General features: G+C 71.8%; 45 protein-coding genes and 7 pseudogenes. 27 read left to right on the top strand and 25 right to left on the bottom strand.

From position 1 onward, the window contains the following. Nucleotides 1–54 precede the first annotated feature (54 nt). Nucleotides 55–708: pseudogene (locus ACGFYV_RS32180) on the bottom strand (CoA-binding protein); the annotation flags it as partial. Between the two features lie 330 nt (nt 709–1,038). Next, nucleotides 1,039–2,223: a flavin-containing monooxygenase gene (locus ACGFYV_RS32175; protein ID WP_393882043.1), complete on the bottom strand. Its 1,185-nt coding sequence runs from the start codon at nt 2,221–2,223 to the stop codon at nt 1,039–1,041. Between the two features lie 286 nt (nt 2,224–2,509). Between ACGFYV_RS32175 and ACGFYV_RS32170 the strand changes: the two genes are divergently transcribed. Both ACGFYV_RS32170 and ACGFYV_RS32165 read left to right on the top strand, forming a co-directional pair. Continuing rightward, complete coding sequence (locus ACGFYV_RS32170) at nt 2,510–2,959, top strand: DoxX family membrane protein (RefSeq protein ID WP_393882042.1); 450 nt, start codon at nt 2,510–2,512, stop codon at nt 2,957–2,959. Next, the gene (locus ACGFYV_RS32165; RefSeq protein ID WP_393882041.1) at nt 2,959–3,366 is read left to right on the top strand and encodes a Zn-ribbon domain-containing OB-fold protein; all 408 of its coding nucleotides are present in this window, start codon (nt 2,959–2,961) and stop codon (nt 3,364–3,366) included. The genes ACGFYV_RS32170 and ACGFYV_RS32165 overlap by 1 nt, the downstream gene beginning before the upstream one ends. A 25-nt stretch (nt 3,367–3,391) precedes the next feature. Here ACGFYV_RS32165 and ACGFYV_RS32160 read toward each other — a convergent pair whose 3' ends face one another. Beyond that, a complete protein-coding gene (locus ACGFYV_RS32160) occupies nt 3,392–4,060 on the bottom strand; it encodes a pyridoxal 5'-phosphate synthase (protein WP_393882040.1) in 669 nt (222 codons plus the stop codon). A 147-nt stretch (nt 4,061–4,207) separates the two neighbouring features. On the opposite strand from ACGFYV_RS32160, the gene ACGFYV_RS32155 reads away from it, so the two are divergent. Then, nucleotides 4,208–5,182: a CorA family divalent cation transporter gene (locus tag ACGFYV_RS32155; protein WP_393882039.1), complete on the top strand. Its 975-nt coding sequence runs from the start codon at nt 4,208–4,210 to the stop codon at nt 5,180–5,182. 99 nt (nt 5,183–5,281) lie between these two features. On the opposite strand, the pseudogene ACGFYV_RS32150 reads toward ACGFYV_RS32155, so the two are convergent. Continuing rightward, nucleotides 5,282–6,449: pseudogene (locus tag ACGFYV_RS32150) on the bottom strand (acetyl-CoA acetyltransferase). 128 nt (nt 6,450–6,577) lie between these two features. Between ACGFYV_RS32150 and ACGFYV_RS32145 the strand changes: the two are divergent. The 3 genes from ACGFYV_RS32145 (at nt 6,578) to ACGFYV_RS32135 (ending at nt 9,422) form a co-directional block, all read left to right on the top strand. Further along, entirely contained in the window at nt 6,578–7,996 is a 1,419-nt protein-coding gene (locus ACGFYV_RS32145; RefSeq protein WP_393882038.1) for an acyl-CoA dehydrogenase family protein, read from the top strand. Continuing rightward, nucleotides 7,993–8,481, top strand: coding sequence for a nitroreductase family deazaflavin-dependent oxidoreductase (locus tag ACGFYV_RS32140; RefSeq protein WP_393882037.1), 489 nt, complete (start codon nt 7,993–7,995; stop codon nt 8,479–8,481). Before ACGFYV_RS32145 ends, ACGFYV_RS32140 begins: the two co-directional genes overlap by 4 nt. Before the next feature lie 380 nt (nt 8,482–8,861). Next, nucleotides 8,862–9,422 carry a GNAT family N-acetyltransferase gene (locus ACGFYV_RS32135; protein WP_393882036.1) on the top strand — a complete coding sequence of 187 codons (561 nt, stop codon included), beginning with the start codon at nt 8,862–8,864 and terminating at the stop codon, nt 9,420–9,422. Between the two features lie 91 nt (nt 9,423–9,513). Here ACGFYV_RS32135 and ACGFYV_RS32130 read toward each other — a convergent pair. The 3 genes and pseudogenes from ACGFYV_RS32130 to ACGFYV_RS32120 form a co-directional block, all read right to left on the bottom strand. Then, nucleotides 9,514–9,702, bottom strand: a pseudogene (locus ACGFYV_RS32130) (helix-turn-helix domain-containing protein); the annotation flags it as partial. A 98-nt stretch (nt 9,703–9,800) separates the two neighbouring features. Then, the gene (locus tag ACGFYV_RS32125) at nt 9,801–10,439 is read right to left on the bottom strand and encodes an HAD family hydrolase (RefSeq protein ID WP_393882035.1); all 639 of its coding nucleotides are present in this window, start codon (nt 10,437–10,439) and stop codon (nt 9,801–9,803) included. Between the two features lie 90 nt (nt 10,440–10,529). Next, a complete protein-coding gene (locus tag ACGFYV_RS32120) occupies nt 10,530–11,330 on the bottom strand; it encodes a LysE family translocator (RefSeq protein WP_393882034.1) in 801 nt (266 codons plus the stop codon). A gap of 82 nt (nt 11,331–11,412) precedes the next feature. Between ACGFYV_RS32120 and ACGFYV_RS32115 the strand changes: the two genes are divergently transcribed. Further along, a complete protein-coding gene (locus ACGFYV_RS32115; protein WP_393882033.1) occupies nt 11,413–11,865 on the top strand; it encodes an Lrp/AsnC family transcriptional regulator in 453 nt (150 codons plus the stop codon). A 240-nt stretch (nt 11,866–12,105) separates the two neighbouring features. On the opposite strand, the gene ACGFYV_RS32110 is transcribed toward ACGFYV_RS32115, so the two are convergent. Beyond that, a complete protein-coding gene (locus ACGFYV_RS32110; protein ID WP_393882057.1) occupies nt 12,106–12,741 on the bottom strand; it encodes a TetR family transcriptional regulator in 636 nt (211 codons plus the stop codon). A gap of 134 nt (nt 12,742–12,875) precedes the next feature. Here ACGFYV_RS32110 and ACGFYV_RS32105 point away from each other — a divergent pair, with 134 nt between their 5' ends. The 3 genes from ACGFYV_RS32105 (at nt 12,876) to ACGFYV_RS32095 (ending at nt 16,940) form a co-directional block, all read left to right on the top strand. After that, the gene (locus ACGFYV_RS32105) at nt 12,876–13,598 is read left to right on the top strand and encodes a VOC family protein (protein WP_393882032.1); all 723 of its coding nucleotides are present in this window, start codon (nt 12,876–12,878) and stop codon (nt 13,596–13,598) included. Nucleotides 13,599–13,873: 275 nt separating this feature from the next. Further along, nucleotides 13,874–16,225 (top strand): PQQ-binding-like beta-propeller repeat protein, encoded by a 2,352-nt coding sequence (locus tag ACGFYV_RS32100; RefSeq protein WP_393882031.1) that lies wholly within the window; start codon nt 13,874–13,876, stop codon nt 16,223–16,225. A 58-nt stretch (nt 16,226–16,283) separates the two neighbouring features. Then, nucleotides 16,284–16,940, top strand: a complete 657-nt coding sequence (locus tag ACGFYV_RS32095) for a hypothetical protein (RefSeq protein ID WP_393882030.1) — start codon at nt 16,284–16,286, stop codon at nt 16,938–16,940. Nucleotides 16,941–17,003: 63 nt separating this feature from the next. Here the strand turns inward: ACGFYV_RS32095 and ACGFYV_RS32090 are convergent, their stop codons facing one another. From ACGFYV_RS32090 to ACGFYV_RS32080, 3 genes are read right to left on the bottom strand one after another with little or no spacing between them, the layout of a single operon-like run. Then, on the bottom strand, nt 17,004–17,777 hold the full coding sequence (locus ACGFYV_RS32090) for an enoyl-CoA hydratase/isomerase family protein (protein WP_393882029.1): 774 nt from the start codon (nt 17,775–17,777) through the stop codon (nt 17,004–17,006). Further along, complete coding sequence (locus ACGFYV_RS32085) at nt 17,774–18,181, bottom strand: Zn-ribbon domain-containing OB-fold protein (RefSeq protein WP_393882028.1); 408 nt, start codon at nt 18,179–18,181, stop codon at nt 17,774–17,776. Before ACGFYV_RS32085 ends, ACGFYV_RS32090 begins: the two co-directional genes overlap by 4 nt. 7 nt (nt 18,182–18,188) lie before the next feature. After that, nucleotides 18,189–19,343: a lipid-transfer protein gene (locus ACGFYV_RS32080; RefSeq protein ID WP_393882027.1), complete on the bottom strand. Its 1,155-nt coding sequence runs from the start codon at nt 19,341–19,343 to the stop codon at nt 18,189–18,191. A 93-nt stretch (nt 19,344–19,436) separates the two neighbouring features. Here ACGFYV_RS32080 and ACGFYV_RS32075 point away from each other — a divergent pair, with 93 nt between their 5' ends. After that, nucleotides 19,437–21,050, top strand: a complete 1,614-nt coding sequence (locus ACGFYV_RS32075; protein ID WP_393882026.1) for a FadD3 family acyl-CoA ligase — start codon at nt 19,437–19,439, stop codon at nt 21,048–21,050. 299 nt (nt 21,051–21,349) lie between these two features. On the opposite strand, the gene ACGFYV_RS32070 is transcribed toward ACGFYV_RS32075, so the two are convergent. Both ACGFYV_RS32070 and ACGFYV_RS32065 read right to left on the bottom strand, forming a co-directional pair. Continuing rightward, nucleotides 21,350–21,565: a hypothetical protein gene (locus ACGFYV_RS32070; protein WP_393882025.1), complete on the bottom strand. Its 216-nt coding sequence runs from the start codon at nt 21,563–21,565 to the stop codon at nt 21,350–21,352. A gap of 204 nt (nt 21,566–21,769) precedes the next feature. Next, entirely contained in the window at nt 21,770–24,736 is a 2,967-nt protein-coding gene (locus ACGFYV_RS32065; RefSeq protein ID WP_393882024.1) for a BTAD domain-containing putative transcriptional regulator, read from the bottom strand. A gap of 188 nt (nt 24,737–24,924) precedes the next feature. Here ACGFYV_RS32065 and ACGFYV_RS32060 point away from each other — a divergent pair. The 3 genes and pseudogenes from ACGFYV_RS32060 to ACGFYV_RS32050 form a co-directional block, all read left to right on the top strand. Next, nucleotides 24,925–26,162, top strand: a pseudogene (locus ACGFYV_RS32060) (amidohydrolase family protein). Next, nucleotides 26,159–26,947 carry an LLM class F420-dependent oxidoreductase gene (locus ACGFYV_RS32055; RefSeq protein WP_393882023.1) on the top strand — a complete coding sequence of 263 codons (789 nt, stop codon included), beginning with the start codon at nt 26,159–26,161 and terminating at the stop codon, nt 26,945–26,947. Before ACGFYV_RS32060 ends, ACGFYV_RS32055 begins: the two are co-directional and overlap by 4 nt. A gap of 278 nt (nt 26,948–27,225) precedes the next feature. Continuing rightward, a pseudogene (locus ACGFYV_RS32050) lies at nt 27,226–27,474 on the top strand (aldehyde dehydrogenase family protein); the annotation flags it as partial. 20 nt (nt 27,475–27,494) lie between these two features. Here ACGFYV_RS32050 and ACGFYV_RS32045 read toward each other — a convergent pair. Continuing rightward, nucleotides 27,495–28,154 (bottom strand): hypothetical protein, encoded by a 660-nt coding sequence (locus ACGFYV_RS32045; RefSeq protein WP_393882022.1) that lies wholly within the window; start codon nt 28,152–28,154, stop codon nt 27,495–27,497. 187 nt (nt 28,155–28,341) lie between these two features. Continuing rightward, complete coding sequence (locus ACGFYV_RS32040; RefSeq protein ID WP_393882021.1) at nt 28,342–28,740, bottom strand: nitroreductase/quinone reductase family protein; 399 nt, start codon at nt 28,738–28,740, stop codon at nt 28,342–28,344. Between the two features lie 69 nt (nt 28,741–28,809). Here ACGFYV_RS32040 and ACGFYV_RS32035 point away from each other — a divergent pair, with 69 nt between their 5' ends. Beyond that, entirely contained in the window at nt 28,810–29,340 is a 531-nt protein-coding gene (locus ACGFYV_RS32035) for a GNAT family N-acetyltransferase (RefSeq protein WP_393882020.1), read from the top strand. Here ACGFYV_RS32035 and ACGFYV_RS32030 read toward each other — a convergent pair. Next, nucleotides 29,300–30,661: a CehA/McbA family metallohydrolase gene (locus tag ACGFYV_RS32030; protein ID WP_393882019.1), complete on the bottom strand. Its 1,362-nt coding sequence runs from the start codon at nt 30,659–30,661 to the stop codon at nt 29,300–29,302. The two genes, ACGFYV_RS32035 and ACGFYV_RS32030, sit on opposite strands and share 41 nt — an antisense overlap. Nucleotides 30,662–30,815: 154 nt before the next feature. On the opposite strand from ACGFYV_RS32030, the gene ACGFYV_RS32025 reads away from it, so the two are divergent. From ACGFYV_RS32025 to ACGFYV_RS32015, 3 genes are all read left to right on the top strand, one after another. Then, nucleotides 30,816–31,661, top strand: coding sequence for an LLM class F420-dependent oxidoreductase (locus ACGFYV_RS32025; protein ID WP_393882018.1), 846 nt, complete (start codon nt 30,816–30,818; stop codon nt 31,659–31,661). Between the two features lie 146 nt (nt 31,662–31,807). Further along, nucleotides 31,808–34,393: a bifunctional FO biosynthesis protein CofGH gene (locus ACGFYV_RS32020; protein ID WP_393882017.1), complete on the top strand. Its 2,586-nt coding sequence runs from the start codon at nt 31,808–31,810 to the stop codon at nt 34,391–34,393. Nucleotides 34,394–34,782: 389 nt separating this feature from the next. After that, a complete protein-coding gene (locus tag ACGFYV_RS32015) occupies nt 34,783–35,346 on the top strand; it encodes a hypothetical protein (protein WP_393882016.1) in 564 nt (187 codons plus the stop codon). Between the two features lie 18 nt (nt 35,347–35,364). On the opposite strand, the gene ACGFYV_RS32010 is transcribed toward ACGFYV_RS32015, so the two are convergent. Continuing rightward, entirely contained in the window at nt 35,365–35,874 is a 510-nt protein-coding gene (locus ACGFYV_RS32010) for a DUF2165 domain-containing protein (RefSeq protein WP_393882015.1), read from the bottom strand. A gap of 98 nt (nt 35,875–35,972) precedes the next feature. Here ACGFYV_RS32010 and ACGFYV_RS32005 point away from each other — a divergent pair, with 98 nt between their 5' ends. Then, the gene (locus ACGFYV_RS32005) at nt 35,973–38,654 is read left to right on the top strand and encodes a tetratricopeptide repeat protein (protein WP_393882014.1); all 2,682 of its coding nucleotides are present in this window, start codon (nt 35,973–35,975) and stop codon (nt 38,652–38,654) included. Here the strand turns inward: ACGFYV_RS32005 and ACGFYV_RS32000 are convergent. From ACGFYV_RS32000 to ACGFYV_RS31990, 3 genes and pseudogenes are all read right to left on the bottom strand, one after another. Next, the gene (locus tag ACGFYV_RS32000; RefSeq protein ID WP_393882056.1) at nt 38,608–38,772 is read right to left on the bottom strand and encodes a DUF397 domain-containing protein; all 165 of its coding nucleotides are present in this window, start codon (nt 38,770–38,772) and stop codon (nt 38,608–38,610) included. The genes ACGFYV_RS32005 and ACGFYV_RS32000 overlap by 47 nt on opposite strands. A 14-nt stretch (nt 38,773–38,786) precedes the next feature. Continuing rightward, nucleotides 38,787–39,600, bottom strand: a pseudogene (locus tag ACGFYV_RS31995) (Scr1 family TA system antitoxin-like transcriptional regulator). A 120-nt stretch (nt 39,601–39,720) separates the two neighbouring features. Then, the gene (locus tag ACGFYV_RS31990) at nt 39,721–39,918 is read right to left on the bottom strand and encodes a DUF397 domain-containing protein (protein ID WP_393882013.1); all 198 of its coding nucleotides are present in this window, start codon (nt 39,916–39,918) and stop codon (nt 39,721–39,723) included. A gap of 412 nt (nt 39,919–40,330) precedes the next feature. Between ACGFYV_RS31990 and ACGFYV_RS31985 the strand changes: the two genes are divergently transcribed. From ACGFYV_RS31985 to ACGFYV_RS31970, 4 genes are all read left to right on the top strand, one after another. Then, nucleotides 40,331–41,101: a helix-turn-helix domain-containing protein gene (locus tag ACGFYV_RS31985; RefSeq protein WP_393882012.1), complete on the top strand. Its 771-nt coding sequence runs from the start codon at nt 40,331–40,333 to the stop codon at nt 41,099–41,101. A 31-nt stretch (nt 41,102–41,132) separates the two neighbouring features. Then, nucleotides 41,133–41,438, top strand: coding sequence for a hypothetical protein (locus ACGFYV_RS31980; RefSeq protein ID WP_393882011.1), 306 nt, complete (start codon nt 41,133–41,135; stop codon nt 41,436–41,438). 289 nt (nt 41,439–41,727) lie between these two features. Continuing rightward, nucleotides 41,728–42,843 (top strand): ADP-ribosylglycohydrolase family protein, encoded by a 1,116-nt coding sequence (locus ACGFYV_RS31975; protein WP_393882010.1) that lies wholly within the window; start codon nt 41,728–41,730, stop codon nt 42,841–42,843. 262 nt (nt 42,844–43,105) lie between these two features. Further along, the gene (locus tag ACGFYV_RS31970) at nt 43,106–45,289 is read left to right on the top strand and encodes a peptidoglycan recognition protein (protein ID WP_393882009.1); all 2,184 of its coding nucleotides are present in this window, start codon (nt 43,106–43,108) and stop codon (nt 45,287–45,289) included. A gap of 79 nt (nt 45,290–45,368) precedes the next feature. Here the strand turns inward: ACGFYV_RS31970 and ACGFYV_RS31965 are convergent, their stop codons facing one another. Both ACGFYV_RS31965 and ACGFYV_RS31960 read right to left on the bottom strand, forming a co-directional pair. Beyond that, nucleotides 45,369–46,937 carry a sodium:solute symporter family protein gene (locus tag ACGFYV_RS31965; RefSeq protein WP_393882008.1) on the bottom strand — a complete coding sequence of 523 codons (1,569 nt, stop codon included), beginning with the start codon at nt 46,935–46,937 and terminating at the stop codon, nt 45,369–45,371. A gap of 127 nt (nt 46,938–47,064) precedes the next feature. Then, a complete protein-coding gene (locus ACGFYV_RS31960) occupies nt 47,065–47,853 on the bottom strand; it encodes an SDR family oxidoreductase (RefSeq protein WP_393882007.1) in 789 nt (262 codons plus the stop codon). Nucleotides 47,854–47,945: 92 nt separating this feature from the next. Between ACGFYV_RS31960 and ACGFYV_RS31955 the strand changes: the two genes are divergently transcribed. Further along, nucleotides 47,946–48,788 (top strand): hypothetical protein, encoded by an 843-nt coding sequence (locus tag ACGFYV_RS31955; protein WP_393882055.1) that lies wholly within the window; start codon nt 47,946–47,948, stop codon nt 48,786–48,788. Nucleotides 48,789–48,858: 70 nt separating this feature from the next. On the opposite strand, the gene ACGFYV_RS31950 is transcribed toward ACGFYV_RS31955, so the two are convergent. Together ACGFYV_RS31950 and ACGFYV_RS31945 are read right to left on the bottom strand one after the other, a co-directional pair. Further along, entirely contained in the window at nt 48,859–50,853 is a 1,995-nt protein-coding gene (locus tag ACGFYV_RS31950) for an MFS transporter (protein ID WP_393882006.1), read from the bottom strand. A gap of 207 nt (nt 50,854–51,060) precedes the next feature. Continuing rightward, the gene (locus ACGFYV_RS31945; protein ID WP_393882005.1) at nt 51,061–53,517 is read right to left on the bottom strand and encodes a D-alanyl-D-alanine carboxypeptidase; all 2,457 of its coding nucleotides are present in this window, start codon (nt 53,515–53,517) and stop codon (nt 51,061–51,063) included. A 196-nt stretch (nt 53,518–53,713) separates the two neighbouring features. On the opposite strand from ACGFYV_RS31945, the gene ACGFYV_RS31940 reads away from it, so the two are divergent. The 3 genes from ACGFYV_RS31940 to ACGFYV_RS31930 all read left to right on the top strand — a co-directional run bounded on the left by ACGFYV_RS31940 (nt 53,714) and on the right by ACGFYV_RS31930 (nt 56,085). Further along, nucleotides 53,714–54,469: a GPP34 family phosphoprotein gene (locus ACGFYV_RS31940; RefSeq protein WP_393882004.1), complete on the top strand. Its 756-nt coding sequence runs from the start codon at nt 53,714–53,716 to the stop codon at nt 54,467–54,469. A 376-nt stretch (nt 54,470–54,845) separates the two neighbouring features. After that, nucleotides 54,846–55,703: a helix-turn-helix domain-containing protein gene (locus tag ACGFYV_RS31935; RefSeq protein WP_393882003.1), complete on the top strand. Its 858-nt coding sequence runs from the start codon at nt 54,846–54,848 to the stop codon at nt 55,701–55,703. A gap of 190 nt (nt 55,704–55,893) precedes the next feature. After that, entirely contained in the window at nt 55,894–56,085 is a 192-nt protein-coding gene (locus ACGFYV_RS31930) for a DUF397 domain-containing protein (RefSeq protein WP_393882002.1), read from the top strand. A 157-nt stretch (nt 56,086–56,242) separates the two neighbouring features. On the opposite strand, the pseudogene ACGFYV_RS31925 reads toward ACGFYV_RS31930, so the two are convergent. Continuing rightward, a pseudogene (locus ACGFYV_RS31925) lies at nt 56,243–56,977 on the bottom strand (MerR family transcriptional regulator); the annotation flags it as partial. Nucleotides 56,978–57,072 lie beyond the last annotated feature (95 nt).

Below are 57,072 nucleotides of genomic sequence, written 5' to 3'. Positions count from 1 at the left end.
ACGTAGCTGTCCTCGGCGAGTGAGTGGAAGTCGCGCAGTACCGTCCTGCGCTTCGGGGCGCCCTCGGCTTCCCCTGCCAGCCCCTTGGGATGCGATGGCCGGCCCGTCGAGGTCGTCCCGGAACCGCTCGAAGGCGTTCAGGTTGGTGTTCGGCCCGAGCAGGCGCAGCCCCGAGCGCCGTACCGCCTCGGCCAGCCGCTCCTGCGCCGCCGCGCCCTCCTCGCCGGTCTCGGCGAACCCGGAGGCGAACGCGACGGCGAACTTCACCTTCGCCTCGGCCAGTTCCTCGATCACCGGCAGCGGGTCGGCCACCAGCAGCACGGCCAGGTCGACCTGTTCGGGCAGGTCGGCGACCGAGGGCCGGCAGGGCAGGCCGAACACCTGCGGGCGGGACGGGTGCACCGGATGCACCCGCGCCCCCACCCGCTCGGCCCAGGCCAGCAGTTGCCGGGTGATCCCGGTGTTGGGGCGGCCCTCGGCGTCCGAGGCGCCGAGGACGGCGACCGACTCGGGCCGGAAGAACCGCGCCAGATCGGGTACGTCCGCGTACAGCGGTCGCCCGCTGACGTCGAGGTCGGCCCCGCCGTCCCCGCCTTCCATGGAGTCGGCCCGGCCGTGCACGGCGGGGCCGGGCCGCTGCTCGCCGCAGGCGATGACCCGGGCCCGGCGGGAGTCGGTGGTGAGGGTGCCGTGGGTTGATCCAAGCATCGTTCCGCCCGCTCCTGTGTGACGGGCGCCGGTGGGCGCCGTGGGGCAGCACATTCAACTGACGCTGTGTCAGATTACTGGAACTGACACAGCGTCAGGAATGGGCGGACGGCAAAGTTACGACGCCTCGCGCACCGCGCGTGACGCCCGTTACGTGCGACACCCGTTACGTGCGACACCCGTTACGTGCGACACCCGTTACGTGCGACGCCCGTTACGTGCAGGTGCCGCGCGCGACGCCCACTACGAGCGGTGCCCTCGCGCGACGCCCACTACGAGCGGTGCCCTCGCGCGACGCCCACTACGAGCGGTGCCCTCGCGCGACGCCCGCTACGCGGTCCTCGTTCTCCTGGCGACCGCCTTCGCGATCTTCTCGGCGTCGATGGCCAGTTCGCGGAGCATGCCGCTGATGGGGTTGGTGTAGCCCTGGAAGTAGAGGCCCGGCGCGTCGGCCGGGGTGGCGGCGCCCCGCACCACGGGTCTGCCCTGCCCGTCCAGCACCCCGAGATGCCCGACCAGCCCCTCCAGCCCCCGCGCGTAACCGGTCGCCGCGATCACCGCGTCCGGCGCGATCCGGCTGCCGTCGGCGAGGGCCACCTTCCCGTCCTCGAACCCCTCGACGGCGGCCACGACCTCCACCTTCCCCTTCCGCACGGCGTCGATCAGACCGACGTCCTGCACGGGGATCGCCCCTTCCCTGACCCTGCTGTACAGCCCGGTGTCCGGACGCGGCAGCCCCTGTGCCGACAGGTCCGGCGTACTGGCCTTCGCCAGTGGTCGCGCGAGCCGGTCGACCAGCCGCACCGGCAGCCGTCGTACCAGCACGCCCGTGTACTGGGCGGCCCACCCGGCGGTCGAGCGGCGCACGAGGTGCGGGACGGTCCGCACGGCCAGCCGGACCCGGGCGGCGCCGCCCTCGGCCAGGTCCGCGGCGATCTCGGCGCCGGTGTTGCCGGCCCCGACGACCAGCACGTCCCGGCCGGCGTACGGCGCGGCGTCGCGGTAGTCGCCCGCGTGCAGGAGCGTGCCGTCGTACTCCTCGCGGCCCGGCCAGTCGGGCATGTGCGGGGTGTGGTTGAAGCCGGTCGCGACGACCACCGCGCCGCCCGTCAGCTCGCGCCCGCCCGAGGCGTGCAGCAGCCAGCCCTCCCCGTCCGCCGCCCGGTCGATCCGGAACACCTCGACGCCGGTGACGATCTCCAGCTCGTGGTGCTCGGCGTACTTCTCCAGGTAGCGCACCACGTCGTCCCGGGACACCCAGCGCCCGAACCTGCGGGGCATCGCGAGGCCCGGCAGCGCGGACAGCCGCCGGGTGGTGTGCAGACGCAGCCGGTCGTAGTGGCGCCGCCAGGACGCGCCGACCCGGTCGGACTTCTCCAGCACCACCGCCCGCACACCGCGCGCCCGCAGCGCGTACGCGGCGGCGAGGCCGCCGGGACCGGCGCCGATGACGTAGACGGGACGGTCGTCGGTGGTCCGCGTCAGGGGTGCGGAGGAGGGGCGGGAGGGTGCCATGAGCGCGAGCGTAATCACGCACCTGGTTGTTGGGTCTCGGTCAAGACCGGAATTGGTTGCGGATTGATCACGCCGGTGAGGGGAGTGGGGGTGACAGGTGCCCCGGTGATCACGGATGTGGCGGACTCGGAGGCGGTGCGCGCGAGCGGTGTCCACGGGACTGAACGGCCCAAGCGGCCCGAACGGTCCGAACGGCCTGAACGGCCCAAGTGGCCTGAACGGTCCGAACGGCCTGAACGGTCCGAACCCCTCGGCAATCCAAGCGATCTGACGTACCGTCAGTTCCATGCGGACGATCTGGCTCGACGGTGCGGAGTGGCTCGCGGTGCTGCGTACAGGCCTCGGCCTGTGGTGGCTGGAGAGCTGGCGGCACAAGGACAAGAAGGCCTGGTTCGGGCGCGGGGAGGGCATCGCCTGGGCGGCGGGCGTGGCCGAGAAGCACCGGTGGGCGCCGGTACGGGCGGGCTTCGAGGTGGTGGTGAAGCCCCGGCCGAAGCTGATGGCGTACGTCGTCGCCTACGCCGAACTGGCCCTCGGACTCGGCCTGATCCTGGGCTTCCTGACCCCGGTCGCTCTGGTGGCCGGCCTGCTCCTGAACGCGGTCTACTTCGTCCTCATGATCCACGACTGGGCGGAACGGGGCCAGAACTCGATGATGGCGCTGATCTCGGTGGTCGGGTTCTTCGGGATGGCCTGGCAGACGTGGTCGGTGGACGCGGCGCTGGGGTGGTTCTGATGGGCGCGGCACGTTTCGACGTACCGGAGATCGACGCGTTCACCCGGCCCTACTGGGACGCGGCTGCCGCCGGCCGTCTGCTGATCCGCCGCTGCGGGAGCTGCGGCCGGGCCCACCACTACCCCCGCGAGTTCTGCCCCCACTGCTGGAGCGAGGACGTCACCTGGGAGGAGGCGAGCGGCCGGGCCACCCTCTACACCTGGTCCACGGTCCACCGCAACGACCTCCCGCCCTTCGGCGACCGCACCCCCTACGTCGCCGCCGTGGTCGACCTCGCGGAGGGACCGCGCATGATGACCGAACTGGTCGACTGCGCGGGCCCGGACGCGTCCGCCGACATGCCCCTCCTCGTCACCTTCCACGACGGAAAACCGGTGTTCCGGCCGGCCGACGGACCCGGAACATGAGGGATGCGTCCTGGCATGGCCGTCCTCACGGCCACAGCAGGGTCCGGGTCCAGCCGAACTCCGTGCGCCGGTACTCCAGTCGTACGTGCCGGCGCTCGGGGTCGCCCTGGAAGAACTCCACCGTCTCGGGGCGCAGGCGGTAGAGGGTCCAGGTCGGGGAGGGTTCCGTGGGGTTCTGCCGGGCCCGTTCCCAGGCGGTGGCCGAGGCCTCGCGCAGATCGTCCAGCGAGGGCAGGTCCTCGCTCTGCCTGCCGGTCAGGGCCGCCGCGAGGGCGCCGGTCGAGCGGGCGCGCAGGTCGGCCTGGCTCTCCTTCGCCGGCGCGGAGGTCACCGGGCCGCGCACCCGCACCTGGCGGCCCAGCACCGGCCAGTAGAAGGCGAGGGCCGCGTACGGGTGGGCGGCCAGGGCCCGGCCCTTGCGGCTGGTGGCGTGGGTGGCGAAGGACCAGCCGTCGGCGTCGGCGCCGTGCAGCATCACGATCCGTACGTCCGGGTTCCCCTCGGCGTCGGTCGTCGCGAGCGACATCGTGTGCGGTTCCGGCTGGCCCGCCTCCACCGCCTCAGCGAACCAGCTGGTGAACAGGGGCAGCGGTGTCGGAGGAGCCGTCTGCGGGACGAAGGGTGGCAGCCGTGTCACCTCAGGAGCCCAGACACGCAGGGTCCGGAGCAGGTCGTGGAGATCGGTGTGTGCCATGGACCGAGTATCCCGGTCGGCGGGACGCCCGTTCCCGGCTCACCCGTTCGCGTCGCCCGGCGGCGCGCATGAGCGCACCGGAGTGCGGGGGCGTCCGGCCGCGACCACGCTGAGACCGTGGGTGACGGGAACCAACGGTGAGGGCGGATGATCGTAACGGCGGTGTCGATGCCGGAGGGGACCAGCACGCGGGTGGACGTGGCGGAGGCGCGTCGGCGCCTCGCCACCGACCGCTTCCTGCTCGTCGACGTCGAGCTGCCGGCCGAGGGCCCGGAGCAGGACGAGCCGCTGGCCCGGCGGCTCGGGCTGGGGACCGAGGAGCTGACCTGGTTCGGCGGGACGGAGGAGCCCGCACGGGCCGACTTCCTGGGACAGTCCGTCGGCGTCGTCGTACCGTTGATCCATGACGAGCGGGTCGCGCATATCCACGCCGTGGCGACCGAACGCTTCCTGGTCACCGCGCACCACGGCCCGGCGGACCTCGCGCCGGGCGTCATGACGCGGGTGCGGCGACACCGGCCGCACGACGGCGTCGACCTGCTCTTCTTCCTGCTCCAGGAGTCGCTGGCGACCTATCGCCGGGCCGCGGTGGCGGCACTGGTGGAGGTGGAGGAGCTGGAGGACGACATGTTCCAGCAGCGCCGCCCCGAGCAGATCTACCGGCTGGCCCGGCTGCGCCGTTTCTCCGCCGTGCTGCACCACTCGCTGCTGCCCTACCTGCAAGCGGTGGACGAGGTCGTCACCCAGCGGATGATGAGCCACGACTTCCCGGAGGAGCGGCAACGGCTCGCCAGGGAGTTCCAGCACGCGTCGCGGCTGGTCCTCGCGACCGTGGAGTCCCTCCAGGAGGCCGCCCGCCGGGCCTTCGCCAGCTATTCGTCCCTGATCGCGGGCGAGCAGAACAGTGTGATCAACCGGCTGGCCATCGTGTCGGTGATCTTTCTCCCGCTGTCGTTCCTGACCGGGTTCTTCGGCATGAACTTCACGTTCCTGACGGACAAGCTGGAGAGCAGGGACGAATTCTGGCTGCTCGCCGTCGGGTTGCAGGCGGTGGCCGTGGTCGGCTCCCTCTACCTGCTGCACCGCACCCGGATCTGGCGCAGGCTGCGCGAGGACGACTGAGCGATGACGGCTGCGCGATGACGGCTGAGCGAGGACGACTGCGCGATGACGGCTGCGCGATGACGGCTGAGCGCTCCGCCGGGCCGGTGATCGATCCGGTCACCGGCCCAGCACCACTGTCCCCGACGAGCAGAACCACCCGCCGGTCCCGGAGGCGACGCCGAGCCGCGGAAGCGCCCCGTCCGCCGTCCGTACCTGCCGCTGGCCGCCCTCGCCGCGCAGTTGTCGTACCGCCTCCACCAGCAGGAACAGCCCGCGCATCCCGGGATGCTGGGCCGACAGGCCGCCCCCGTCGGTGTTCACCGGCAGTTCCCCGCCGCGCACCAGCAGCCGGCCCTTCTCCACGAACGCCCCGCCCTCGCCCTTGGCGCAGAAGCCCAGGTCCTCCAGGGTCACCAGGGTCATGTAGGTGAAGGCGTCGTAGATCTCGGCGAAGTCGATCTCGGCCGGGCGCACCCCGGCCCGTTCGAAGGCGAGCCGGCCGCTGACCGCCGCCGGGGACCGTGAAGTCCTCCCACTCCGACATCGCCGCGTGCGAGACGTGCTCACCGGTGCCGAGGACCCAGACCGGGGCGGTACGGCAGTCCCGCACGTACTCCTCGGCCGCCAGCAGCACCGCCGCGCCGCCGTCCGAGCGGATGCAGCAGTGCAGTTTGGTGAAGGGGTCGGCGATCATCGGTCCGGACAGGACGTCGTCGACCGTGACCGGGTCGCGGAACATCGCGTCCGGGTTCAGTGCCGCGTTGGCTCTGGCCTGCACGGCGACCTCGGCCAACTGCTCGACGGTCGTGCCGTGTTCGACCATGTGCCGGCGGGCCGCCATCGCGTACTTGGCGATCAGGGTGTGGCCGTAGGGGACCTCGAACTGGAGGGGGCCGCGCGCGCCGAAGGAGAGGTTCCCGGTTCTGCGGCCCGCCTTGATGTCCGCGCGGGCCGTCGAGCCGTAGACCAGCAGGACGGCGTTCGCGTGGCCCGCGGCGATCGCGTCCGCCGCGTGGGCCGCCATCACCTCCCAGGTGGAGCCGCCGACGGAGGTGGAGTCCACCCAGGTGGGGCGCAGACCCAGGTACTCGGCCACCTCCACCGGGGCCAGCGTGCCGAGACCCGCCGAGGCGAAGCCGTCCACGACGGACCGGTCCAGGCCCGCGTCCGCGAGGGCGCGGCGCGCGGCCTGGGCGTGCAGGGTGTACGGCGTCGCGTCGTCCACCCGGCCGCAGTCCGAGAGGGCCACCCCCACCACGGTGACTTTCCGGCTCCCTGAGGTCATGAATCTGACGGTACATCAGATCAGGTGGGGTGCGGCAGGCGTCGCACCCCTGTGCCTCACCGCGCTCTCGTCTTAATATGACGGTCCGTCAGATCCGTTCGGAGGGACGAGCGTCGAAGGGAATGGCCATGGACACGCGCCTGACCGCCGAGCAGGAGGGGATCCGCCGCACCCTGCGCGAGCTGCTGAGCAGACGCTGCGGCGCCGAGGAGGTGCGGGCCGCCGTCGAGAGCCCCGGCGGTCACGACCCCGCCCTGTGGTCCGCCCTCGCCGGGCGCCTCGGACTGCCGGGCCTCGCACTCCCCGAGGAGTACGGCGGGGCCGGCTGCTCGGTCACCGAACTCGCCCTCGCCTGCGAGGAGATGGGGCGAGCGCTCGCCCCCACCCCGCTGACCGCCACCTCCGTCCTCGCCGCCCCGCTGCTCCTCGCCCTCGGCACCGACGCCCAGCGCGCCGACCTGCTGCCCCGCATCGCCGCCGGCACCCTCACCGCCACCCTCGCCGTCCCCGGGCCCGCGCTCACCACCACGCTGGCCCTCACCGGCGACAACGACGGCGAGTGGGCCGGCGGCGGCCGGGCGGGCGGCGTACAGGCCCGGCAGACGGAGGACGGGTGGCGGCTGTACGGGCAGGTCGACCAGGTGCTCGACGGGCACAGCGCCGGACTGCTCGTCGTCGCCGCGCACACGGGAGGGTTCGCGCGGTCCCGGATCCTGCTGTTCCTGGTGGCGGGGGACGCGCCCGGAGTCGTACGGAGGCGGCGCACCGCACTTGACAGTACGCGGGGGCAGGGGTGTGTGCAGTTGCGGGAGGTGGGTGCGGAGGTGTTGGGCGCAGGCGCAGGCGCAGGCGCTGGCTCAGGCAGGACGGACTCGCTGTCCGCGCTCGCCGCGCTCGCCGCGCTCGGCGACACCGTCGCGGCCGTGCTCGCGGCGGAGGCCGTGGGGGCGGCGGAACGGGTGCTGGAGCGGACCGTCGAGTACGTCGGACAGCGGGAGCAGTTCGGGCGGCCCATCGGGTCGTTCCAGGCCGTGAAGCATCGGCTCGCGGACGTGTATGTGGCGGTGCAGGCGGCTCGTTCGGCCGCGTACTACGCCGCGTGGGAGGCGTCTTGCCGCGGTGCCTCGGCCTCGCCGTCACCCTCGGGGGTGCTCCCACCCGCACCACCCACGCGGCGCTCATCGCCAGGTGCGGGTGGCCCCCGCGATGCGACCCCGCCGTCGGCGTCTCCCGGCCCGGCGCCGTCCCCGGCCCCGACGCCGCTCGAACGGAGGCGGGGGGAAGGGGCCGACGGGATCAGGCAGGGGGAGGCGCACGCGGAGCGGAGTGGTGGGCTCGCGCTTGCGCAGGCGTTGGAGACGTTGCGGCTCGCGGCGGGGGAGGCGATCCAGTTGCACGGGGGGATCGGGTTCACCTGGGAGCACGAGGCTCACCTGTATTTCAAGCGGGCGGCCAGGGACGAGCTGCTGTTCGGGCCCGTGCACCGGCTGCGGGACCGGGCGGCCGAGCGGTCCGGGCTGTTCGCGCGCGGGGAGGTGGCGGTGTGAGAAGCGACGCCGGCGTGCGGTTCGTGCAGCGGCTGTCCTCCACGCGCGGCTTCGCCAAGGTCGCCCCGCATGTGATTCCGGCCCTCGACCGGGCCGTCCACCGGCTCACCCGGGGCCGGTACCTGCTCAGCACCCAACTGCTGCCCGGAGTGATCCTCACCGCCACCGGAGCGAAGAGCGGGCTGCCCCGCCGTACCCCCCTCGCCTGCATGCCGGAGACGGACGGTCACGGCTGGCTCCTGGTCGGCTCCAACTTCGGCCGCACCGAACACCCCGCCTGGACCCACAACCTCCTCACCCACCCGAACGCCTCGATCAGCTGGAAGGGCCAGGACATCCCCGTCACCGCGCGACTGCTCGCAGGGGAGGAACGGTCGGCGGCCTGGAAAGCACTGCTGACGTTCTGGCCGCCGTACGCCGGCTACCAGGCACGCGTGGAACGAGAGATCAGGGTCTTCCGGCTGACGGTAACGACAACCCCCTAGGGCATCTGCCACAGGAGAGGCGGACGAGCGGGGCCGGTCCCGGCAATCAGCGGGTGAGGATCCAGCGTGCTCCGCCGGGCAGGTGCCGGACGTGGGCGCGGCCGTCGGGCTCGTCATGTCGACGCTCCCTTGCCGGTTCGAGCGTTGCCCATGCCCGGGGCCGTGCTCGCGGTCGACGTGGAGGCGGACGATGCTCACTCGGCGGTCGGCGACCGTGGGAGTGAGCGAGTGTTTGTACGCACGTCTTTGGGCACCGGCGCACCAGGGTTTCGTGGCTCCACCGCGTGCCAAGTTGATCTGGCTTTACCGGCATGCCACGGCAGTTCGGGCGGGGTTCCGGCTGGTCTGCTCAGCGCGTCCTGCTCGTGATCGAATAGGGGATGACCTCGTTCTGGACTGGTAAGCGGGTACGTCTGCGCGGTATCGAGCCTGAGGACTGGACGGCGTTCATGGGTTTCGCCGTCGACGAGGAGCGGTTGGGAGACCTGTTGCGTCCGCCTCGGTCTGCCGAGGGGTTCCGCGCCTGGGCGAAGGAACAGGCCGTCGCGAAGTCCGACGGCGACTGCTTCAGCTTGGCCATCGAAGCCTTGGACACGGGGCAGATCGTCGGGGCTGTCGGCTCGCACCAGGCAGATCCGCGTGCGGGGCGGTTCGAGTACGGCATCACGATGGGGGCTGAGCACCGACGCAAGGGCTACGCGGCACAAGCCGTGGTGATGCTGCTGCGATTCATGTTCGCCGAGCGGCGGTACCACAAGTGCGAGGCGCGGATCTTCGGGCACAACGAGGCATCGCTTGCATTGCATCGCCGTCTCGGCTTCGCCGAGGAGGGGCGTCTACGCGATCACGTGTTCCTCGCCGGACGGCACCATGACCTGGTCGTGATGGGCATACTCGCTGACGAGTTCGCGCAGTTGTACTCGATGAACGAACTTGCGTGAATGCCGGGGCCTCCGCAGCAGAGTGAGACCGCTTCAACCCGCTCGGCGATGAGCCCACGTCGGAGTGAATGAGTTGGGCCGACGGGTCGACGCCGAGCGCGTCGGCGATGGCCTGAAGAGTGGCGTCGGTGACACCCCGCTCGCCGCGCTCGATCTTGCGGATCGTGCCCAGGGCGACGCAGGCAGCGGTGGCCAGTTCGGCCTGGGTCATCTTGGGCCGGACGACGCTGCGGTAGTAGGCGATACGCCGGCCTGCTCCACCATCGGTGTTCGCGGGCATCGGTCTCCGTTCGGACATCCGCACCGAACGGTACTCGCGTCACAGGCCGCGCGTGCTCGAAGCGGCTCCGCCAACATGCCCGGTTTGCTTCGCTGTTGTCACCGGACAATCCCTACCAGGTCCATGAGTCCGTTGATCCGCCAGTCTGCGGCAGCAACCGTTTCGGGCGCGTCGGCCCAAAGATGCCCCCAGGGACCGCGACGAATGTGCGCGGTGCGCAGCCCCGCCGCCTTGGCCGGGAAGAGGTCGTTCGCAGGGTGGTCTCCGACGTACACCGTCGCGTTCGCGGACGCTTGCGCCACATCCAGCACCCGCTGGAAGAACCCCGGCTGTGGTTTGGCCACGCCCCACTCGCCTGATGTGACGATCAGGTCTGCGGGCAGGTCGAGCGCGCGCAACAGGTCGCCGGCGCGAGCGGTCTGATTGCCCGCGACGACTACCCGCACCCCCGCCTCACGCATTGCGCGCAGGGCCGGACGGACGTCGTCGTACAGGTCACCCTCGTCCAGGTCCTCACCACAGCCGGCCTCTTCCCGGGCGCGGTATTCGGCCGCGACGTCGATACCGGGGCGCACGAGCCTCAGAGCCTCCGCGTTGTCCCGGCCCTGAGCGACGACGGCGCCGACGAGTGCGGGCAGGGTATGGCGGGGAACGCGCAACCAGTCCGCCCACGAAGCCCAGTACCGGTCGTCCCGGGTGATGGTCTCGCCGACGTCGAGTACAACGGTTTCGATCACGCGGTGGAGCGTACGGGGCCTGGTGAGGGCGTCACCGTGTGAGCCGGATGCTGCGCGGCTGCCAGGGGCCAGGGGCCAGGGTTCGCGGAGCTACATCGTCGCCAGGCGCTCCACCAGCAGCACCGCCCCGACCCCCAGCATCGCCGCCCCCGACGTCCGCGTCACCGCCCGCGCCGCGGCCGGCCTCGCGGAGAGCAGCGCACGCGACAACGTGCCGACGGTGAGGTAGACGGCGGCGCAGCAGGCCATGTGGAGCAGGCCGAGTGCCGCCGTCTGGGCGGGGACGGGCAGGTGGGTGCCGTGGAGGGTGAGGAACTGGGGCAGCACGGAGAGGTAGAGCAGCAGGCCCTTGGGGTTCAGGCCGCTGATCGTGGCGCCGCGCAGGAAGAGGCGGGCGTCCGCACCCGAGGCCTCATGGGCCGCCCCCAGGTCCGAGGCCTTATGGGCCGCACCCGGGGTCGCGAGCGCCGCCCCCGAGATCTCGTTCGCCGCACCCGGGGCCGCAAGTGCCGCACCGGGGGCCGCAAGCACCGCACCCGGGGCCGTAAGCGCCCCATCCGGAGTCTCCTCCGGCGCACCCGCGGCATCGGCCCCCGCCCCCACCCCCGGCACCCCCGGCCGCCGCAGCACGCCCCACCCCAGCCACAGCAGATACCCCGCGCCCGCCACCGTCAGTGCCGTCAGGAGTTTCGGTGAGCCCGCCACCAGGATCGCGAGGCCTGCCGTCGCCAGTGCCGTGTGCAGGGCGTAGCCCGAGACCAGGCCCGCGACCGCGCGCGGGATCGAGTGGCCGCGCAGGGTGGTCGTGATGACGTACGCCCAGTCGGCGCCCGGCACGCACACCAGCAGCAGGTCGACGGCGAGGAAGGAGAAGAGCAGTCCCGAGTCCATGAAGGCGACATTAGGCGCGAATGGGCCGAAGGTGTTCCCGAAGTTTGCCCGTGATCGGGGATTCTGGGGAAGGATCTGCTTCATGGACGACGTGGACCGGAAAATTCTTGCCGAGCTGCAGCAGGACGGGCGGCTGACCGTGACCGAGCTGGCCGCCCGGGTGCGGCTCAGTGTCTCGCCGTGTCACCGGCGGCTGCGCGAGCTGGAGCGCTCCGGTGCCATCCAGGGGTACCGGGCGGTGGTGGACGCGACCGCCCTCGGGCTGAACTTCGAGGCGCTGGTCTTCGTCTCCATGCGGCAGGAGGACCGGGAGACGGTCGCCGAGTTCGAGCGGGCGGTCGGCGAGCTGGACCATGTGCTGGACGCACAGCGGCTGTTCGGCGAGCCCGACTATCTGCTGCGCGTGGCCACCGCCGACCTCGCCGCGTTCCAGCGGCTCTACGACGACCGGCTCGCGACCCTGCCGGGGGTGCAGCGGCTCACCTCGACGCTGGTGATGAAGCACGTCGTGAAGGACCGGCCGTTGCCGGCGTGAACCCGCGCCGAGCGCCTGCGTATGCGCGCCCGAGCCGCCCGTCCGCGTATGCCCGTCCGCGTATGCGCGACCGTCCGGGAGGCCGTACGGTTCTCCTTCGCCGCCCGCCCGCGTACACGTAAGCGCACCCCCGTAAGCGCACCTGCGTACCCGCCCCCCACAGCAGCGCAGGCGGCGGTTCACGAAGGGTGAACCGCCGCCTGCCAGACAGGACGTGCGCCCGGGTGCTGCCCCGGGGCGTTATCTCGTCGGCTTCTTGCCGGTCACACCCAGATGCACCAACAGCGCCAGGTTCGGCTTGAGTTCGGCCTGCTTCACGCCCCAGGTCTGGAAACCCTTCTGGTGCGCGGCCACGGCCGCGAGCATGGCGACCAGTGAACCCGCGACGGCCGCCGGGTTCACGTCCTTGTCGACCCGGCCCTTGGCCTGCAACTCGGCGATGGCGTCCGACAGGGAGTTGTTCACCGAGTTAAGGATCTTCATGCGGATCTTGTAGAACCGTTTGTCCCCCTCGGCGGCGCCGAGGTCGACCACGCGCAGGATCGCGTCGTTCTTCCGCCAGAACTCCAGGAATCCGTCCACCAGTTCCTGCGAGGTCTGCCATCCGGCCTTGCCGACCCAGGCACGCCCTTCGAGCAGCTCGGTCAACCCGGCGCCCTCGGCGGCCATTTGCTCGGCGATCTCCAGGACGGCACCTTCGACGTCCGGGAAGTACTGGTAGAAGGTCGCGGGCGAAGTCCCCGCCTTCCGGGCGACATCGATGACCTTGACGTCCCGGTAGGGGGAGGAGCTGAGCATCTCGCTGAGGCAGTCGAGCAGCTTCTGCCGGGTCGCCTGCCCACGCCGGCCGGCCACGCGGCCGTCGACGGTACGCACTTGTCCTGTCATGCCGTCAGCTTACCGAGGGGTGATGGGAGCGCGATTCGGCCGACTGCAAATGGGGTGCACGGGGGAGCGGAGGATGGTGTGGCTGGTCTGCGCGCTGCGCGCGACCCCGCTACTTTGGCGACATGGCCGAAAACAGGGCATCGGTGTACGGAGAGGGCGTCCCGTGCTGGGTGGACGCCCAGCTGTCCGACGTCGAGGCGGGCAAACGGTTCTACGGTGAACTTTTCGGGTGGACCTTCGAGACCGCCTTCGGCACCTCCGTGCTGGCCCGGCTCGACGGCGAGCCCGTCGCGACGCTGGCCCAGAAGGCGGACGGGCGGCTGCCCACCGTCTGGACGGTGTACTTCGCCACCCCGGACGCCGCGGCGCTCACCCGGCGGATCACGGCGGCGGGCGGACAGGTCGTGATGGCGCCCACGGGCGTGGAGGACCTGGGCACCGTCGCCCTCGCCGCCGACCCCGGAAGGGCGGTGTTCGGGCTGTGGCAGCCCGGCACCCACCCGGGCTTCGGGCGCCGGCACGCGCCGGGCACCTTCGCCTGGGTGGAGCTCTACACCCGCGACACCGCCGCCGCGAACACCTTCTACGGCGATCTCTTCCACGAAGCCCTGTTCGGCGAGGGCGCCGAGCCCGACTTCGGCCGCGCCGACGTCGGTGACGTCTTCGCGGCGGAGATGCCCCCGCACTTCCTCACCCACTTCCGGGTCGCGGACCTGGACGACGCCCTCGGGGCCGTCCAGCGGCTCGGTGGCCGGATCCAGGTGCCACCCTTCGAGACGTCGTACGGGCGGGTGGCCGTCGTCACCGACAATCAGGGGGCGTCCTTCGCGCTGCTGCGGCGCTGAGGGGCGCTGAGGGGCGCTGAGGGGCGCCACCACAGCGCCACCACAGCGCCGCAGCAGCGAGAAGGCGGCGTCACGGATGCGCCGCCGCGGCGACCACGGCAGTGAAATGACCGTATTCGCCATGAGACACCCCGATTCGTCGCCGGGTTCGCAACCGGCCGCCCGGCCAGGAAGAATCGGGGTGCGTGCCGCCATGGCGGTGCGGTGGTGAGACGCTGCACTTCGGTCGCGTCCATTCGGTGGTGGCGCGGCTCGTACGGGGAGGTGGCAGGCAAGTGGTGGATCAGCTGACACAGCACGATCCGCGGCGGATCGGGCCGTTCGAGGTGCTCGGCCGGCTGGGGGCCGGCGGCATGGGGCTGGTCTATCTCGCCCGGTCGGCGTCCGGCCGGCGCGTGGCGATCAAGACGGTCCGCACCGAGCTGGCCGAGGACCAGCTCTTCCGGGTCCGCTTCACCCGCGAGGTGGAGGCGGCCCGCGCGGTCTCCGGCTTCTACACGGCCGCCGTGGTCGACGCCGACCCGCGTGCGGCGGTGCCCTGGCTCGCCACCGCGTACGTCCCCGCGCCCTCCCTCGAAGAGATAGTGAACGACTGCGGGCCGCTCCCGGCCCAGGCCGTGCGCTGGCTCGCGGCGGGCGTGGCGGAGGCCCTCCAGTCCATCCACGGCGCGGGCCTGGTCCACCGCGACCTCAAGCCGTCCAACGTGCTCGTGGTCGAGGACGGCCCCCGGGTGATCGACTTCGGGATCGCCTCCGGTGTTTCGAACACCCGTTTGACGATGACGAACGTCGCCGTCGGCACCCCCGCCTACATGTCCCCCGAGCAGGCCAAGGACTCCCGCAGCGTCACCGGCGCCAGCGACGTCTTCTCGCTCGGCTCCATGCTGGTCTTCGCCGCCACCGGCCACCCGCCCTTCCACGGCGCCAACCCGGTCGAGACGGTCTTCATGCTGCTGCGCGAGGGCCCGGACCTCACCGGCCTCCCGGACGAGCTGCGCCCGCTCATCGAGGTCTGCATGCAGATGGAGGCGACCGGCCGGCCCAGCCCCGCCGACCTCCAGGCCCAGCTCGCCCCGCACCTCTTCGGCTCCGGCTCCGACGACAGCGGCACCGCGTCCGCCTGGCTGCCCGAGAAGGCCGTCGCCCTCATCGAGGGCCGCCGCGGCGGACGCCCGCCCGTGAAGCTCGCCCCCACCACCCCCGGCCCGCGCAGCGGCGGCCGTCCGGCGATGCCCCCGCCGCCCTCCTACGACCCCGCACCCGTCGGCGTCGGCGTCGGTGCCGCGCCCGACACCGGCCCGGTCCGCCTGGCCGGCGCCCAGGTGCCCATCGGCCCGGGACCGCGCGTCGCCGACGCCCGTGCCGCCGCCGTGAAGGCGCCCCCGCCCGAGGCCGGCCTGGTCGCCAACTGGTCCCGCCCGCGCCCCGGCGTCAACGGCACGGATCCCGCCGTGGGTCCCGCCGTGCCGCCCGCCCCGGCGGCGCCCCCGGAGCCCGCCGGCTGGCGCCCCTGGCGCTTCCGCATGTCCAACGACGTCTGGGGCACCCCGTCGGTCGACGGCGACCTCGTCTACGTCACCTCCTTCGAGGTGCACGCCCTCGACGTGGCGACCGGCCGGCGCCGCTTCAAGACCCGCGACGTCGCCTGGTCCATGGCCGTCGCCGACGGCCGTATCCACGCCTCCGACGGCCCCACCCTCTTCGCCCTGGACGCCCGCGAGGGCACCGACCTGTGGCGGCTGTCCACGGACGCCTGGGTCTACTCCCTCAAGGCCGACCGCGGCACCGTCGTCACCGGCACCCGCGGCGGCGGCGTCCAGGCCTGGGAGGCGTCCGGCGGCCAGAAGCTGTGGGAGATCTCCGGCTGCCAGACCGACTTCGAGTCCCCCGAGGCAGGACCCGCCGTCCACGACGGCACCGTGTACGTCTGGCAGGACGCCAGGCTGCGCGCCCTGGAGGCCCGTACCGGCGAGGAGCGCTGGTCGTACCCCATCGGCGACGCGGCCTCCTGCGGCGGCGTCCCGGTCCGCGTCACCCCGGCCCCCGACGGCTACGTCTACATCGCCGCCGGGACCCGCGTCCTCGCCGTCGACGTGGCGAGCGGCAGGGTGCGCTGGCACTTCGAGGCCCCCGCGGTCTTCCTGTGCCCGCCCGCCTTCGCCCCGGGCCCCGCGGTCGCCGGCGGCGGCATCTACCTCGCCGACTACCTCGGCACGGTCTACGCCCTCGACGCCACCGACGGCCGCGACCGCTGGCGCATCGCCACCGAGTCCCGCGCCTCCACCGACCCCGTGCTGGTCGCGGGCGGCCACGTCCACGTCGGCAGCGGCAAGGGCCTGTACACGCTGGACGCGGTCACCGGCACCCCCAAGTGGCGCTTCCAGGCCGGCGGCGACGTCGTGGGCGCCCCCTCGGTCGCCGAGGGCCGCATCCACTTCGGCTCCACCGACCACCTGCTGTACACGCTGAAGGCCGACGACGGCCGGCTGCGCTGGAAGCTCGCCACCGGCGGCGAGATCACCGGCTCCCCGGTCGTCAAGGACGGGGTGGTGTACGCGTGCAGCAAGGACCGCTGCGTGTACGCGCTGGACGCGGAGAAGGGGACGGGTACCGCGCGCACGACGTGAGCGCGGGTTTGCTGCCGCACGCCTGCGAACACCCTTGCGTCCCCGATAGTGTGACGACATGAAAAATCGGGGGCGCAGAATCAGGTTCACGGCGGTGCTGGCACTTGTGGTGCTGGCCCTGACCGGCTTCTCACGGCACGGACACAGCAGCCGGCACGGCAGTGGCAGCGACGGAGGGGGCTGCGGCAGCTCGCACTCGGACCACGACACCTCGTCGTCGTCCTCGTCGTCCGGGGGCTCGTACAGCTCGGGCGGCTCGTACGACAGCTCGGGCGGCTCGTACACGTCGGGCGGCTCCTCGTACACCTCCGGCGGCTCCTCGTACGGATCCGACGACGACAGCGACAGCGGCTACGGCAGCAGCACCACAGGCGGCTACACCCGCCGCCCCACGCACCGCACCACCTCCACCCCCTCCGCCGGCGGCACCGGCACGGGGCTCAAGGACGGCAAGGCCCGGCTGATCAGCTGCGCGACCAGCAAGAAGCCGTACGCGACCGTCGAGATCACCAACCCCAACAGCCGCGACGCCTACTTCCAGGTCTGGGTCACCTTCTACGACGCCCAGGGCAGCGCACTCCTCGTGACCTCCGCCGAGGACCTGCCGGTGTCCGCGCACGGCACGAAGACCGCCCAGGTGTCCATCGACGACCGCAGCCTCCTTGCCTCCATCGACCACTGCCAGGCCGACCCGAAGGCCGACGTCACGCCGTAGGGCCTGCTCCCGGCGCAACCGCAACTCCCGGCGCCGCCGGAACTCCTGGCGCAACCACGACTCCTAGCGCAGCCGGAACTCCTGCCGCCGTCCGCCGAACAGCTCCGCCTGGCGGTCGGCCGGCAGGTTCCCGAGTGCGATGAGATGCGGAGCCTGTGCGTACGCCTGCGCGAGGCCCGCCTCCCGGGCCGCCCACAGCGCGCGCACGGTCCCCTGCACGCCCTCCGCCGGATACCCGGCGATGACGGCGGCACAGCGCGTCGCCGCCTCCAACGCCCCGCCAGGACCGGCCAGTTCGGACACGAGCCCGATGGCGTGGGCGCGCCGCGCGGAGAGCCGTTCCGCGCTGCCCATGAGCATCATCCGCGCGACCTTGCCGTACGGCATGCGGCCGGCCATGAGCATCGACTCGTAGGCGCTGACCATGCCGTACGTGGTGTGCGGGTCGAAGAACGTCGCCGTGGCGTCGGCGACGACGAAGTCGCTCTCGCCCAGCAGATAGAAGGCCCCGCCGCAGGCCATGCCGCGCACGGCGGCCACCACAGGCTTCCACAGGCCGCACGCCTTCGGCCCGACGGCGAGCAGCGGATCGTCCTGCATGTACGGCGACGACGGCTGCGGTACGACGTGGTCCCGGTCGATGCCCGTGCAGAAGGCCCGCTCCCCGCTCGCGGTGAGCACGACGGCCCGTACGGAGTCGTCGAACCTCAACCGCCCCCACACCTCGCCGAGTTCCCGGATCATCTCCGCGTCGATCGCGTTGAGCCGCTCGGGCCGGTTCAGGGTGACGACGGCGACGCCGCTGTCCTCGTCGGCGGACACGAGGAGCGCGCTCACGCCGGCACCCACTGCGGCAGCCCGTCGCAGAAGACCACCCGCACCCGGGCGCCGATCCTGACGCGCCCGGGATCGAAGGAGCCGAGCGGTGCCCCGGCCCGGGGCACCAGATTGCCCACCAGCCGGATCCGGGGCGCGTCCTCCAGCTCCACGACGACCACGTTGTACGGCGCCTGCTCCGCGTAGCCGGGCAGCAGCGGCGGATGCGGCACCACGTACGACCACACGCGCCCACGCCCCGACACCGGCCGCCACTCGCACCCGAAGGACTGGCAGTGCGGGCAGCAGGGGCGGGGCGGGAAACGGAACTCACCGCAGTCGGCACAGGCCTGGACGCGCAGTTCGCCGGCGGCGGCGTACTCCCAGAAGGGGGCGCCGTCCGCGTCGGTGACGGGGGTCAGCACGACGGGCTCAACTCCTCAGCACAAGGGCGGAGGTGGGGACACCCTCGCCGGCGGTGACCAGACAGGTGGCGGCGCCCGGGACCTGCGCGGTACTGGTGCCGCGCAGCTGCCGCACCCCCTCGTTGATCAGGTTGAAGCCGTGCACATACGCCTCGGAGAGCCCGCCGCCCCCGGTGTTGACCGGCAGCCGCCCCCCGATCTCCAGGGCGCCCTGCTCGGTGAAGGACCCGCCCTCGCCGCGCCCGCAGAAGCCGTACCCCTCCAGCGACAGGGGGATCAGCGCCGTGAACGCGTCGTAGATCTGCGCCACGTCCACGTCCTCGGGCGTGAGGTCGGCGTGCTTCCACAGATGCCGGGCGGCGCTCCAGGCCGGGCCGGTCAGGGGGTCGTCGTTCCAGTAGTTGACCATGCCGTGGTGCTGGGCGGGCAGCGCCTGGGCGGTGGAGTGGACGTAGACGGGCGCCTGCCGGCAGTCCCGGGCCCGCTCCCGGCCGACGATCACACACGCCAACGCCCCGTCGGTCTCCAGGCAGTTGTCGAAGAGGCAGAGAGGCTCGCTGATCCACCGGGAGGTCATGTACATCTCGCGGGTGAGCGGGCGTTCGTACATCACGGCGGCGGGGTTCTGGTTGGCCCGGTTGCGGCAGGCGAGGGCGACGTTGAACAGGTGGTCGCGGGTGGCGCCGTACTCGTGCATGTACCGGCGCGCCAGCATCGCGATCTCGTCGGCGGGCCGGAGCAGTCCGAAGGGCCGGGTCCACTGGGCCGGAGTGGGCAGATGGACGGCCGTGTTCGTCCACGGCCGGGCCCCGCTGCCCCGCTTCCGCGACCGCCAGGCCACCCCGACGGACGCCTGTCCGGAGGCGATGGCCGCGGCGAGGTGGGCGACGGTCGCGCAGGACCCGCCGCCCCCGAACCCCACCTTGCTGAAGAAGGTCAGGTCCCCGAACCCGACCGCCTTGGCCAGCTCGACCTCGTCCGTCTCCTCCATCGTGTAGGAGGCGACGGCGTCGACCTCACCGGGCGCGATCCCGGCGTCGTCCAGCGCGGCGAGCACGGCACGGCACGCGAGCGTCTTCTCGTCCTCCGGGAGCCGCTTGGCGAAGGGAGTCTGCCCGATCCCGACGATGGCGGTCGCGTCCTTCAAACCGGGTCCGGCCATGCCGCATCCACCCACCCCTCCTGTGCTGACAGATCGTCAGGTTACCGCTAATCTGACGGTCAGTCAGCTACGCGTGCATGGGGGAGGCCTGCTGTGAACGACTGGGGCACCGTTCCTCGCCTGGTCCGATGGGCTGCCGAGCGGTACGCCGACGCCGAGGCGGTGGTGGACGGCCGCACGCGGATCACGTACGCCGGACTCGGCGCCCGCATCGAGCGTGCTGCCGCCGCCTGCCTGGCGAACGGCGTCCGGCCCGGCGACCGGGTGGCCGTCTGGGCCCCCAACTCCCTTGACTGGATGGTCGCGGCACTGGGCGCGGTGACGGCGGGCGCGGTCCTGGTGCCGCTCAACACCCGCTTCAAGGGCGCCGAGGCGGCGGACGTGCTGCGCAGGAGCGGGGCCCGGTTGCTGTTCGTGACGGGCACGTTCCTCGGCACGTCGTACGTCGCCTCGCTCCGGCGAGCGGCCGGGGACGGCGTTCTGTCCGAGGACGGCGTCCTGTCCGGCCCGGCCCCGCTGCCCGGACTGCCGGCCCTGGAGCAGGTCGTGGTCCTCTCGGACGACGCCCCGGCGGACTTCCTCACGTGGAAGGACTTCCTGGCGACGGGGGAGGGGGTGTCCGGGCCGGAAGTCCGTGCCCGAGCGGACGAGTTGGAGGGCACCGACCTATCCGACATCATCTTCACCTCGGGGACGACCGGTTGCCCCAAGGGCGCGATGATCACCCACGCCCAGACCCTGACCGACTACGCGATCTGGGCCGACCTGGCGGGCCTGCGCAGCACGGACCGCTACCTCATCGTCAACCCCTTCTTCCACACCTTCGGCTACAAGGCCGGTGTGATCGCCTGCCTGATGCGCGGGGCGACGATGATCCCGCAGCCGGTGTTCAACGTGGACACGGCGCTGGCGAACATCGCGGCCGAGCGGGTCTCGGTCCTCCCCGGCCCGCCGACCCTCCACCAGTCCCTCCTGGACCACCCCGCCCGCGCCGCACACGACCTCTCCGCCCTGCGCCTGGTGGTGACCGGCGCGGCGGTCGTGCCGTTGCGGCTGGTGGAGCGCCTGCACGGCGAACTCGGCATCGACACCGTCCTCACCGCCTACGGCCTCTCCGAGGCGAGCGGCTTCGTCACGATGTGCCGCCGCGGCGACGACCCGTCCGTCATCGCCACCACCTCCGGCCGGGCGATCCCGGGTACGGAGGTGGAGGTGATCGCCGCCGACGGCACCCCGGCACCGCCCGGCACCCCCGGTGAGGTCCGCGTCCGGGGCTTCAACGTCATGCGCGGCTACTTCGAGGACCCGGCGGCCACCGCGGAGACGATCTCCGAGGACGGCTGGCTCGGCACCGGCGACATCGGCGTGCTGGACGAGGCCGGCAACCTCCGTATCACCGACCGCCTGAAGGACATGTTCATCGTCGGCGGCTTCAACGCGTACCCGGCCGAGATAGAGCAACTCCTCGGCGTGCACCCGGACGTGGCGGACGTGGCCGTGATCGGCGTCCCGGACGCGCGGCTCGGCGAGGTCGGCAGAGCGTTCGTGGTGCGCAGGCCCGGCTCGGTCCTCACCGGAGACGACCTGATCGCCTGGTCCCGCCGCGAGATGGCCAACTACAAGGTGCCGAGGACAGTGGAGTTCATGGGCGAACTGCCACGGAACGCGAGCGGGAAGGTGATGAAGGGGGAGCTGCGGGGGCGGTGAGCGGCGGTGGTTCGATGCCGGCGCCGGGCCGATGCCGGCGGCGGGCCGATGCCGGCGGCGGGCCGGGGCCGATAGCAGGCCGGGGCCGGTCGCGCCGGCCGGGCACGCCGCGGCCGCGGCGGCTCCCCCTCGGCGCCGCCGCGGCCGGTTCCCCCGTCGGCCGGAAAGTTCCAGTCCCCCGTCGGCCGGAAAGTTCCAGTCCCCCGTCGGCCGGAAAGTTCCAGTCCCCCGTCGGCCGGAAAGTTCCGTTCCCCCCGTCGGCCGGGAAGGCCGGTTCCCCCGTCGGGCGGAAAGGCCGGTCAGGCCTTCTCGTCCGTGGCGTGGCTGTTGTCCGGTGTGGCGATGCCGCCGGTCTTGCCGGCGCCCAGGGTGGTGACGGGCTTGATCGGCTCGCTGGTGGCGTGGCTGTTCAGGGTGGTGACGGGCTTGATGGGCTCGCTGGTGGCGTGGCTGTTCAGCGTGGTCACCTCGTCGGCCGAGATCTCCGCGTGGTCGGTCTTCTTGGCGTCGCTCATGACTGCTCCCCTGATGTTTCTGTGCGTTGGGTCGGAAAGGCCCACCCGGCAGCTCCCCCGAGGGCTGCCGGGCGGGCATTTCTGGGCCGGTACACCATAAAGTGCGGCCACTTGACGTCCGTTCTGCCCCCCAGCGCGACGGATCGACACCACTGATGGTGCCGTGTGGCGATAAACGAACGATGAACGCGCGGCGGCCCGCCCTCAGGCGACCGCGTGCGGTTCGAGCAGCGCCCGCACCTCGTCCGCCTCCGGCGTGCCCAGCGCCTCGAAGATGCCCAGGGCCTCTTGAAGACAGACCTGCGCGCGACCGCTCTGCCCGATGCCGCCCAGGGCCCGCCCGAGTGCCGTGAGCACCTGGCCGCGCCGCCATTCGCCGCCGATCCCCCGCAGGAGGGTCAGCGCCGACTCCGCGTACGTCGCCGCCTGGGCGAGGCGCAGGGCGGCGAGGTCGACCTCGGCGAGGCGGAAGAGCGTCATGCCCTCCCACAGGCGCTGCCGGCTGTCCCGGAACACCTCGTGGGCCTCCTGGAGGCGTTCGGCGGCCTGGTCGAGCTGCCCGCTCTGGGTGAGCGCGAGGCCGAGCGCGTAGCGCCCGTTGGCGCCCTTGAACGCGTGGCCCATGTCGTCGTACATGTCCGTGCCCTGCTGGGCCAGGGACACCGCGCTGGCGGTACGGCCCATCGCCAGGTGGATCCGCGAGAGGTTGCACAGGGCGCTGGCCTCGCCGGGCCGGTCCCCGGCGGAGCGGAAGCTCTCGATGGCCCGGGTCAGATGCCGCTCACCGGCCTCGTGCCGGCCCTGGTAGAGCGAGATGATCCCGACCATGTTGGACGCCCAGCACTGGGGCAGGGGGTCCCCCGCCAGCTCGGCCAGCCGTATGGCCTCGACCGCCTCTTCGTCCGCCAGCTCGAAACGGCCGGACAGGTGGTGGCCGTTGGCCAGCGTCACCAGGGCGCGGGCCTGCGCCTGCCGGTCGCCCAGGGCCTCGGCCGCCGCGCGGACGGCGCTTCCGGTCGCCTCGTACTCCCGGGAGTTGGCCCCCGACTCGGCCAGGTCGATCGCGGCCCACAGCAGGTCCACCGCGCGCCTGAGCTGATCGGGCCCGGTCGACTGGCGTACGCACGCGAGCAGGCAGACGGCCTCCGCGTACAGCCAGTCCTGGGCCCGGTGCCGTTCCTCGAAGGACAGCCCGGGGTACTGCGTCGGCTCCAGGTGATCGACCAGCCGGTCGCCCGGACGCTCGATCAGGTAGCCGCCCGCCGCGGTCGCCAGATAGAAGTCCAGCAGCCGCGACAGCGCCGACCCCCGCTCGCTCTGCGGGTGTTCGTCGCGCTCGGCGCACGCACGCGCGTAGAGGCGTACGAGGTCGTGGAAGCGGTAGCGGCCGGGGGCGGCGGATTCCAGCAGGGAGGTGTCGACCAGGGACTCCAGGAGGTCCTCCGTGTCCTCCTGGGGGAGGTCGAGGATCGCCGCGGCGGCGGCCAGGGAGATGTCGGGGCCGTCGGCCAGGCCCAGCAGGCGGAACGCGCGGGCCTGGGCCGGTTCGAGCTGGCCGTAGCCCAGTTCGAAGGTGGCCTTCACGGCGAGGTCGCCGGCCTGCAGCTCGTCCAGCCTGCGCCGTTCGTCGGCCAGTTTGGCGGCCAGGACCGCGACCGTCCAGGTGCGGCGGGACGCCAGGCGGGAGGCGGCGATGCGGATGGCCAGGGGCAGGAAGCCGCAGGCGGCGACGACGTCGAGGGCGGCCTCGCGTTCGGCGGTCACCCGCTCCCGGCCCACGATCTTCGTGAACAGCGCCAGGGCCTCGTCCGGGGACATGACGTCCAGGTCCACGAGGTGGGCCCCGGCCAGGTCGACCATCCGGACGCGGGAGGTGACCAGCGCCGCGCAGCCCTCGGTGCCGGGGAGCAGCGGTCGTACCTGGGCGGCGTCCTTCGCGTTGTCCAGCAGGACCAGGACCCGCCGGCCGTCCAGCACCGAGCGGTACAGGGCCGCCCGTTCCTCCATCGAGTCGGGGATCGCGGAGTCGGCCGTGCCCAGGGCGCGCAGGAACGAGCCGAGGACCGTCTCCGGTTCGGCGGGGCGGGGGCCGGCGCCCTGGAGGTCGACGTAGAGCTGGCCGTCCGGGAAGGCGGTGCGGGCCCGGTGGGCGACGTGGACCGCCAGGGTCGTCTTGCCGACGCCGCCGATGCCGGCCAGCGCGGACACGGCCATGACGCTGCCCTCCGCCTCCGACGCCGAGGCCAGGACGTCGCTCAGCTCGGACACGAAGGAGGCGCGGCCCGTGAAGTCGGGCACCGAGGCGGGGAGCTGGGCGGGGCGCACCTGGACCACGGGCGGTTCCGCCGCCGGCGCGGAGGGCTCCGCGAGGGCAGGGTCCGCCCGAAGGATGCGCTGTTGCAGCTCGCGCAGGCCGGCACGCGGGTCCACGCCGAGTTCCACGTCGAGCAGCCGGCGGGTGTCGGCGTAGACCGCCAGCGCCTCCGCCTGGCGTCCGCTGCGGTACAGGGCCAGCATCAGCAGCTCGCGCAGCCGCTCCCGCAGGGGGTGCGCGGCCGTCAGGGCCGTCAGCTCCGAGACCGACTCCGCGTGGCAGCCCTGTTCGAGGTCCATGTCGAGGCGGGACTCCAGCAGTTGGAGCCGCCACTCCTCCAGGCGGACGCGCTGCGCCTCGGCGTAGGGGCCGGGGACACCGGCGAGGGGCTCGCCGTCCCACAGGTCCAGGGCCTGGCCGAGCACCGAACGGGCCCGGCACAGATCACCCGACCCGCGCGCCTTCTCCGCCTCGCCCGCCAGGTCCTGCGCCACCGCGAGGTCGAGCGCGCCCTCGTCCAGGCCGCGCACCGCGTATCCGCCGGACTCGCTGACCAGGACCCCGGGGTCCAGGATCTTGCGCAGCCGGGACGCGTACGTCCGCAGCGCCGCCAGCGCCTGCGACGGCGGCTCGGGGCCCCACAGGGCGTCGATCAGCTCCGGCGCCGTCGCCGTACGGCCCTCGCGCAGCAGCAGGGCGGCCAGCAGGGCGCGCTGCTGCGGGGAGCCGGTGTTGAGCGGCTCCCCGTCGCGCCAGGCCCGCACCGGGCCGAGCACGCTGAAACCGGACGCGGCCGGTTCCGCGACAGCCTCGGTGCCCGCGCGCCGCTGCCGAGGTACACGCGGCCCACCGTCCATCCGTTCGCCCCCTAGGCATTCCGAACAACTCCGTCAGTTTGCCTTGTTCACGCCGGTTGCGTCAGCCGTCGGAGACGCCGATCACACGGCGGCGTACGGGAGTGCACAAGGCCCACACACCCTCTCCGCACGCGGAACCCCCGAAACAATAGCTGACGGACCGTCAGATCGGCGCTACCGTGAGGCCCATGGAGACCTCGACGACAGCGTCCTTTCCCCTGATCATCTCGGTCGACGACCACACCGTTGAGCCCCCGGTGTGTGGCAGGACCGGCTTCCCCGGCGGTACCTGGACACCGGTCCGCGCATCGTCCGCGCGCCGCTGAAGGAAATGACCTTCCTGGGCGGGCGGTTCAAGCCCGTCATGGGCGAGCCGGGCGACGACGGCCCGCTCGGCGACTGGTGGGTCTACGAGGACCTGCGCCGCCCCCTCACCCGCCTCGACACCGCCGTCGGCTACGGCAGGGACGACATCAAGCTGGAGGTCATCACGTACGAGCAGATGCGACCGGGCTCGTACGACGTCCCGCAGCGCCTCGCCGACATGGACGTCAACCATGTCCAGTCCGCCCTGTGCTTCCCCACCTTCCCCCGCTTCTGCGGCCAGACCTTCACCGAGGCCCGGGACAGGGAGCTGGGCCTGCTGTGCGTGCGCGCCTACAACGACTGGATGGTCGAGGAGTGGTGCGGCCCGGCGGCGCGGGGCCGGCTGATCCCCCTCACCATCGTCCCGCTGTGGGACGCCGAGCTGGCGGCGGCGGAGGTGCGGCGCAACGCCGGACGCGGCGTGCGGGCCGTCGCGTTCTCCGAGATACCCCCGCACCTGGGCCTGCCGTCCGTCCACGGCGACGACTGGGACCCGTTCCTCGCGGCCTGCGACGAGACCGGCACGGTCGTCGCCATGCACATCGGCTCCAGCAGCCGGATGCCCTCCACCTCCGCCGACGCCCCGCCCGCCGTCGGCTCCACCATCACCTTCGCCAACTGCTGCTTCTCGATGGTCGACTGGCTGATGAGCGGCAAGTTCGAGCGCTTTTCGAACCTGCGGATCATGTACGCCGAGGGGCAGATCGGCTGGATCCCGTACATCCTGGAACGCGCGGACGTGGTCTGGGAGGAGAACCGGGGCTGGGGCGGCGTCGCCGACAAGGTCCACCGGCCGCCGTCCGAACTGTTCGCCGGCCACGTCTACGGCTGCTTCTTCGACGACGCCTTCGGCCTGAGGAATCTCGACTCCATCGGCGTCGGCAACGTCCTGTACGAGACCGACTACCCCCACTCCGACTCCACCTGGCCGAAGTCCAGGGAGGTCGGCGAGTCCCAGATGGGGCATCTGGCGCCGGACGTGGTCGAGCGGATCGTGCGCGGGAACGCGATCGAGCTGCTGGGGCTGACCCCGGAGGGACTGTGGCAGGGCTCCCGATGAGCCCCGCCGCCCAGAGCCTCGCGTACGGCATCCAGCTGCCCGTCCAGTCCCAGAGCACCCTCTACACCGAGGACTGGGAGACCTCCGCCGGGCCCGCCGACCTGGTCGAGATCGCGCGGGCCGTGGACCGGGCCGGGTTCGACTACCTCGCCTCCTGCGACCACGTCGGTGTCCCGCACCGGCTGGCCGCGGCGATGAGCACGGTCTGGTACGACCCGGTCGCCACCCTCGCCCACCTCGCCGCCGTGACCGAACGCGTACGGCTGCTCAGCCACGTGGCCGTCGTCGGACTGCGCCACCCCCTGCTCACCGCCAAGCAGTACGCCACCCTCGACCGGCTGTCCGGCGGACGGCTGATCCTGGGCGTGGGGGCCGGGCACGTGCGGGAGGAGTTCGAGGCGCTGGGCGTGGACTTCGAGCGGCGCGGGGCCGTCCTCGACGAGACGATCGACGCGCTGCGGGCCGCCCTCGGACCCGAGGAGTTCCCCGAACACCACGGCAAGCTCTTCGACTTCGAGGGACTCGGCCAGCGCCCCCGCCCCGCACAGGACCACGTCCCCCTCTGGGTGGGCGGCTCCTCCCCCGCCGCCGTGCGCCGCGCCGCGCTCAAGGGCGACGGCTGGCTGCCGCAGGGCGATCCCCGGGACCGGCTGCCCGCCCGGATCGAGAAGCTGCGGCGCGTCCGCGAGGAAGCGGGCATCGCCGAGCCCTGCACGATCGGCGCCATCACCGGGCAGCCGTTCGTGATCGACGGGGGGTGGCTGGCGGGGGTCGGCATCGCCTGAGCCGCCCCCGGCCGCAGCTATCTGACTGCCCATCAGCTATTGACGCTCGATGCGGCCGGTGCGACAGTCGGCGCAGACAGGACCTGACGATGTGTCAGATGACGTGAGGACGGTGAACCGCCGTGGAATTCGGGCTCTTCGTACAGGGATACGTGGGCAAGCGCGCCGAGACCGACCCGCTGGCCGAGCACAAGGCGCTGATGGAGGAGACCGAGTACGTCATCCAGGCGGACAAGTCCGGCTTCAAGTACGCCTCGGCCTCCGAGCACCACTTCCTGGAGGACGAGGGCGTGGCCCTCGCCAACGACTCCGAGTACGGCCTGATCGACTACGTCTGGTCGGGCGACGTGGCCCGCGCCTTCCGCGTCGCCCGCCGCCTGCGCGCCGGCGGTGTCGGCGTCAACACGGTCGGCCGCTACATGGAGGCCCCCTTCGGCGGCTTCAAGCGCAGCGGAGTCGGCCGCGACGTCGGCTCGTACGCGCTCCACGCGTACAGCGAACTCCAGGCGATCGTCTGGCCGGGGTGACCGGCGCCTGCCTCTCCCCTTTACTGCGGCGGCGGACCGCCGTAGGGCGCCTGCTGGCCGTACTGCGGAGGCTGCGGCGGCCCCCCGTACTGCGGAGGCTGCGGCGGCCAGTACTGCTGCTGGGAGCCCGGCGGGAGGTAGACGACCTGGCCGGGGGACGGCTCGTGGCGTACGAAGCCCGCTGCCTGGAGATGGGTGCCGGCCTTCCTGTGGCGAAGGAGGTTGACCCAGATGCCGACGCCGACCAGGACGACCAGGACGTACAGATAGCCGAGGGCGAGAACCGGAGACTCGCCCAGGAAGCTGAGCGAGCGGAGCGACGCCAGGACGAGGACCACCGCCAGGATCGGCAGCCGTCTCAGCAGCGCGGCCTTGCCGGTCAGGTCGAACAGGACGCGCTTCTTGTCGAGTTCCAGCGTCTGCGGCGGGATCCCGGGCACCTGCGGTGCGTACGGCCAGTACTGCGCGGCGCGTGCCTGTGCCTGCGGGCTGAGGTCGGGGATGAAGCGCAGCTTGATGGAGAAGACCTCCTGCCGGGCCCCGGCGTACTGGTAGCCGAACAGCTCCGCGGTGGACACCAGCGTCGCGAGCCGCTTCATCAGCGACATCGTGGTCGTGAACTCGAACGGCATGCCCCGGCGCATGTGGTCGACCAACTGGACTGTCTGGCGATCTGCCATGCGTCCTCCAACCCCCCTCGATAAGCGCGCCCTGCGCTGCCGCACCCCGCGCTGTGGCCATCATCCAGAAGGGGCAGCCTGGCCAGCCGCGGCGCCCAGGCCACCCCTCGTGCGCCCTGTACGCGTACAGCGAGGTGCGGGCGATCGCGGGCCGGCCCGAGGGCCTGCCTCCTCGGCGACGGCGGCCTCAGCCCTCCAGATCCACCCGCACGGTCAGCAGATCGATCCCGAACGCCCGTACCGCCGCGCTGTTGAACCGGGGCAGGGTGCGCAGACGGGCCACGGCGTCGTCCTCCGGGAGCAGGTGCGCGGTGCCGTGGTGCCAGCGGCCGGCGATACGGACGCGCACCTTCGGGTCGGCCTGGATGTTGCGCACGTACTGCGACTTGTAGCCGAACTCGGACACCAGCCAGAAGGAGTCACCGACCCGCCGCCCGCCCACCGGCGTCTGCCGCGGCAGCCCGGACGTGCGGCCGGTCGTCTCCAGCAGCACCTGGAACGGCAGGCGCCGGTTGAGCGGGTTGGCGACGTGCCGCTGGAAGCGGGTGACGACGCGGTGCTTGAACTCGCCGGAGCGGGACGACATGGGGGCGCGGCCTCCTGCATGCTGGGTGGTTCGAGGGATCGAACAGTGCGATGGGGAGACGGTACGCCCGTGCGAGTCACGTCCGCGGAAACGATGGACACCGAGCGGCTGACATTGCTGCCGCTACGGGTCGAGCACGCGGAGGAGATGGCCGGCGTGCTGGCCGACCCCGCCCTGCACACCTTCATCGGCGGCTCCCCGGAGCCGGTGGAGGCCCTGCGCGCCCGCTACGCCCGCGTCACCTCGGGCTCGCCCGACCCGGCCGTCACCTGGCTGAACTGGGTGATCCGGCTGCGGGACGAGGACCGCCTGACGGGCACCGTCCAGGCCACGCTGAAGGGCGGCACGGCCGAGATCGCCTGGGTGACCGGGCTGCCCTGGCAGGGGCGGGGCATCGCCTCCGAGGCGGCACGGGCGCTGGTCGGATGGCTGCGCACCCAGGCGGTGCACACGGTCGTCGCCCATGTCCACCCCGACCATCACGCCTCCGCCGCCATCGCCACCCGCGCGGGACTCACCCCCACCGACGACGAGCGGGACGGCGAGACCCGCTGGCAGCTCACGCTCCCGCGGCCCGTCCCAGGAACACCGGGTTCGTGAACGCGGCCATCGTGCCCGGCACCGGACCCAGCGCCGCTTCGTGGCGCAGTTCCGCCCGTACGTAGGCCGCGCGCGCCGGTGTCGTACGCCACTCGACCACGCCCGCGCCCGACACCGGCAGCGGACCGCTCGTGAGCAGGACGCCCTGGTCCGTCACGAGGCGGGCCGTGCACCGGTGGGCGCCGGAGACCTCAAGACGCACGGTCACCGGGGTGTCCTCGGGGACCGCGAGCCGCTCGCCGATCCCGGCCCGCCGGCCGTCGTCGGCGGTCGCGGTGAAGGCGAGGTTCACGTGCCGGGACTCGGCCACGTACGAGCGGCCCGCGCGCAGACCGGCCAGGACCGCGTCCCGGGAGAGGCTGTCGGCGAGGACGACCGTCTGGGGCAGGCCGACGACGTCGGGGGCCCGGTGGGCGTCGCTGTTGCCCATGGCCGGGAGCCAGGACCCGTCCTGCCGTGCGGACACGACGAGCCGCGCGTCCCAGGTCGCCAGGCTCGTCTCGTCGTCGGGGGTCCAGGGCCCGTTCCACACCTCGACCGCGTCCGCCTGCGCGAACCCGAACTTCCAGGAACAGCCGACGCAGGAGCCGTACGGGTGAGCCGGTACGACCAGCCCCCCGGCCCGCCGGATCTCCCGGGCGAAGTGCCCCCAGCGGTTGTCCCGGGCCCGGTAGCGCCAGTCGACGAACGTGCCGGGGTCGGTGCCGACGGCCAGCACGTGCCCGTTCCTGGTCGTGACCTCCTCGCCCAGCAGCACGAGCAGGTCCTCGCCCGCCGCGTCCGCCCAGTGGGCGTGGGACGCGTTCGTGTTGTGCTCCGAACTGTTGACGAAGTCCAGCCCCGCCGCCCGCGCCAGCGCCGCGATCTCACCCGGCGTACGGCGCCCGTCGGAGTGCCAGGAGTGCAGATGGCAGTCCCCTCGGTACCAGCCCCGCCCCCGCCCGCCGACCCCGGACGGCGGATACACCGGCGCCGGTGTATCCCCGCTCTCCCCGGGTACGAGCGTCACCGTCACCTCGTACGCCAGCCCCTCCGGCGCCACCGTGTAAGGGCCCAGCACGATGTGCCAGGTCCCGGCGTTCAGCGGGCCGGGGAGATACCCGGGGGTCGCCTCGTCCGCCCGTACGGAGAACTCCGTACGGGCGCCCCCTGACCACCCCCGGAACCCCCGCTCGTCGAAGAGCCCGATGTCGAGCGCGTTGCCGCTGCGCCGGTCGTAGGTGTAGGAGACGCGCAACTCGCCGGTGCCGGGCGGCATTTCGACGGGGAGATACACGTAGTCCGGCGATCCGGGAGCCAGGGTGCCGCGCAACGTCGTCACACGTCCACGTTAGAACCCCGTGGGGGCGCGGGGCAGTATCCATGTGCGGCTCCGCCGCGCGGGCGCGACAAGCCACAACGACGCCCCACAATCGGCTCTCCAATTCCGACCAGTCGGTATCGACAGTGGGGCCGACACCGGCTACAGATACCCCATGCGCATCTCCGTCACGATCTTCCTGACCGACGAGACCATCGCCCCCGTCCCCCTCGCCCGCGAACTCGAGCAGCGCGGCTTCGCCGGCCTCTACCTTCCCGAGCACACCCACATCCCCGTCGAGCGCACCACCCCGTACCCCGCCGGAGGCGACCTGCCCCGCGAGTACGGCCGTACCCTCGACCCCTTCGTCGCCCTCGCCCAGGCCGCCGCCGTCACCGAGCGTCTCGGGCTCGGCACCGGCATCACGCTGGTCGCCCAGCACGACCCCATCGCCCTCGCCAAGCAGATCGCCACCCTCGACCACCTCTCCGAGGGCCGTCTCACGCTCGGCCTCGGCTTCGGCTGGAACGTGGAGGAGGCCGCCGACCACGGTGTGGACTGGCGGACGCGCCGGGACCTGGTCCGGGACCGGATGCGGCTGATGCAGGCGCTGTGGACGCCGGAACCGACGTCCTACGACGGCGAGTTCGGCAGCGTACGGGCGAGCTTCGCCCACCCCAAGCCGGCGCAGAAGCCGCGCGGCCCGGTCACCGGTCCGCGCACGCTCGTCGGCGGGGCGGCCGGGCCGAAGCTGTTCGCGCAGATCGCCGAGTACGCCGACGGCTGGCTGCCCATCGGCGGCCGGGGCCTCGGCGAGTCCCTGCCGGTGCTGCGCGCGGTCTGGGCCGACGCGGGCCGGGATCCGGCGGCCCTCCAGATCGTCCCGTACGCGGTCCTGCCGGCCCCGGGCAAACTCGCGCACTACGCCGAACTGGGCATCGACGAGGTCGTCCTCCAACTGCCGCCGGCGGGGGAGCCGGAGGTGCTGCGCGTGCTGGACGCGTACGCCGAGTACATGTAAGCAATGGGGCGCGACTCCATGTAAGCAATGGGGCGCGACTACATGGAGGCAAGGGGGCGCGACCAGCCACAACGCGCCCGCGCCCGGAAACGCGCGGCACCCCCCGAGCCCGAACTGCCGAACCGGCGGAGCCATATGCTCGGAGGATGACGACTTCCGCGACCTCCGGAACCGGCCCGACCGAGAACTCCATGCGTCGCGCCCTCAAACGTGCCCGGGACGGCGTCGCCCTCGACGTCGCCGAGGCGGCGGTGCTGCTGCAGGCCCGCGGTGAGGACCTGACCGCCCTCGCCGCGTCCGCCGCCCGGGTGCGGGACGCGGGTCTGGACGCGGCGGGCAGGCCCGGCGTCATCACGTACTCGAAGAGCGTGTTCATCCCCCTCACCCGGCTGTGCCGGGACAAGTGCCACTACTGCACCTTCGTCACCGTCCCCGGCAAGCTGCGCCGGGCGGGGCACGGGATGTTCATGTCCCCGGACGAGGTGCTGGACATCGCCCGCAAGGGCGCCGCGCTCGGCTGCAAGGAAGCCCTCATCACCCTCGGCGACAAGCCCGAGGACCGCTGGCCCGAGGCGCGCGAGTGGCTGGACGCGCACGGCTACGACGACACCATCGCCTACGTCCGCGCCGTCTCCATCCGCATCCTGGAGGAGACCGGCCTGCTGCCCCACCTCAACCCGGGCGTCATGACCTGGACGGACTTCCAGCGGCTCAAGCCGGTCGCGCCGAGCATGGGCATGATGCTGGAGACGACCGCCACCCGCCTGTGGTCCGAGCCCGGCGGCCCCCACTTCGGCTCCCCGGACAAGGAACCCGCCGTACGGCTGCGGGTGTTGGAGGACGCGGGCCGTTCCTCCGTGCCCTTCACCTCCGGTCTTCTGATCGGGATCGGCGAGACCTTCGAGGAGCGGGCCGAGTCCCTCTTCGCGCTGCGCAAGGTCTCCCGTGCCTACCACGGCATCCAGGAACTGATCATCCAGAACTTCCGCGCCAAGCCCGACACGGCGATGCGCGGCATGCCGGACGCCGAACTGGACGACCTGGTCGCCACGATCGCCGTCGCCCGGCACATCATGGGCCCGAGCGCCTGCCTCCAGGCCCCGCCGAACCTGGTCGACAGCGAGTACGAGCGGCTGATCGGCGCCGGTATCGACGACTGGGGCGGGGTGTCGCCGCTCACCATCGACCACGTCAACCCCGAGCGCCCCTGGCCGCAGATCGAGGAACTCACCGAACGCTCCCGGGCCGCCGGCTTCGAGCTGCGTGAACGCCTGTGCGTGTACCCGGAGTTCGTCCGGCGCGGCGAACCCTGGCTGGACCCCCGGCTGCGCCCGCACGTCGACGCCCTCGCCGACCCGGAGACGGGCCTCGCCCGCCCCGGCGCGCTCCCCGAGGGCCTGCCCTGGCAGGAACCGGAAGAGGCCTTCGTACCTACCGGGCGCACGGACCTCCACCGCACGATCGACACCGAGGGCCGCACCGCCGACCGGCGCGACGACTTCGACGAGGTGTACGGCGACTGGGAGGCGCTGCGCGAGGCGGCCGTCCCCGGCATGGCACCGGAGCGGATCGACACGGACGTACGGCAGGCGCTGCGCACGGCGGCCGACGACCCGGAGAAGCTCACGGACGCCGAGGCGCTGGCCCTGTTCCACGCGGACGGGCCGGCGCTGGACGCGCTGTGCCGGATCGCGGACGACGTGCGCAGGTCGGTGGTCGGCGACGACGTGACGTACATCGTCACGCGGAACATCAACTTCACGAACGTCTGCTACACCGGCTGCCGCTTCTGCGCCTTCGCGCAGCGCCGCACGGACGCGGACGCGTACACGCTCTCCCTTGAGCAGGTCGCCGACCGGGCCCAGCAGGCGTGGGACGTGGGCGCGGTCGAGGTGTGCATGCAGGGCGGGATCCACCCGGACCTGCCGGGCACGGCGTACTTCGACATCGCGAAGGCGGTGAAGGAGCGCGTCCCGGGCATGCACGTGCACGCCTTCTCGCCGATGGAGGTCGTGAACGGCGCGACCCGCACCGGCATGTCGATCCGGGAGTGGCTGTCCGCGGCGAAGGACGCGGGCCTGGACTCCGTGCCGGGTACGGCGGCGGAGATCCTGGACGACGAGGTCCGCTGGGTGCTGACCAAGGGCAAGCTGCCCACGGCCACCTGGATCGAGGTGATCACCACCGCCCACGAGCTGGGCATCCGGTCCTCCTCGACGATGATGTACGGCCACGTGGACCAGCCCCGCCACTGGCTGGGCCACCTGCGCACGCTGGCCGGCATCCAGCGGCGCACGGGAGGCTTCACGGAGTTCGTCACCCTCCCCTTCATCCACACGAACGCGCCGGTGTACCTGGCCGGCATCGCACGCCCCGGCCCCTCCATGCGGGACAACCGCGCGGTCACGGCCATGGCCCGCCTCCTCCTGCACCCGCACATCCCCAACATCCAGACGAGCTGGGTCAAACTGGGCACGGAAGGGGCGGCGGAGATGCTCCGCTCCGGGGCGAACGACCTGGGCGGCACGCTCATGGAGGAGACGATCTCGCGGATGGCGGGCTCGTCGTACGGCTCGTACAAGTCGGTCCGGGACCTGGAGGCGGTGGCGGAGGCCGCCGGACGGCCCGCCAGGCCCCGCACCACGCTCTACGGCGAGGTGTCCGAGGAACGGCGGCGGGCGGCGCACGCCTCGGACGGCCACCTGCCCGACCTGCTGCCGGTCCTGGACTGAGACCTGCGGCGGGTCCTGGACTGCCGGCTGGGACCTGCGGCGGGTCCTCGGCCACCTGCCCGACCTGCTGCCGGTCCTGGACTGAGACCTGCGGCGGGTCCTGGACTGCCGGCTGGGACCTGCGGCGGGTCCTGGACTGCCGGCTGGGACCTGCGGCGGGTCCTCGGCTGCCGGCTGGGACCTGCGGCGGGTCCTCGGCTGAGACGTGCTGCCGGTCTCGGCTGGGACCTGCTGCCGGTCTCGGCTGGGACCTGCTGCCGGTCTCGGCTGGGACCGGCTGCCGGTCTCGGCCGGGACCTGCTGCCGGTCCTCGGCCGGGTCCGGACTGAGTACGATGATCTGACCCCAGATCTGTGACGGGGGACCCGTAGCGGAGGAGATGCGTACCCGTGGCTGCCCGACTGCCCTCGTGGGCCTGGGTCTCCGGACTGACGGTGGGCGGGATCGCCGTCGTCATCGCCCTCGCCGTCCAGGCGGAACACGGGCCGCAGCCCACCGCCGCGGCGGTCAAGCCGCACCCGTCGGCCACGGCGGGCGCGCACGCCTCCGCCGCGCCGCAGCAGTCGGCGCCGCCCGCGCTGCCCGAGCAGTCGGGCACCGGCCGCCGGATCGTGTACTCCCTCGCCGAGAAGCGGGTGTGGCTGGTCGACGCGACCGGTACGGCCACCCGCACCTTCACGGTGTGGCCGGGCACGGTGAGCCCGCAGCCCGGCAGCTACTCGGTCACCAGCCGCACGCCGGCCACCACCGGTAACGACGGGGTGGCCGTCGAGCACATTCTGTACTTCACCCGGGCGTCGGGCGTGGACATAGGGTTCTCCAACGCCATCGACGGCTCCTCGCCGCCACCCGCGAACGGCAAGCAGACCGGCGGCATCCGCCTCCACAAGGAGGACGGAACCGCGCTGTGGGCCTTCGGCGACGCGAAGACGGCGGTGACGGTCGTCGAGTGAATCAAGGGGTGACCGAGGTCACCCGGCGTCCCGCTGCCGGGGGTCCGGCAGCTGGTTGACGATCAAGGCCACCCCGCTCAGCAGGAAGACCCGGGTCGCCGCGTCCAGCCCGTTCCAGGTCTTCGACTGCCACATGGCGAACCACTCCCCGCCGATGGCGATGAACCCGGCGCCGAAGAGCGTCAGCAGCATCAGCAGCCCGTAGGTGGACGTCCGCCGGGCCCGGTCGCCTCGGCCCCGCGCCCACAGCCAGGTCCCCCAGATCAGGACGAGCGCCGCCACCGACTCCCACACGATGATCGCGACGTACGCGGCGTCCTGGAGCCCGGTCCCGGTGATCGCCCGCCCCATCAGGTCCTTGTCCCTGAACGTCGTGTCCATCGCGAGCACATGCCGGACGAACTGCTGGTTCGTCCCGAAGTCGGTGATGTTCCCGACGGCGACGAGGGTGATGTAGAGGGCGAGGACGCCGGTGAGCACACCGGCGGCCAGGGCGAGGCCGGTGTGACGGGCGGGGGTGCTGGTCATGGCTGAATTCTCCCTTCCCGCAGGCGACTTATCGCGTGGGCATTGCGCCAGAATGAAGGGGCGGGACGTCGGAGGAGGTTCGGGGGAAGGGCGTACGAATGGCACAGGCGCGGCCGTCGATGCAGGAGCTGATCGGACGGCGCAGGCGGGCCGGTTTCGTCGGCCGGGGCGGCGAACGGGCCGCGTTCCGGGAGAACCTGGACCTTGCGCCGGAGGACGAGCGCCACCGCTTCCTGTTCCACGTGCACGGCAACGCGGGTGTCGGAAAGACGTTCCTCGTGCGGGAGTTGGAGCAGATCGCGCGGGAGAGGGGCGCGCTCGCCGCCTATGTGGACGAGAGCGTCGGCAGCGTGTCCGAGACGATGGCGCTGATCGCCCGGCAGTTCGCCGGTCAGGGCTGCCGGTTCAAGGAACTCGAACGCCTGCTGGCCGCGCACCGGGAGCGCAGGCACGAGGCGGAGGCGGCCGTCGTCGCGCTGGAACCGGAACCGGAGGGGCCGTCGGCGGGCAGCGTCGCGGCGGCGCGGGCAGGTCTGGTCGGCCTCGGGATGCTGCCGGGGGTCGGCGCCTTCGCCGGGGCCCTGGACGCGACGCAGCTCGCCCGGGGCGCGGACCGGCTGCGGTCGGGCCTCAGCGCGCGCTTCCGGAGCCAGGAGGACGTGCAGCTCGTGCTCGCACCGGAGCGCGTACTGACGCCGGTGCTGCTGAGCGAGCTCGCGGACACGGCGTCCGCCGCACCGTGGATCGTCCTGTTCTTCGACACGTACGAGCGCACCGGCCCGTTCCTCGACGGCTGGCTGCACGAGATCATGACGACGGACCGGTACGGCGCGCTGCCGGCGACCGTCGTCGTGGTGACCGCCGGGCAGCTCCCCCTGGACACCGGCCGCTGGGGCGGCTTCGCGGACTTCGTCATGGACGTCCCGCTCGGGCCGTTCACCGAGGCGGAGGCGCGGGGGCTCCTCGCGGGCAAGGGGGTGCGGGACGAGCCGGTGGTCGCCGAGGTGCTGCGGCTCACGGGCGGGCTTCCGGTGCTGGTCTCGACCCTCGCCGAGGCGCGGCCCACCGACCCGGAGGGGGTGGGGGACCCGAGCGTCACGGCCGTCGAGCGGTTCCTGAAGTGGGAGCAGGATCCCGTGCGCAGAGCGGCCGCGCTGGCGGGGGCACTGCCCCGATGGCTCGACGAGGACGTGTTCCGGACGGCGTCGGACGGCCACGAGGACGAGGCCGGCCCGCTCTTCGCCTGGCTGAGAGGCATGCCCTTCGTCAGCGAGCACGGAGAACAGGTGCAGTATCACGGCGTCGTACGCGCGCCGATGCTCCGTATGCAGCGGCTGCGCTCGCCCCGCGGCTGGACCGAGCGGCACACACGGCTCGCCGAGGCGTTCGGCCGGTGGCGCGCGGAAGCGGAGGGGGACCGGCGCGCGGACGAGCTGTGGAGGGACGAGGAATGGCGCAGGCTTCGCCTCGCCGAGTCCTACCACCTCCTGTGCGCGAGCCCGCGGACCGCTCTCCCGGTGGTGTCACGAGACCTCGTGGACGCCTGCGGTGAGAGCGAGATGGCGGCGCGGCGGTGGGCGCAGGCGCTGGTGCAGGCGGGGGACGACGCGGACGCGGAGCGGGCCGGAGCCTGGGGGAGCGAGATGCACGCGGCGCTGGACAGGGGCGGGGTACTCGAAGCCCTGGGGGTGCTGCTGGCGAAGGGGCACCTCGACGCGAGGGGGCGGGCCGAGGCGCACCGGTGGCGGGGGGTCGAGTACGGCAAGGCCGGTGATCACGCCGCGGCGCTGGTCCAGTTCGACCGGGCCATGGAACTCGATCCGGAATCGGCACCGGCGTACGAGGGAAGGGCCAACGCGCGGGCGCACCAAGGCGATTACACCGGAGCCATCGCCGATCTGGACCGGGCCGACGAGCTGGCCCCGGGCCAGGCCGGGATCCTCAGCGTGCGCGGCGACTACCACCGGATCACCGGGGACCTCGAAGCGGCGGTGAGAGATCTGGACCGGGCGATCCGGCTCGATCCGACGAGGAAGAACGCGTGGGCCGCCCGGGGAGCCACCCGGCACCAACTCGGCCTCCTCGACGCGGCGCTCTCGGATCTGGACCGGGCGCTGGAGCTGCATCCCGACTTCGTCTGGGCCCTTGTACGCAGGGCACGCGTCTGGCGGACGCGTGACGAACAGGAGCGGCGCCTGAGCGACCTGGACCGCGCCGTCGCGCTCGCCCCCGACGAACCGTGGGTGCTCTGCGAGAGGGGCGACGCGCTCGTCACCGTCGGCCGCTACGCCTCCGCCCTCGCCGACTACGACCGCTCCCTCACCTTCGACGGCGCGTACGCCTCGGCATACGCGAGCCGCGGAGTCTGCCGGGCCAGGGCGGGCGAGCCGGCGCGGGCACTCGCCGATCTGGACCGGGCGCTCGAACTCGGCCCGGAGTACGTGTGGGCGCTCTGGCAGCGGGCGAAGGTGCACCACGCACTCGGCGCGCACGAGCGGGCGTCGGCCGACGCCCGGCGGGCGACGGAACTCGACCCCGGCTACCCGCGGACGCGGCTGCTCCGCGTCCGCGCCGAGATCCGGCAACTGCTCGACGACGAGACGTGGGCACAGCCCGACGACCCGGACGCGATGACCGCGACCCTCCAAGCACTGCCCGACATCCCACCAACCGCCCGATCCCGCGTCCACGACGCCCTCGCCGAACTCTCCCTCACCCGCGACGCCCTGAACCTCAGCGCCCCGCAAACGCCACGAACTCGGCCCAGGCCGAATCCTTGACAGCGAGTTGGGCGGCTTCCTTGTTCTTGGAGTCACGGATGTGGACGGTGGCGGGGGATATGGCCACTTCGACGCAGTCAGGGCCCTCATTGCTGCTGTAACTGCTCTTGAACCACATCAGCGGGGTGGAGGTCATCTCTCTTCTCCGATCAACTGCTCGATGAAGGCCAGCGACTCCCGGGGCGTGAGAGCCTGCGCCCGGATGATCCCATAGCGCGATTCAAGGAGTTGTACCTCCCGTGGATCAGTGGCCACACGGTTGACGGTCTGCCCCTCTTCGTGAGCCACCGACTTCCCGTCCCGGAGCTTCAGCAGGCGGATGGGCCCCACCCATTCCCGCGTGATCGTCGCGGTCGGTCGGCATCACCTGGATCTCGACATGCCGCAACCTGCCGACTTCCAGGAGGTGTTCGAGCTGCTTGCGCAGCGTCGGCCGGCCTCCGATGGGCCGCCGTAGAGTCACCTCCTCCTGGACGAACGTGAGCGTGGCGCGCGGCACCCGCTCGAAGATGTCCTGCCGTGCGAGGCGTGCGCCGACATGGCGATCGATCTCGTCCTCGGTGTACGCCGGGCGGCGCATCGTGTACAGGGCTCTCGCGTACTCGGGGGTCTGCAACAGGCCGTGCACGTAATGGTTGGCGTAGGCCCCGAGTTCGACCGCCTCGTCCTCCAACTTGGCCAGATCCCGCACCTTCTTCGGGTACCTGGCCCTCTGCACGTCCGCCTTCATCGCGGACAACTTCCCGCCCGCACCCACCGCTTCATCCGCCGCGTCCAGGAACTCCGGCTGGGGGACCCGTACTCCGCGTTCCACCGCAGAGACCAGATCCGCGCCGTACCCGATCCGCGCGCCCAACTCGCCCTGCGTGAGCCCGGCGGCCTCCCGCCAGACCTTGATCTGCCGCCCGACCGTCCTGAGCACGGCCTCAGCCTCTTCGTCCTCCACCCTCACCCTCCGTATCTAGATCGTCACTCGTCAGAGTAAGGAGGTCTGGACACGCGGGGTGACCGGAACGGGAAATCCGGTAACGCGCCCCGTGTCACGCTCGCCGGCGTCGTTGCGGACTCAGGACCGCGCGAACGTCACGAACTCGGCCCAGGCGGAGTCCTTGACGGCGAGTTGGGCGGCGTCCTTGTTCTTGGAGTCGCGGATGTGGACGGTGGCGGGGGATATGGCCACTTCGACGCAGTCGGGGCCGTCGGCGCTGCTGTAGGTGCTCTTGAACCATGTCAGCGGGGTGGGCGTCAGCGGGGTGGGCGTCATCTCTCTCCTCCACCGTTCGTATCCGGATCGTCACTTGTCAGCGTAGGGAGGCCTGGACACACCGGGTGACCGGAACGGGAAATCTGGTGGGGCACCGGGTTCCGGGGGCTCGCGATCCGGTGAAGTCGGTGGGCGCCGGGGGCGTTGGGCGGCGAGCCCGCGCGGGGTCTCGGTGTTCCACGACCCGGTCGTGCGCGACGCCAAAAGACCAAAGAACCGGGGAAAGAACCAACCCCACCCCCACCGCCCCCGTCGATCACTCGCCGGAGTGAATATGCCCAACGCAACTGGCGTGGCGGGGCAGTTGTGGTGCAGCGTCAGCGATGACAACACGTCCACACATGCATCGGCCCTCGCAGGGACTGGCATCCCAGTGCGAGGGCCTGATCACCGAGGAAGAAGACGCTTCCCGATGACTAGCAAGCAGCGTAACGCGTCCCCGCACCCGAAGACCCGGCCTTCGTCCGGCGTCACCCACGTGAACGAACCCCACCACGACAACTTCACCGTGGTCGGCAACCACCTCGCCCAGCACGCGGAGTTGTCGCTGGTCGCGATCGGCCTCGCCCTGCACGTCCAGTCGCTGCCCGAGGGGGCTCCGATCGGTATCAAGGCGCTGGCGGCGAGGTTCCCCGAGGGGGAGATCCGCATCGCGGCGGCGCTGCGTGAGCTGGAGGAGCACGGGTACCTCTCACGCACCAAGGAGCGTCTTCAATCGGGGCGAGTGACGACCCGGACGACGTCGTACAACAGGCCTCGCGGCGCGGTGGTCGAGGCGGCGGCGCCCGTACCGCCCGAGGCCGAGCGGCCGCAGTGCCGTACGAAGGCGGCCGACCTGCTGGCCGGTCTGCGCGCTCACGACTCCCGCCTGCTCCTCACCGAACGGGACGTGCACCGGCTGGCCCCGGCCGTCACCGAATGGCTGGACCGGGGTGTTCCGCCCACGGCGGTCGTCCGCACCCTCACGACCGGCCTGCCCCAGGACCCGATCAAGCACCCGGCGGCGCTCCTGTCCCACCGCCTCACCGCCCAGCTTCCCCCGCACCTTCCCCCGCCGCCCCCGAGCGCCCCGTCGCTCCACCCGGCCCCTCTCCAGAACTGCGAGGGCTGCGACCGGGCCTTCCGCTCCCCCCATCCGGGCCGTTGCCGCGAATGCAGCGCATCGTCCGTGGCCGTGGCATGACCACCACCTCCCCGGCGCACCGCTGATCCCGATGCCCGAGCCGACCCCGGAGGCGCTGCGGGCGGCGGTGGCGCGCATCGCCCCACGTCGGATTCCCGCCCTCACGCAGCACCTTTTCGAAGCTGCGACAAACGCTCAGCAGACCCAGAGCCTTGCGCCGCTTCGGGTCTTCGTGCACTCCTGGGCCGTGTTCGTCGCCATCGAACGACACCCGGAACGTGCCGCCCGGTTGAGGGAACTGGAACTGATCGCGGATGCGGGAGAGCAGGACCCGACACCTGCCCTGGCGGAGATCCGTGCCATCCGAGAGGCGGCCGAGGCGGAGGCCGGACTGTGACGCAGTGGGCTCGGGACGACAACCCGAGTGCCGCGTACGTCATGGGAGGGCTGCCACCCGCAGTGGTGGCGGCTGTGCCGCGCGCACGCGTCTGCAACGTCACGTGGTGCGGATGCCCCGTCCGGTCCCCCAAGGGCAGCGCCGAAGTGCCTTCGGTCCGGCGGCGCCGATCCGCTCGTAGCTGTACTGGAATGACCCGGCCGGGATGATTTGCCCCCGTGAATTGATCGACCTCGGTCGATTACAGTTCATGCCGTCGTACGTGCGGACGGTGCCGTAGGAGGTCTGGGTGAGTGCGACAACCGGTGCGGTATGGGGCCGCTCCGAGCAACAGGACTTCCGGAGCCGCGTACGCGGCACCCTGCTCGGCTCCGCCCTCGGGGACGCGCTGGGCGGGCCGGCCGACGCGCTGGACCTGGAGGAGATCCGCTCGGCGTACGGCGCGGAGGGCCTGCGCGACCTCGCCCCCGGACACGGAAAGCGCGGCACGGTCACGCACCACACCCAGCTCACCCTCTTCACGGTGGACGGGCTGATCCGTGCGCAGGTGCGACGCGACACCGGCGCCTGGCATCCGCCGACCGACCTGCACCGGGCGTATCTGCGCTGGGCGGCCACCCAGCGCGACTGGGGCCCCGACGAGCGCCGCAAGGACGACGGCTGGCTCGCCCGCGAGGAGTGGCTGTACGCCCGCCGCGACCCGGCCCGGTCCCTCCTCATCGGCTTCGGCGACGACACCATGGGCACGCTGGAGTCCCCCAAGAACCCCGGCGAACTCGGCCCCGAGGCCGTCGCCCGCTCCGCCCCCTTCGGCCTCCTCGTCGGCTGGGAGCCCCAACTCGTCCTGCAGCTCGCGGTGGAGTGCGCGGCCCAGACCCACGGCCACCCCCTGGCCTGCCTCTCCGCCGGCGCCTACGCCGTCATCGTGCACGCCCTCGCCCGCGGGGAGAGCCTCGACGCCGCCGTGCAGCGCACCCTCGCCCTGCTCTCCGCCCGCCCCGGCCACCAGCCCGTCGCCGACGCGCTGCAGCATGCGCTGGGCGCCGTACGGCAGGGGCTGCCGAGCCCGGCGAGAGTGGAGGAACTGGCCGGTGACGGCACCGCCGACGGCCTCCTCGCCGCCTCCGTCTACTGCGCCCTCGTCTGCGAGGACGTACGCCACGGGCTCTGCCTCGCCGTCAACCAGAGCGGCCCCTCCGCCGCGGCCGGCGCCCTCACCGGCGGCCTCCTCGGCGCCCTCCACGGCGAAACGGCCCTCCCGCCGGCCTGGCTCACCGAACTGGAGGGCCGCCCGACCATCCTGGAACTGGCCGACGACTTCGCCGTGGAGATGACCCAGGGCCCGGCCCTGCACGGCCCCGCCGGCTCCGCCCCCGGCTGGCTGGCCCGGTACCCGCGCGCCTGAACCGCTCACCGCTGCCCGGGATATCGGCGTTTACACCAGGATCGAAGTGGTCTACGCCACATCTGCCCGTCCTCCCGTGACGTCCGCCCACCGGGAGGCGCTGATACAAGAGGCAACCTCTGTGACAGGTGTGCCCCGTATGACTTTCCCGCCGGCCTTTCTGCCGGCCTTCGATGGGGGTGGATACGCCGTGAGCCGTCGTACGTCGCATGCGTACAGACCGCTGAGCCCGAAGCGACGAGCCTGGCTGACGCTGGGGGCCGTGGTCCTCGCCGCCGGGGGTGCGGTGACCTACGCGGTCGCCAGCCCGTCCGGCGGCGACACCGGCGCGGGGGGCCGGGCCAAGAGGCCGGTGAAGGTCTACGACCTGGCGCTGAAGGGCACCGGCAACGACAAGCGGGACCTGCCGCGCACCGACACCAAGCAGTTCTCGATGCTCGGCGTCTCCTGGACGGGCGCCGCCAAGCGGCTGCACGGCACGGCTCAGGTGCGCACCCACAGCCTGACGACCGGCGAGTGGTCGGCCTGGCAGGACCTCGAAGTGAACATCGACCCGCTGGAGGACCCGAAGGAACGGGCCGCCGCCCGCGGTGCGTCCGAGCCGCTGTGGGTCGGACCCTCCGACGGCGTCCAGGTGCAGGTCGTCCGCAAGAACGGCTCCGTCGCCTCCACCCTGCCCAAGGGGCTCCAGGTCAACCTGGTCGACCCCGGAGTGGTGACCGCGGCCGAGACGAAGGCCGGGACGAGCGCCGAGCCGGCCGGGTACGTGGCCGGGACCCTCGCCGACGCGAGCGCGTCCCCCACCGACTCCGTCTCGCCCTCCGTCTCCCCGAGCGACAGCGCGTCGGCCTCTGCCCCTGCCTCGGCGAGCGCGTCCCCGAGCACGTCCGCGAGCCCCTCGCCCACCATCCCCACCGCACCGCCGTCCAACGTCCCGCAGCCGCCGATCGTCTCGCGCTCCGGCTGGGGCGCCGACGAGTCGCTCAGCCCCGACCCGTCGGAGTACAACGCCGACGTGAAGGCCGTCTTCGTCCACCACACGGACGGGTCCAACACGTACTCGTGCGCCGACTCGGCGTCGATCGTGCGCGGCATCTACGCGTACCACACGCAGACCAACGGCTGGAACGACATCGGCTACAACTTCCTGGTCGACAAGTGCGGCACGATCTTCGAGGGCCGCAAGGGCGGCGTCGCCCTCCCCGTGCTCGGCGCGCACACCTACGGCTGGAACCGGGAGTCCGCCGGCATCGCGGTGCTCGGTGAGTACACCTCCGCCGGCGCCTCCAACGCCGCGCTGGCCTCGGTCGCCCGGATCGCGTCCTGGAAGCTCGGCCAGTACGGCGCCGTCCCCTCCTCGACCGTGAGCCTCACGGCGGGCGCGACCCAGCCGAGCGGCACCGGCCTCAACTTCACCGCGGGCAGCACGTACACCTTCAACCGGATCTCCGGTCACCGCGACGGCTACAACACCGCGTGCCCCGGCACCTCGCTCTACGGCCAGCTGCCGACCATCCGCGCCTGGGCGTCCGGCCCGGTGCAGGGCCTGAATGTCTCCTCGGTCACCGGCGCGGCCCTCTCGGGCTCGACGTACTACACCAAGGGCGCCATCACCGCGAACTGGACGACCACCACGCCGGGCTCGCTGATCTCCAGGTTCGAGCTGCTGGTGGACGGCAAGGCCGTGGCCTCCGCCTCCGGCACCGCCACCTCGGTCGGCACCACCCTGGCCCTGGGCAACCACACCGTCGCCGTGCGGGCCGTGCACCAGTCCGGCAAGACCGCGACCACGGCCGCGCTGAACTTCGTGGCGGAGACGACCGCGCCGACCTTCACCACCGGCCCGAATCTCTCCCTGCGCACCGGCACCGTCAACACCACCGCCGTCCCGGTCACCCTCGGCTGGAAGGCCGCGGACAACACGGCGCTCAGCTCGGTGAAGCTGCTGTCCCCGACGACGGCCACCTTCGGCCCGACGACGACCAGTTCCAGCCGCACCGCCGCGTCCGGCACCGCCGCCACCTGGTCCATGCGGGCCTACGACTACGCGGGCAACTACCGCACGTCCTCCCCGGCCTTCACCCCGATGATCCTCCAGGAGACCTCGGCCACCAAGACCGGTACCTGGACGGCCCGTTCGTCGACCAGCTACCTCGGCGGCAAGTCGTACTCCAGCGGCTCGAAGAGCGCGAGCCTGACGTGGACCTTCACCGGCCGTTCCGCGGCCTGGGTGGTCTCGCGCGCCTCCACCTCGGGCCAGGCGTACGTCTACGTCGACGGCGTCAAGGTCAGCACGGTCGACCTGAAGTCCGCCAACACCCTGTACCGCCAGGCGATCTGGACCAAGAACTGGTCCAGCAGCGCCAAGCACACGGTGAAGATCGTCGTGGTCGCCACCAGCGGCCGTCCCACGGTCACCACGGACGGTCTGGTCTACATCAAGTAGCCCCCGGCCCACGGCAGAACGCCGGCCTCCCGAGACCCGACGAGGTCACAGGAGGCCGGCGTTTTGCTGTCCGCGACCCTCACTCCCGCACCGGTGATCCCACGATCCCGTCCCCCGGGGCCGCCGGCGCCGGCACCGCCGCCGCCGCGTCGCCGTCCGTGTTGACCGTCTCGATGATCGCCAGCCGCTCCGGAGTGTCCTCGGGCTTCAGGAAGCCGATGAGGATGTACAGCACCAGGGACACCGCGAGGGGCACCGAGACCTGGTACTGCAACGGCACACCCCCGTCCACGTTCCAGTTGACGGGGTAGTTGACCAGCCAGAAGGCCAGCAGCCCCGCGCCCCAGCTGACGAGCGCCGCCGTGGGACCGGAGCGGCGGAAGGGCCGGAGCAGACCCAGCATCATCGGGATCGCGATCGGGCCCATCAGTCCGGCCACCCACTTGATGACGACCGTGATGATGTCCTTGAAGGCCGGCGAGTTGACCTGCGTCGCCACCGCCATGGACAGACCGAGGAAGACCACCGTCGTCACCCGGGCCGCGACCAGGCCCGAGCGGTCGCTCCACGACCGCGCCCGAGCGGACAGCACCGGCGCCACGTCCCGCGTGAACACCGCGGCGATCGCGTTCGCGTCGGAGGAGCACATCGCCATCGTGTGGGAGAAGAACCCGACGATCACCAGCCCCAACAGCCCGTGCGGCAGCAGCTGTTCGGTCATCAGGGCGTACGAGTCGGAGCCGTCCGGCTTCTGCGCGTGCACCAGCAGCGGCGACATCCACATGGGGAAGAACAGCACCACCGGCCACACCAGCCACAGCGCCGCCGACAGCCGCGCCGACCGCTCGGCCTCCCGCGGGGTGGCCGTCGCCATGTACCGCTGCGCCTGGTTCAGCATGCCGCCGTTGTACTCGAACAGCTTGATGAACAGGAACGCGAGCAGGAACACCGCCCCGTACGGCCCCACCAGCGGCTTGCCGTGGCCGTGCAGCGCCGGCTGGTCCCAGGCGTCGAGGAACCCGATGTTCTTGTCGCCCAGCTTCAGGACGACGGCGACGAACATCGAGATGCCGGCCAGCAACTGGATGACGAACTGGCCGAGTTCGGTCAGCGCGTCCGCCCACAGACCACCGATGGTGCAGTAGACGGCGGTGATCGCACCGGTGATGAAGATGCCCTGGTTCAGGGAGATCCCGGTGAACACCGACAACAGGGTGGAGATCGCCGCCCACTTGGCGGCCACGTCCACGATCTTCAGCAGCATGCCCGACCAGGCGAGCGCCTGCTGCGTGGAGAGGTTGTACCGGTTCTTCAGGTACTCCAGCGGCGAGGCCACATGGAGCCGGGACCGCAGCCGGTTGATGCGCGGGGCGAACAGCTTGGAGCCGATGGCGATGCCGAGCGCGATCGGGAAGGACCAGGTGACGAAGGAGGTGACGCCGTAGGTGTAGGCGATTCCCGCGTACCCGGTGAACATGACCGCGCTGTAGCCCGACATGTGGTGCGAGATGCCGGAAAGCCACCAGGGCATCTTGCCGCCGGCGGTGAAGAAGTCACTGACGTCACCCACGCGCTTGTGCGACCAGACACCGATCGCGACCATCACGCCGAAGTAGCCGATGAGCACGGCCCAGTCGAGACTGTTCATGTGCTCGATCGTGAGACCCGTCACATGAACACGACAAGCAACCGTAAGGTCAAGCCCCGGTAAAATTGTGCGAGTTGATGACCTGCGTTCACAAGTATGAACCGAGTCGGGGGGTGTGTCGGCGGGGTCAGCGCATCAGCTCACCCGCGTTGACCAGCAACGACTGCCCCGTGACGGCCCGTGCCCGGTCCGACGCCAGGAACACCGCCGCGTCCGCCACGTCCCCGTCCGTCGCCAGCTCCGGCAGTGCCATCCGCCCGGTCAGCCGCCCCAGCACCTCCGCCTCCGGCACCCCCTCCGTCTGCGCGGTGAACTGGACGTACGCCCGCACCGGCGGCCCCCACATCCAGCCCGGCGGCACCGTGTTGACCCGGATCCGGTACGGCCCGACCTCCCGCGCCAGCGAGTACATCGCGCTGGTCAGCGCCCCCTTCGAGGCGGCGTACGCGGCCTGCGCGACCTGCGAGGGCGCGGCGACGGCCGACTGTGTCCCGATGAACACCACCGACCCGCCCCCGCCCGCCTTCAGCGCCGGCAGACACGCCCGCGTCATCCGCAGCGTGCCCAGCAGGTTCACGTCGATGACCGACTGCCACGTCGCGAAGTCCGCGTCCTCGACCCCGCCGAAGTGCGAGTCCCAGGCGGCCACGTGCACCACCGCGTCGACCGCCCCGAACCGCTCGCGCGCCAGAGCGGCCAGCGCCTCGCACTGCCCCTCGTCGGTGATGTCGGTCGCCCGGTACGCCGTGTGCGCGCCCTTCGGATCGATCTCGGCCGCGCTCCTGGCGAGGTTCGCCTCCGTACGCGCACCCAGCACCGCGTTCCCGCCGTCACGCACGACGGCCGCGGCGACCTGATGACCGAGCCCGGCACCGACCCCGGAGACGACGACGGTCTTTCCCACGAGCAGCGACATGGGGGCCTCCCGAACCCTGGCGCTTCAACTGACGGAGCGTCAGAGTATGGGCGACCGCAGGAAAGGGGAACCGCATGAGCGAGGACACCCGCATGAGCGAGGACACCCGCAGCGAGCTGTACGCCGAACTGGCCGCCGTGGGCCCCTACGGCGTCCACCCCGGCCACGCCCTGATCACCATGGTCGAGCCCCACCCCGGCCACGAGTACGCCTACAACCGCTGGTACGAGGACGACCACTACTACGCCGGCGCCATGGCCATGCCCTGGATGCACGCCGGCCGCCGCTGGGTCGCCACCCGCGACCTGCAACTCCTGCGCTACTCCGAGAAGTCGGCCGTCGCGCAGCCGGTGACCGCCGGCTGCTACCTCTCCACCTACTGGATCACCGACGGCCGCTACGACGACCACATGAAGTGGACCGTCGCCATCAACAGACGCCTCAACCGCGACGCCCGCGTCCACCACGCCCGCACCCACGTCTTCACGGCCTTCCAGGACCACACGACGACGGTCTACCGCGACGGCGCGGCCGGCCCCCGGGACCTCCACGCCCTCGACCACCCGTACGCCGGCCTGGTCCTGGAGGTCGTCGACGCCGAGTCGGCCGAGCAGCGCGCCGAGCTGCTGGAGTGGCTCACCGCCCGCCACCTCCCCCGGCGCCTGGCGGGCTCCCCGGCGGCCATGGTGACCGTCTTCCGCCCGACCCCGCTGCCCGGCGACCGCATGACCTACGTCAAGCAGGTCGAGGGCGTCGGCACCCGGCTGACCCTGCTGTGGTTCCTGGAGCAGGACCCGCGGGAGTGCTGGGACGACCACTTCCGCGGCCTGGACGAGCAGGTGGCGGGGTCCGGGCTGGGCCGGGTGGAGCTGGTGGCGCCCTTCATCCCCACGGTGCCGGGCACGGACCGCTACGTGGCGGAACTGCGCGACTGACCGCGACCGCCACCGCGACCGCGCCCCAGCCGGAGGTGGGGCCGGGCGTCACTTCAGCTCCTGCCGGGCGTCACTTCAGTTCCTCGGGGCACGGCGTGCCCCGGGGCAGCTGGTACGGCGACGCCAGCCGGTACGTGCCCGGCTTCGGCGCGACCAGCACCGTCCACTTGTCCCCGTCCCAGTCCTCCGCGGACTCCATCAGGCACCCGTTGACGTTGTCGTACGTCTTCGGCGTCCCCTCGGCCCGGTGCTTGGACTCCGGAGTCTCCTGCGGCGGCTTCAGGCTCTTGCCGTGCTCGTCCACGATGCTCAGCCAGGGCGAGTACGGAAGCCTGATCAGGATCCGCCCGGCCCTGCCCACCCGCAGCGTCCACTCGCCCTGCTCGGCCCGGTCCACCACCGCGTTCGGCTCGGCGAGCGGCACCGGGTCGGTGACCTTGAACAGCTGCCAGTTCGCGTCGCCCCAGATCTGCGTCAGGTACGGCATCCCGCGCCGCAGCAGCTGCCGCTCGCGGTCGGCGCCGCTGTCCCCGTCCGGGTTGTCCTTCGGCAGCACCACGAAGTGCACGGCCCACCGCCGCAGCCACTCGTGGTAGTTCGCCGAGTTGAGCGTGTCGTCGTAGAAGACCGGGTTGCGCTCGATGTCGGCCTGCCGGTTCCAGCCGCGGGCCAGGTTCACGTACGGCGCGAGCGCGGAGGCCTCGCGGTGCGAGCGCGCCGGGACCACCTCGACCCTGCCCTTCTCCGCGCCGACCCGCTGCAGCTCGTTCACCAGCGGGGCCAGCTCACGGGCCCAGGACGCGGCCGGGGTGGTGTGCACCATGTCGTCGACCGACTTGAAACCGATCCAGCCGACGAAGCCGAGGAAGGCCAGGACCGTGGCGTACCACGTGCGCGAGCGCGGCACCGTGAACGGCAGCGCGGCGATCAGCACCGCCCCCGCGAACAGCATCGGCAGCCGCGACATGTTCGAGCCGATCTGCGAGTTGATCAGCCACACCAGGACGACACCGAGGCTGTAGACACCGGCCGTCAGGCGGACCGTCCGCCACTGCTTGGGGACGAGGAACACGCACAGCAGGCCGTACAGCAGCGGCAGGATCACCGAGGCGAACTTCATCGGCTGGGTGCCGGAGAACGGGAACAGCCACGCCGAGACGGCCACCACCGCGGTCGGCGCGAGACCCAGCGCCCACGCGCCCGGCCGCCGCTTCTGCAGGAACAGCGCTGCCGCGACCAGGCCCACGAACAGGCCCGCGACCGGCGAGGACATCGTGGCGAGCGCGGCCAGCGGGGCCGCGACCAGGGCCTTCGCCCAGCGTTTGAACCGCCACCGGTGGGGCCAGCAGAAGACGGCCGCGACCGCGCCGAGCCCGAACATCGTGCCCAGCCCGAAGGTCACCCGCCCGGACACCGCGTTGCACAGGAGCGCGAAGACCCCGGCGAGCGAGACCCACAGGGGGTTCCGCACCACCCGGCTGCGGATCAGGATCAGGGTGAGCAGGCCCGCCGAGACCGTACCGGCGATCATCATCGTCGTACGGACACCGAGCACGGACATCAGGTACGGCGACACCACGCTGTACGACACCGGGTGCATGCCCCCGTACCAGGCGAGGTTGTACGCCGAGTCGGGGTGCCGGCCGACGAACTCCGCCCAGGCGTCCTGGGCCGCGAGGTCGCCGCCGCTGTTCGCGAAGACGAAGAACCAGATGATGTGCAGCGCGCCCGCGAGGGCGGTGACGGAGAGGACCGGGTGCCGCAGGAGCCGCTGCCGCAGCGGCTCGACGGCGGCGAGGAGGCGGGCGGTACGGGGGTGGGGGGTGCCGGTGGCAGGGGGGTGGTCGGCGGAGGACTGGTCGGCAGGGGAGCGGTCGGCAGGGGAGCGGTCGGCTCGCTCTGGGCGAGCGTCGTCGTCACTGTCGGTGACGTCGTCGCGGGTGACGTCCTGATGACGCTCCGCGGTCCCCGCGCGCTTCGTGTCAGTCGCGGACCCGCGTATTCGCGGGCCCGATCCCGGGTCCGGATCGGCGTCGTCGGCGCGTGTCGGCTCGGCTGTGGCCACCTGAAGGCACTCCCCGTGTCCCGTCTTCTGTTCTCGGCCGCGTTCCTCGGTGTTCCCGGCCTCTTCCCGTCCAGTTCGCGGCCTTGTCCCCCGACCGGCGAGCTGCCCCGATTCGTGACGCTAGCACGCACCCCGCCACAGGGCTCCCGGGTGGGGGCTCCCTGGACGGGGTGCGCGGGCGGGCGTGCGGGCATGCGGGTGGTGCGCTCAGCCCAGGCGGGTCAGCTTGGCGCCGAAGGCGGGCTTGGCCAGGTCCTTCTGCAGAGCCACCGGAACCTTCACCGCACCGGCCGAACCGTCACCCACGGTGAGCGTGCCGACCTGCATGCCGGCCTTCGCGGTGTGCGGCACGGGCGCGGACGTGAAGGACAGCCTCACCTTCAGGCCGGACCAGCCGGCCGCGGTGACGTCCTGCGTGGCCACGACCGGAGTACGGCCGCCGAGACCGTCGTCCACGTACCCGACGACATCGCCCTTCTTCAGGATCGTCGCCGACTTCAGCGCGCCCTGACCGGCCCGGATCAGCTTGTCGCCCGCCTCCAGGACACCGCTGATGATCGTGTTGTCGAAACCGCCGGCCGGCTGGCGCAGCACGGCACCGATGACCGTGCGGGTCTCGCCGCCGACCTTCTGCTTCGCGGCGAAGACCAGGTTGCCGAGGGCGGAGGTGGTGGTGCCGGTCTTGATGCCGACGACGTCGTTGTGGCCCACCAGGCGGTTGTAGTTGGAGTGGTTCACGCCCTTGTAGTCGTCGTACGACATCATCGCCGCGACCTCGCGGAAGGCGGGCTGCTCCATCGCGGCCTTGGCCAGCTTGACCTGGTCGACGGCCGTGCTGACCGTCGAGTCGGTCAGGCCCGAGGGGTCGGTGTAGTGGGTGTTGGGCATGCCCAGCTTCTTGGCGGCGGCGTTCATCTTCGTCACGAACGCCTCCTCCGAACCCGAGTCCCAGCGGGCGAGCAGACGGGCCACGTTGTTCGCGGACGGCAGGAGGATCGCCTCCAGCGCCTCGCGCTCCGAGATGTGGTCGCCGGCGGTCACCGGGACGGTGGACTCCTGACCGGCGTCCGACTGCTCCTCGGCCGGCTTGTCGATCTCGATCTTCGGCCCGTCCTCGCCGCTCTTGAGGGGGTGGTCGCGCAGGATCAGGTAGGCCGTCATGACCTTCGCGACACTCGCGATCGGCACGGGCTTCTGGGTGCCGGAGGAGCCGAACGTGCCGATGCCCTGGACGTCGAGGGCCGCCTGGCCGGTGGCCGGCCAGGGGATGTCCGGCTTGGCGCCGCCGAAGGTGTACGTCTCCTCCGCGGTGAGGTCCAGCGTGGGCTGGGGGAGGGGGCGCAGAGTCTGTACGACCGCAAAGATGATCGCCAGGAGGAGGACCAGGGGGGTCCAGATCTTGACCCGGCGGATCAGGGTGCGGAAGGGGGTCTGCGGGGGCGGAGGGGTGTTCGTCAGCTCGGCGAGGAGGTCCAGCGGGGGCTTCGGGGGGAGCGGTTGCTGGGTGGTGCGTTCGGGGTTGAGGCGGCCGAGGTGGGGGTGGGCGGTGGTGGCGGCTCCGCCGGGTGTGGGGGTAGGGGGTGGTGTTGGTGTTGGTGTTGGCGTCGGGGCGTCGGGGTCCTTCAGGGGGACGAACTTGCTGCCGCCCAGCTTGAGCATGGTCGTCGGCTGGTCGACGTCCGGCTTCTTGGGGCGGAGGGTCTTGAAGGCGGTGGTGGGCTGGTCGACGGGGGGTGTCTTGGCGCGGCCGGCTGGCGGGGGCGTGGCTTCGCCGTCGCCGTCGCCGTCGCCGTCGCCGTCGCCGTCGATGTCGCCTTCGGCTTCGTCGCCTTCGGCGTCGGTGTTCGGCGCCTTGGCTTCGCCTTCGGCGTCGGTGTTCCCACCCGCACCACCCGTGCGGCTTTCGTCGTCGGCTGCGGGTGGCCCCTGCGGGGCGTCCTCGCCGTCGGCGGCCTGCGGCGCATCTTCGGCGGCCTGCGGGCGCTCGTCGGTGGGCTGCGGGTCGTCTGCGGCGGCCTGCGGGCGCACGTCGGCGGGCTCAGCGGTGTCTTCGGTGGCCTCCGGGGCCTCGTCGGCGGGCTCGGCGGTGTCTTCGGTGGACTCCGGGGCCTCGTCGGTGGGCTCAGGGGTGTCTTCGGTGGACTCCGGGGCCTCGTCGGCGGGCTCGGCGGTGTCTGCGGCGGACTCCGGGGCCTCTGGGGCCTCGTTGGTCGGCTCAGGGGTGTCTTTGGTGGGCTCCGGGGCGTCGTTGGCGGCCGGAGTGTCCTTGGCCGGCGTCGGCGGCTTTGCGGCGGCGGTCTGGGCTTTCTCTTCGGGCTTGGCGGCGGCTTCGGCCCTGTCCTCGGTGGAGTTGTCGTCCGAGTCCGAGTCCGACTCCGTGTCAGGCGCCGCGTCGGCCGCGTCGGTCGCCTCGGGCTTCGGGGCTGTGCGGATCCAGGCGGAGACGGCGTTCTTGAGGTCGGTGTCGTCGTCGGCCCTGTCGGATTTCACGTCACGGACGGACAGGACCTTCGTGGCGGTGTCCACCGGCGCCGCTGAGGAATCCTTTTCGCGGGAGACCGCGAGGCGCGGGTCGCGGGCTTCGGGAACCGAGTCCCTGGCCCCCGGCGTCGGTTCCACCGACGACTCGCGCTGCTTCGACCTGTCGGGGGACTCGCCCGCCACCGATGCCTCCTCCATGCGCCGCACGCCCACTCGCGCGCTCTGTCCGAACCATGTACCAGTGTCCTGTGTGAGGGCTTGGCCCCCGTGGTAGACGAGAACGACATACCTACCGGTTCCCTTACGAACCGGTCACGCACCCTCGACAGACCAATGTGAGAGGGGTCACCCTGTCATTCATCCACGCGGGGAGGCATGGATGGGCAGGAGCCGCAGAACAATTCCGGAGGAGCTTCTGCTGCTGGCACTGGACCCGACCACGGGTACCACTGCACAGCCGCAGTCGCTCGACCTCGGTCTGGCCGGAGCACAGCTAGTGGAGCTGGCGCTGGCCGGACGGATAGCCCCAGACGGGGATCGTATCGCCGTGGTGGTGCCACGGCCGACTGGAGATCCGACTTTGGACTGTGCGTTGGAGTTGCTGCGAAGGCGCGGCGCTCCCGTACGGGCTGTGCACTGGATCGGCGGACCCCGGCTGGGGCTGCGTCAGACCTATCTCTCGCATCTGGAGCGGTGCGGCATGGTGGCCGCCGTGCCGGGTCAGATGTGCGGGGTGTTGCCGACGACGCGGTACCAGGCGACGGACACCGAGATCAGCCGGGAGATCCGATCCCGGCTGGATTCAGCGATCCGCACCGGCGTACCGCCGGACCCGCGGACCGCGGCGCTCGCCGCGCTGGCCCATGCGGTCGGCCTCGGCAAGCACCTGTATCCGGGGAACGAGGGCAGGTCCTCGCGCTCCCGGCTGCGGGATCTGATCCGGCACGACCCGATGGGCGGCCTCGTCGCCCACGCGGTGATGGACGTGCAGAACGGTGCGGCCACGCAGCCGCGCCGCGGTCCGGCCACGGCCGCACGGCAGGCCGGGCCCGGAGGCAGGCCTGCGGCGGAGCCCGCACGCGCGGTTCCGATGCAGCCGCGTCACGGATCCATGGCACGCGCGGTGGTGCACTGACCGACCGCAAGAAGCACAAGAAGCAGTTGCGTTGATCGACCGATCGGATCGACCGATCGGATCGGTCGCAGATCAACCGCACAGATCGACCGCACAGATCGACCGCACAGATCGACCGCACCGTCGGCGCCAGGACCCTTTCGGGAGCCGCTGGTTCGAGCGGGGTGGTGGGACTCGTGATCCCGCCACCCCGCTCGACCGCTTCCGGCACGCGCGTTCCGCGGCCCGCTCGTGCGGTCCGTCTCCGTGCCCGGACTGACGCGTACGCTCCGCATATCCACCATTTGCCAGCGGTGGAAAGCACCTTGGTGGCAATCTGCTCAACAGCAGATACGCAAAGTGTCAGGAACAGGCAGCAGCCGGAGGTGCACGTCCCGTGGCGTCCAATGTCAATCCCACCGTCAGGCGACGCCGGCTGGGCCAGGAGCTGCGCAGGCTCCGTGAGCTCAAGGGCATGACGGCGGAGGAGGTGGCCGAGCGTCTGCTCGTGTCGCAGTCGAAGATCAGCCGCCTGGAGAACGGCCGCAGGAGCATCAGTCAGCGCGATGTGCGCGACCTGTGCGGGGTGTACGAGGTCGAGGACCAGCGGATCGTGGATTCGCTGATGGAGATGGCCCGCGACTCGCGCCAGCAGGGCTGGTGGCACACCTTCGGCGACATCCCGTACAGCGTCTACATCGGCCTGGAGACGGACGCCGAGTCGCTGCGGGTGTACGAACCCCAGCTGGTGACCGGTCTGTTGCAGACCCGCGCCTACGCGGAGGCCCTGGTGCAGGGCGCGTTGCCGGAGACCTCGACCACCGAGATCGAGAAGCGTGTGCAAGTGCGCATGCGGCGACAGGAACGTATCACCGCCGAGGGCACCCCCCTGCGGCTGTGGGTGGTGCTGGACGAGGCGGCGCTCAAGCGCGTCGTGGGCAGCCGGCTGGTGATGCGCGAGCAGCTGGAGCACCTGATCGAGATGTCCCAGCTGCCGCACGTCACCGTGCAGGTGCTGCCGTTCGAGGTGGGCGCGCATCCGGGGCTCAACGGCCAGTACGCGATCCTGGAGTTCGCCGACGCGGCCGACTCCAGCGTGGTCTACCTGGAGGGCGTCACCAGCGACCTGTACCTGGAGAAGGCGCAGGACGTGCAGAAGTACGCCGTGATGTACGAGCACTTGCGGGCACAGTCCCTCAATGTGGAACAGTCCCGGCAATACATCGACAACGTGGCCAAACGGTACGCGGATTGAGTCCTGCCCCGCAGGGGGCGCGGAATCATACACCGTCACTCCACTCAAGCGGAAGGCTCACCTCGAATATGCCATCCGCTTGAGTGAACGACTACTCCAGCGGCGGCAGTTGCCCGGTAGCGTCGATCACGCCAATCGGACGACAAGGTTGGCGTGAACCGTACTACCGCAACTCGCAACAGGAGTAGACATGGCACTGATTCAGGGCGCTTCGGAGACGTGGATGAAGTCCTCCTATTCCGCGGGCAACGGCGCCTGCGTCGAGGTCAAGTCGCCCGCCGCCACGGAGCTGGCCGTACGCGACTCCAAGGTCGTCGAGGGCCCGACCCTGGCCTTCCCCGCCGAGGCGTGGAACGCCTTCGTGTCCTCGGTCAAGGCGTAGGGGGCTCTCTCTGACCCTCACGTCTAGCCGTCTCGGCGGCAACAACTGCACAAGCAGGACCGCGGAGCCCTCTCGTCCAGTCGCCGTCCTTGCCGAGGGGGCTCGGCATTTCCCACCGCATCACGACATCGGGATCACCGGTCACCACATCACCGCATCACGACACCGGGAACGCCACGTCGCACACCGGGTCCTCGGCGCCCGCCGCGTTCCAGTCCGCGAAGTACACCTCCCCGCACGGGCCGGCGACCTCCAGCCCCTCCTGCCGCACCCAGTGCTCCACCGCCTCGAACGCGGCCAGGATCTGCGGATGCGCCACCTGCGCCTTGGTGATCCGGGTGACGGCCAGCCGGGCCGCCGGCTCCACCCGCACCCGCACCCGCACCCGCGTCGCCCACGGCCCGCCGTGCTTCTCCACCCACGCCCGTGCCGCCGCCTCGTCCGCCACCGGCACACACGACTCTGCGGGGCCGTCACTCTCCATCGACACCTCGGAGTGGTAGACGACGAACGGCGCACCCGTCGCGCCCCCGCACTTGCGCGCCGCCGCCTCCAGCCGGCCCAGCGAGGCACCGATCCAGGTCGGCAGCTCGTCCGCCAGCGTGTGCCGTGACTCGGTGATCACCACCTGCGCCGGCACGTCCACCGTCTCGACCGTGAACTTCTCGTACATCTCGGAACTCCTCCCCGACAGACGGCCACGGAGGTATGCGGCGAGGGTGCGCTGCCCGGCCAGCCGGGTCTCCACGTCCGCCCAGTAGGCGGCGAGCAGGTCGGCGGCCTCCGTGCCCTCGGCGCCGACGATCTCGGCGATCCGGGCCAGCGGCATGTCCAGCTGCCGCAGCAGGGCCACCAGACGGGCCTGGTCCACCTGGCTGGCACGGTAGTAGCGTTGACGTGCTCCCTGGCCTAAAGTCCAGGGATTCCGGCCTGGGTCGGCTGACCCTTCCGGGGGCTTCCTGCTTCACCGCGCTGTGCGGGCACGGG

The sequence above is a fragment of the Streptomyces sp. NPDC048297 genome, from assembly GCF_043201585.1.
Classification (GTDB): domain Bacteria; phylum Actinomycetota; class Actinomycetes; order Streptomycetales; family Streptomycetaceae; genus Streptomyces.
This window is presented reverse-complemented; position numbering and strand designations above follow the sequence as displayed.

Coding starts and splice junctions, on each gene's coding strand:
- ACGFYV_RS32175 (WP_393882043.1), bottom strand. CDS start 2,223: ATGGCACCCTCCCGCCCCTCCTCCGCACCCCTGACGCGGACCACCGAC.
- ACGFYV_RS32170 (WP_393882042.1), top strand. CDS start 2,510: ATGCGGACGATCTGGCTCGACGGTGCGGAGTGGCTCGCGGTGCTGCGT.
- ACGFYV_RS32165 (WP_393882041.1), top strand. CDS start 2,959: ATGGGCGCGGCACGTTTCGACGTACCGGAGATCGACGCGTTCACCCGG.
- ACGFYV_RS32160 (WP_393882040.1), bottom strand. CDS start 4,060: ATGGCACACACCGATCTCCACGACCTGCTCCGGACCCTGCGTGTCTGG.
- ACGFYV_RS32155 (WP_393882039.1), top strand. CDS start 4,208: ATGATCGTAACGGCGGTGTCGATGCCGGAGGGGACCAGCACGCGGGTG.
- ACGFYV_RS32145 (WP_393882038.1), top strand. CDS start 6,578: ATGGACACGCGCCTGACCGCCGAGCAGGAGGGGATCCGCCGCACCCTG.
- ACGFYV_RS32135 (WP_393882036.1), top strand. CDS start 8,862: ATGACCTCGTTCTGGACTGGTAAGCGGGTACGTCTGCGCGGTATCGAG.
- ACGFYV_RS32120 (WP_393882034.1), bottom strand. CDS start 11,330: ATGGACTCGGGACTGCTCTTCTCCTTCCTCGCCGTCGACCTGCTGCTG.
- ACGFYV_RS32115 (WP_393882033.1), top strand. CDS start 11,413: ATGGACGACGTGGACCGGAAAATTCTTGCCGAGCTGCAGCAGGACGGG.
- ACGFYV_RS32105 (WP_393882032.1), top strand. CDS start 12,876: ATGGCCGAAAACAGGGCATCGGTGTACGGAGAGGGCGTCCCGTGCTGG.
- ACGFYV_RS32095 (WP_393882030.1), top strand. CDS start 16,284: ATGAAAAATCGGGGGCGCAGAATCAGGTTCACGGCGGTGCTGGCACTT.
- ACGFYV_RS32080 (WP_393882027.1), bottom strand. CDS start 19,343: ATGGCCGGACCCGGTTTGAAGGACGCGACCGCCATCGTCGGGATCGGG.
- ACGFYV_RS32070 (WP_393882025.1), bottom strand. CDS start 21,565: ATGAGCGACGCCAAGAAGACCGACCACGCGGAGATCTCGGCCGACGAG.
- ACGFYV_RS32065 (WP_393882024.1), bottom strand. CDS start 24,736: ATGGACGGTGGGCCGCGTGTACCTCGGCAGCGGCGCGCGGGCACCGAG.
- ACGFYV_RS32055 (WP_393882023.1), top strand. CDS start 26,159: ATGAGCCCCGCCGCCCAGAGCCTCGCGTACGGCATCCAGCTGCCCGTC.
- ACGFYV_RS32045 (WP_393882022.1), bottom strand. CDS start 28,154: ATGGCAGATCGCCAGACAGTCCAGTTGGTCGACCACATGCGCCGGGGC.
- ACGFYV_RS32040 (WP_393882021.1), bottom strand. CDS start 28,740: ATGTCGTCCCGCTCCGGCGAGTTCAAGCACCGCGTCGTCACCCGCTTC.
- ACGFYV_RS32025 (WP_393882018.1), top strand. CDS start 30,816: ATGCGCATCTCCGTCACGATCTTCCTGACCGACGAGACCATCGCCCCC.
- ACGFYV_RS32020 (WP_393882017.1), top strand. CDS start 31,808: ATGACGACTTCCGCGACCTCCGGAACCGGCCCGACCGAGAACTCCATG.
- ACGFYV_RS32010 (WP_393882015.1), bottom strand. CDS start 35,874: ATGACCAGCACCCCCGCCCGTCACACCGGCCTCGCCCTGGCCGCCGGT.
- ACGFYV_RS32005 (WP_393882014.1), top strand. CDS start 35,973: ATGGCACAGGCGCGGCCGTCGATGCAGGAGCTGATCGGACGGCGCAGG.
- ACGFYV_RS32000 (WP_393882056.1), bottom strand. CDS start 38,772: ATGTGGTTCAAGAGCAGTTACAGCAGCAATGAGGGCCCTGACTGCGTC.
- ACGFYV_RS31990 (WP_393882013.1), bottom strand. CDS start 39,918: ATGACGCCCACCCCGCTGACGCCCACCCCGCTGACATGGTTCAAGAGC.
- ACGFYV_RS31985 (WP_393882012.1), top strand. CDS start 40,331: ATGACTAGCAAGCAGCGTAACGCGTCCCCGCACCCGAAGACCCGGCCT.
- ACGFYV_RS31980 (WP_393882011.1), top strand. CDS start 41,133: ATGCCCGAGCCGACCCCGGAGGCGCTGCGGGCGGCGGTGGCGCGCATC.
- ACGFYV_RS31965 (WP_393882008.1), bottom strand. CDS start 46,937: ATGAACAGTCTCGACTGGGCCGTGCTCATCGGCTACTTCGGCGTGATG.
- ACGFYV_RS31960 (WP_393882007.1), bottom strand. CDS start 47,853: ATGTCGCTGCTCGTGGGAAAGACCGTCGTCGTCTCCGGGGTCGGTGCC.
- ACGFYV_RS31955 (WP_393882055.1), top strand. CDS start 47,946: ATGAGCGAGGACACCCGCAGCGAGCTGTACGCCGAACTGGCCGCCGTG.
- ACGFYV_RS31940 (WP_393882004.1), top strand. CDS start 53,714: ATGGGCAGGAGCCGCAGAACAATTCCGGAGGAGCTTCTGCTGCTGGCA.
- ACGFYV_RS31930 (WP_393882002.1), top strand. CDS start 55,894: ATGGCACTGATTCAGGGCGCTTCGGAGACGTGGATGAAGTCCTCCTAT.